Origin of the sequence: Methanolobus psychrotolerans (assembly GCF_002243045.1) — an archaeon.
Taxonomy (GTDB): Archaea; Halobacteriota; Methanosarcinia; order Methanosarcinales; family Methanosarcinaceae; genus Methanolobus; species Methanolobus psychrotolerans.
The window spans coordinates 1-57,671 of sequence record NZ_MBKP01000033.1; the positions used below are offsets into that span (position 1 = coordinate 1).

A 57,671-nucleotide genomic window follows, 5' to 3' on the forward strand; every position below is an offset into this window, starting at 1 on the left:
GAGGGGATGTTCTTTTTTTTTCTGAGACTTAACCTCAGACCTTTTTTGCCGCTCTTTTTCTGTGTTTTTTCAGGTTCCTTTATGTCTGCAGATGTTTGCTCATTTTCCAAAGAAGCCTCCTGAATTCCGGGGAGTTTTTTCTCCCTTCCGGCACCAAATCCAAAGAACCGCTTCTTTTTATTCCCGGCACTTTTGTTAACCTCTGCCAAAGGCTCACCCGTTTCATCCTGCCTTTCTTCCCTCTTAGACCTAAGGAATTTTCTCTTTTTCCTGTCTTTAGTATCCCTGGAAGCCACCAAACCCGGCAGAACCTGCCAGCCCACATCCTCTTCCGAATAAGCCACTATATTATCCAAAGAAAATATCCCCTCCCCCTCATGGAAGGAAATATCATTATCAAAAACGGTTTCCGTGATTGTACCAGCCATCTGATGATAACTAAACGAATATGCAGACATATACTTAATCTCAAGGATTTATGTAGATGAAATGAAAATATATAGATTGGAAGGGAAGTGCGAGGTTAGGTAAAGCAAAGCACAATGATTGTGAAAAAAAGAAAAGAGGGTTAACCTATCCGGCGCTTCCAGACAAGTATTCTAGTAAAAGCATTGATAATCAATACAATGACTATCAGAACAAAGGCAGCAGCAAATGCTTCTGAACTTGAAACCAGATGGGGATAATTGTATGCATTATAAACTGTAAGTGGCAAGCTTGCCACAAGATCCTGGAATGGATAAATCTTAATGCCAAATAAAAGTTTATCACTTGCAGCAACTTTAAATTCAGGATTAAACTGTGTGTAACCTGCAGTGAAAATCACAACAGCAGATTCTTCTGCAGCCCGTCCCGTTCCCAGAACGATCCCTGTCACAATTCCAGAAAGAGCAGAAGGTATCGTTATATTTTTAATCGTATCCCATTTTGTCGCACCCAATGCATAACTGCCTGCTTCAATATCTGTATCTACATTATTTATTGCTTCTTCACTTGCACGCTCAATAACCGGCAATATAAGTATTGCAAGAGCAATAGACCCGGATATTAAGGAAAAACCTCCGGTTATTGACTTCAAATAATATACAAATACCAGGAAGCCGAAAATACCTAAGACTATGGAAGGTGTACCTGAAAGTACATCTATGAGAAAACGGAATGTTTTTACAGCAGGACCGTTGTTTGCATATCTTTTCAGATATATTGCTGTGCCTACTGCAACAGGTGTTGCCAATATTGTTGAAAATACGGAGAGAAGTATGGTGCCTGCCACTGCATTACCAATTGCACCACCAAGTCCTGGCTGGTTGGATTCTGAAGTAAAAATGAAATGCAGATTAAGACTTGGAAGTGCCTTTATTGTAATGGTACCTAAAATGAACAGCAATACCACTACTATCAGGATTGCTGATAGATACGATAAAATGGTGAATATCCTGCCTTTAAGTTGCCTCAAGTTAACTTTTGGTAGCAGCGCAGAAAAACCATTTTTTAAAGGTCTTAAAGTATCTTCTGTATCCTTTCCTGTATTAGTCATTTCTTCCACCTATGGCCCTTGCCAGTCCTACAAACAATATTTCTATTGCAAACAGTACCGCAGCAACAGCAAATATGGCACTTCTTGCTTCTTCATTAGCTATTTTAAAACTGACATCTGACAGAATTTTTGAAGTCAATGCAGTACCTGTGCCGAAAAATGTTGTCGGTATATTATTGGCGCTCCCAAACAACATTACAACTGCCATGGTTTCACCCATTGCCCTCATCATACCCAGTACTACGGCAGCCAGTATCCCCCTGGATGCTGCCGGGAGCAATACTTTGCTAATAGTTTCCCAGTGAGTAGCACCTAAAGAGAATGAGGCTTCCCGGTATGTACTTTCAACAGAACGTATGGAATCTTCGGATATCGATATAATAGTTGGAAGGATCATGATGGCAAGCACTGTTGCCGCAAGTGCCAAGCTCATTCCAAGGACACCGACCCCCGAACTAAAAAAAGGTATAAATCCCAATAAAGAAACTGTCAGTGGTGACACATAATTTACGAAGATAGGACCGAGAACCAGGAATCCGAATATCCCGTAGACGACCGAAGGTATACCAACTAGCAGTTCAATTAAAGGCTTCACAATTGAAGCTACCCGAGGTGAGGCAAATTCAGATAAGAATATTGCCGTAAAAAGCCCGACAGGCACAGAAAGTGCAAGGGTCACGACAGTCAGGATCAACGTTCCTAAGAGGTATATACGGATCCCATATACGTGTTCATCATAATTCCATACAGAACCGGTAATGAAATTGATCACACCCTGACTTTCAAAGGTGGGGTAGGCGATATAGAAGATGAAGCCAATGAAGAAGAACGTGATAAAAGCTGTCAGAAGAGTGCAGAATGTAAAGAGATATTTAGGAGCAGATGATTCTGATCTGGATAATGTCATATTATTCATTTCTTCCGTTTTGTTCAATAAAAGAAAAAAAGCTATGATTTGTGCATTGCACAAATCATATTTCGGTTTTGAATCTACCTAGTATTTAGATGTCGTACATTGAATAGTAACCGACATCTGAGAAGAGTCCTTTCTGAGCTGGCTGGATTGCAAAGCTTATGAATGCCTGCTCGACTGCGGATGGCTCACCAAGTGTAAGGTAGTTGAGTGGTCTGGTCAGCTTTGGAGGGAATGTTGAGCTTTCACCCTGAAGCTGGAGGAGAGCTTCATCGTTGTTATCATCGAAGTCTGTACCTACAGCTACATCGATAATATCTACAGTTGAGTCCTCAACGAATCCAATGTCTACGAATCCTATTGCTGGAGCTGCATCAGTACCAGCCTCTACAGCTGCCAGAACACCAGGGTTTCCGGTTTTCTTTACTGCGTTGCTTGTTGTGTCAATAAGGTTCTTGTTACCAAGCCAGCCGGCGAAGCAATCTTCACTGCCACTACCGGATTCCTCTCTCTGGTATACTATTACATTAGGATTAGAAGCGGATGTTGTATCCAGGATACCACCTGTTATCGCGCTCAGGTTAGCTTGTGTGATGTAACCAGTTGAACTTGTGTTCTGATAAATAGCCAGCATCATAGCAGAGGAGACTGGAGCAGTAGAGTCAAGTCCTGTTGATATTGGTACTACTGCACTTGCACCGATCTGGTGGACCAGGAGGGTTGGGTGAGCTGTAACTGTGTCAACAGGCTCGGATGCTGAACCGATGTCTGCAACGTCCATTTCTGTTGAAGCGATACCTGCACCGGAGCCGCCTGCCTGAACTGTTACCTTAATACCAGAGTTTACCTTCATAAATTCCTCTGCAAGAAGTTCAGAGATTGGCTGAACAGTTGTTGAACCAGTAATGAGGAGTTCGGTTGAAGCGCCTGAGGATGCTGCTCCTGCACTTGCACTGTCGGAAACGTCGCTTGAAAATGATCCCATAATTGTACCAACTGCTGCTGCACCGGCGATTGCAACTACTACTAACACGAGAGTTGCAACGATGGGTGAAACACCAGCTTCATCGTTAAAGAGTTTCTTTAATATGTTCATTGATCGTACACCAAATTTTGTTTGTTTCTTTAGAGTTGAGCGGGTTTTAATCGCTCTGAGTCGTACATTGGTTAGACGATATATAATAATTCCACAAATCAAATATATAGACAAATAATCAATATAGTTTCATCATATCTCTATATACTGGTGTGTATACAATAAGAGGATCTGCTTAAAAGCTCAAATAAAAACTTATTTAGTATTGTGTAAAAGTAAGAAGAAAAATAAAATCGATACATAGCGATTAATTTTATTATTTTGGGAAAAAGAAAATAGATACAAAAAAGAGGTTCTGAAATACAGAACTACTTAGAGATCAGGGTGTAGACAACACCGAAAACAGCCAGTGCGATGACTATGACAATTGCGTACAGGTAATTCTCAACAGCATCTATGGCAGCGGTTTCAACCATACCGAACAGGGAAAAAACTCCACTTAGCATCCCGCCGAAAGTATTGCTGACAAACTGCTGAAGCTTATCAAAAACACCTTCTATAGCAGCCACTATTTTTGAGAAGAAAGTCGGGGTTGCAGGCTCCTGCTGCACTTCCATGGACAGATCAGAGGTATCATCATATAGAGAATACAGGTCTTCTTCAGAGGGGGCAGGTTCAGGCTCTGCAACAACCGGCATTATAAGCTCATCAGCCCCAGAACCGGAAACGATCCAGCCGCCATTAAAAGGATCCCAGTGTTGCTTAACCTCCCTGCCATCAACATATAAAGAGGATTGAGCTTCACCATCATAACCCCCAATGCCCCTGAACTCACACACTGCAGGAGGCAGGTCAGGTGCATCATCAGAATTAAACTCATAACCAAGGGTAAGTTTAGAGCCTGGCGGGAGGAGGACACCCTCCACAGATACCACCCGACTACCGTTAACCTCAGATATTTCAAGATCCCAGTCACTTAGCGGCAGGTCACTTCCAGCCAGACTTTGTTCCACACTTCCAGCCACATAACTTACATCATCAGGAATTATATCTACCAGATTTATCCAGGCAGCACGATCACCATCGTTAGATAAGCCAAGTGAGACCGAATAATCACTTCCGGAACCGGAAAGGATCTTATCGACCACAATATGAGGGCCATGAACCGTAATACTTCGGGGATCAGATCCCCATGTCAGATTTTCTCCAAAGAAATTAACATTCACTACAACTTTACCGAAGGAATACGTTCCCGGCCTGATGGGGACTAACTTCTGCCCGAGATAATACTGACCGTCCGGATCCATGGAAGAATAATCGCCGGACTCATAGGTTTCAGAAATGACTATATCATCAGGAATTACAGAAAACTCAATATCAATATCATCGATGGTATAGAGGCCTATATTGAAAATATTGGTCCTGAGGAAAGAATGCTCCCATGCATCCCTTATCTCATAATCAACTGAGTTATGGCTGCTAGTACTGCTTTCAAGCGGCCTGACATACCAGGAACTCATATTGATCTCATCATTCACTATCTCAAAAACAACCTTCATGCCAGGTTCTGTGCAGACAAATGAAGAAGAACTGTTAGCATCAAAATAACCGTCTTTTATGTCATAGCCACCAGCTGTTGCATTGACATAATAGACCAGTTCATAGGGAGAAGTTTTACCATCCCACTCAGGTGCAACGACTGTAAAATTGATAGTTGCAGTATCGCCTTTTTCAAGGCAGCCCAGATCCTTTCTTATAAGATCATTCCTATACTCAAAATCCCCCTTCGCTTTAAGCCAGAACTCACCAATGTCAATCTCAAGGACAACATTCTCGATCCAGGCATCACCGGTGTTTGTAACTTTAACATCCACCTGTTTCTTTTCACCCGGAGCATATTGTTCTGATGACACATCAACACCATCAACCGTTTCAGAACTTGCATCAATACTAATTTCAAGTTCCGGCCGGCCTCTGGAATATATAGCAATTTGGGCAGAAGGTGTTTTCTGTCCATCTTCAGAAACACCCGTGAGTTCTACTTTGATCTCATCATCCCACTCAAACCACTTTCTGTCATCTCCTGCCTTCAGGAAAAGGAATTCTTTTTTTATGACTCCGCCCTTCTCAATAAAGATCAAAGCTGAAGTCATATCCTCATCAAAATCATCCGCCCTGAAAGTGTAATCAATACCACTGACCTCCATGCTCGCTGTGCGTCCCCATTGCATGGTAAGCGTACCTTCGCTCACCCATTCAACACAAGTATCAAGGTTATCACATGCACAGAGATTATTTGCAGATGCCATAGGAAGCAATGAAGAGAATAGGAGGATCATTGCTAAAATACAAAACAGGCTAAGTATGTACCTTATCGTTTTTTTCACCATTACCACTCCCATGCTCATACTTTTTTAGCCATTCTCTTAGACAGAACGTATGCCAACAGGGCATATCCTGCCAAAGCGGCAAAAACAAAGGGTACTGCCATGTTGAAAAAAGATGATGGTGCGTACCAGCATGTTGAATAGAAGGTGTACAGGGAAAGTGCCACCGCTGCCAGCAAACTGACTATTCTCTTCATGACCTATAAAATCACAGTTAATCATATATCCCTTGCACAAAGGAAATATATATTAAACCATGAAGTATTGTGCAGATAATAACCTATATAGAAATAAGAGCAAGCATCTGTAACTCTTATTCATTGGTTCATTACCCATTAAATGTTATTGATTTTAGCAGTAAACTGGCCTTATTATTAGTAGATCGTGACCAGGATATCATATATCATATATCATATATCATATATTATATAATTTATAAATAACGTTTTTATGATTTCTTTGATATTTGCTCTCGTTTAAAGGCATTTCCCGAGTATCATTCAGGTAGAGTATTCCTCAAATTTTGGTAACATCTCAAATTTTGGGAGTATCCCAAATTAAAGAATAAATTATTGTAGTTTATAAAAATGCAATCATTAGCCCTATTATTACATAAAATTGCAAATTTTCATAATACCCAAACTGTTTGCATTAGTTTCCAAAGACTATATATAACATGATAATCTTTTAAAGATATATGCCATAGGTAGCGATATATATTATATATAGAACTTAAATAATAATAAAATATATGTTGCTTATTTTTGGTATTATACCAAACAATTTGAATTAAGTACAAAGTGGTACGATATGAAAATAAAAAGATTATATCAAAATGACATTGCAGTCTCACCAATAGTTGCAACCCTAGTCTTACTAGTAGTAGCAATTGCAGGTGCAGCAGCAGTAGGAACGATTTTAGGCTCATTCTCAGGAGAGGTCTCTGGCGAAGTGAGTTCAGAAGGCGCAGCTTCAGCAGCCTCCACAGAGATACTTGTAGGCGGAAGTACTTCAGTAGCCCCGCTTGCAGAATCCCTCAAATCCGGTTTCGAGAGTAAACATCCTGGAACCAAAATAACCATTCAGCAAGGAGGCGACACTACAGGTATTGCAGCAACGGGTATGGACATAATAGACATTGCCTTGCTTTCAAGGGAAATGACAAGTGCTGAAAAGACAAAATATCCAGATCTACATACCCAGTGGATAGGCGGAAGTGCAGTAATGTTGATAGCAGGAGAAAAAATTACAACCTTTGATCCCACACAGGCCCCTCAGAATACAACTCAATTGACTCCTTCTCAGATAAAAGGAATCTATAATGCAATATCATCAACCGATTCCGGAATGGTTACTGACATCGATGCAGCATCGCTGAACATTTCAGGAACTAAAAGGACTGCATCACTGCCTTCACCAATGAATATCACCGTTTACAAGAGAGCTGAAACAAGATCAGGCCCAGAATACATATTCTCCAAGTTCATTGCAGAAGGCAATGGTGATTTCATTGCCAGTAAGAATGCTGTTGCCGTAACTGGTGACGAAGGAATGATCGAAGCTATCAGCAACAATCCATATGGTATTGGTTTTGTTGATTATAGGTTCGCCCTTGAAGCCAAGAAATCAGGTAAGATCAATATCCTTGCTATATACGATAATGTTGGTGGTTCATGTAACATGAAACAGCATTGTGTTGATGACATACCACATATGCAAAGTCATGTAAAAGCAGCCCTTAACGGAAATGCAAAGGCTTACCCTGCAGCACTTCTTAACAACATGTACATGGTCACCAACGGCTGGCCAAGCTCTGTTGAAGCACGCTTCATAAACTTTGCACAGCAACCATCTTCAATAAACCTGTACTCTGATGCGGGATACTACAGCCTGCTGGAGATCAATCAGGTAGAAATTGACGACGGACACTACTAAAGACCATACTTATAGAGCCGGGATTACCGGCTCTTTTTATTTACTAAGGAATAATTCATGAAAATCACAATTATTCACAATAGGTCATGATAATAATCTGACCGTGGGGGGAAAATGGCGAGAAACATTGATCAATCCTGTACTGGTCTTTTCCATAAGAAGGATGTTATAGACACCAGAAAGATCCAGATAACTGGGAAATCTACATTTATAGTTACACTTCCTAAAAAATGGGTGATGAATTCCAAACTGGGCGCCGGAGCAGAAGTTGGGTTCTCCTATCAGGATGATGGCTCGGTGTTGCTGATACCACCTGGATTTAGGAAAGAACATCTGGCAAAGAAGATCAGCGCAGACAGGAATATAGAAAACATCGAACGCGACATTAGAGCTCTCTATGTACTGGGCAATTACCATACAATAGAGATACAAGGCACCGAGATTACAACCGATAAAAAAGAAAGGATCAAGAACCTGTGCAAACAGCTCATCGGATTTGAAATTGTAGAATCATCCTTCAGCAGGATAGTCCTCCAGAATCTTCTGAACACGGGAGATTTCACGATAGAAAAAGCTTCAAAACGCATGTTTTCCTTAGTCGTTCTGATGTTTGATGACCTGATTAATGTCCTTAACGACAATGACACTGTACTATGCAAGGAGCTGGCCTCCAGAGCTCTTGAAATTGACCGTACTTACTTTCTTGTATCGAGGATGTACACAGAAAAGATGAACGTCAAGAGCTTTTCATTAAAAGACGATCTTACTCTGGCACAGGCATTCTACTACCGGCTTGCTGCAGAGAATATTGATCGTATAGGAGATCTTATAACAAAAATTGCTCTTTATTTTGATAATCAGAAAACAACATGGGATATTGCAGACAGTATGACAGAACTGTGCAGCACCCTCCGGAACATGTTCAGGGACTCATTCGAATCGATCAAACTGGTGGACAGCGAACTTGCAAACAATATAATTACACATGGCATTGAACTGGACCTCATGATCGAAGCTTCAAGGGAAGCTTCAGACCTGATAGCAAATTCCCGCATGGAAACAGTGCTTGAAAGTTGCAGCCGGGTACGAGACCATATTTTGAAGATTGCAAAGATATCCATTGAACTATCACATCTGTGAATAATCTGCAGAACTATGGAAAATTATTCCCTCTTTAGAACCTCATATCCAAACACCGATATCGCAATTATTATTGATGTCATGGAAAGCATGAATATCATATTGGAATAAGCTTCTTTAAGAACGAACCAGGAAAGACCGCCCAGGACATGTGTGATGCTCATGAGCAAAATAATGAAGACACCTACGGGGTAGATCTCCTCATTTTCCAGGAACTTGAGGATTGTATACCCCATAAAATAGTAGAAAACAACAGTCAGAGCAAGGTATGGAAGAACAATCCCATTTCTTATCGCAAATAACAGCGTCGGGCTGAACTCATGTGCCAGTATCCTTTCAATGCTGCCTGCAAAATAGAACGTCAGAGAGTAGTCAATGATCACTCCCACACAAAGAAAAATAGGGATCAGCCTATAATTGTGATAGATCGATCGCAGACTCTGCAATATTTGACGCATAATCCCTTATCCTGCCGAAACTGTCAATTATCAATTCAATGGAATCCTCAACCGGCATCTGGCTGGCACTGATAAGTTTTTGGTTGAACATATCTTCTTTGCCAAGAACCTCATTGGCAAGTTCACTGTTTGACTGCCGCAGTGCCTCAGTGCTATCCATAAAGAGAGTCTGGCAATCCCTGCAAAGCTCCATCAGTATGGAAAGGACATCCCGAGATAATGAAATATATGAGAAATGTAATGCTATTTTAGAGATGTGGTCACCAATGCGTTCCATTTCATTGGCTGCAAGCCTGTAATAGAATGACTCCACCAGATTAAGGTTGTCGTGTTTAGAAAGTTTCTTAAGATTCAGACGGTCGACATGTAATTTTGACACCAGAAGGAACATACGGTCCAGATCATCATCGCGGGTTATTATATGAGTGCACATATCCTTGTCGTTCTCCTCAAACACAGATGCAAGTTCATCCAGCATGAGATATACAAGTGAGGACATCCTTTTAAGACCTTTCTCTATGGTGAAATCTTCAGTATCCAGAAAATTCTTGATTATGATCTTTTTACCGTTGCTTTCAACTATTTCAAGACCCACAAGCCGCTGACATAATTCTTTTATCTCCCGGCTTGCCTCATCCGGGATGTTATCGTCACTAAGTTCTATTGTCTGGTAATCACTAACAATATACAGGCCTACTATGTCTCGTTTTATATGCTCCAGTGGCTTATTGAACTTTAGTTTCTTTGTTTTTTTAGCATCCTTTAAAGCAGGTGGCTTGAGAAGTAAGGAGCCATCCTCCTGATAAAAAATAGAAATATGAGAACCGGATGCCAGTTTTGAGCGAAGCGCCCATTTCTTGGGCAGGGTAATCACATAAGTGGATTTGCCCGTTATCTGCACTTTTCTTGTATCCATCTCTTTTCACGACCAAAAAGGAAGTTAGGACTATTGGGCGGGATTTTAGCTATAAAGTTTGTCTGCATAGATTAGTAGAACCTATGTAAACTATATAGTCAAAAAAAAACCGATTGATAAAAAGAAATAGGGAATACAAAACGTCAGTTTTGCATTTATCCATTTTACACCTGTTAAGTCACTTAAAGACTCTTATCAGCAAAGTAAGGAACTTTAATGAAAAATGTGCTTCCTTTCCCTGGCTCAGATTCCACCCACAACTTCCCCTTATGCTGATCGATTATATTCTTTGCTATAGCTAATCCAAGACCATTTCCACCATATTTCCGGGTCGAACTACCATCAACCTGATAGAACTTATCAAATATATGCACCTGATGTTCTTTGGGAATACCTGTTCCGGTATCCTTTACATAGATCACGGTCCCTTCATCATCCATACTCGTACCGATCTCTACATAGCCCCCTTTATCTGTGAATTTCAATGCGTTTTCAATAAGCTTTGTGAGAGCATATGTCAACTTCTCAGGATCTGCCATTACAAACCTGTCAACAGCAGGTTTTGTTACAACATCTATGCCTGAACTCTGCAATTTTCCATTTAATAGTTTACAGGCCATCTCAACGACATTATTGACATTCGTCTTCATAAGAGATATATTCTCTATTTCACCCTCGCTTCGGGCTACCTCCAGAAGGTCCTGGATCATCCAGTTCTGCCTTTCGAGAGCTTTTAATGACTTCTGCAGATAACCATTCCTACGGTCATCGCTTTGCTCATCTATGGCAATTTCCACATAACCTTTCATTATGTTCAGAGGAGTACGCAATTCATGTGAGATATTTGAGATAATATTACTTTTCGTTTGCTCAAGTTTCTTTATTTCTGTGATATCTTTGACAACAGCAACATATTTTATCTCGTTTCTGTACTCCACACTGCCCATACTCAGAATAACAGATTTTAATTTACCAGCAGGAGTTATGAAATTCAACTCATGTACAAAAGTAGCATTACTATTATCCTGCCTATTGAAAAAAGACTTCATATCCTCATCTTTTTCTTTTAAGAAAGAATAAATATCGCAGCCTATGATCTGATCTTTCCCGGACTCAGCTATCTGTATGAATGCTTCATTAATAAATTCAATCTTTCCCATATGATCAGCGACAATAATACCATCGAGACTGCCGGATAAGATTTTTGTAAGATAGTTCCTGGTATCAAGTATTTCCTTTGTAGCTTTTTCTTTTGCCTTTATCAGATAACCCAGATGTTCCGCCATATCGTTAAATGAAGTAGCCAGCTGACCTATTTCATTCCTGGATTGGATACTTACTTTGTGGTCAAGATTACCCTCCCCGAATATTTTCACACCTTCCTTCAGTTCTATTATTGGGCGTGAAACAACAGAACCTGCGATATATGCAACCGTAGAACCCACGATCATGAGCAAAAGAACGAACAAAGCCAGAGAAACAGTGAACTTGTCTACTGTGGATCTGATACTTTCCTGGGACATGCCTACATGAACCTCACCTGCTTTTCCATCAAGTATAGGATAGGAGATATCCCGGACAGATCCTATTTCAGTATCGAGAAGCAAAGTACTGGTAATTCCAATAGCAGGGTTTATTCCTTTGAGGTCTGTGGGAAAACCACCTTTGAAAGTATGAACTATTGCCTCCCCATTTTCATCAATTATAAACACATACACAACATCAGGCTCACTTTTTTTTATAGTTTCTACAAGCCATTGAAGACGAACCTGGTTATCTGTCAGAATTGGATTTACACTATTCTCTGCAAGATTTCGTGTAATGGAGATACCTTTCTCGTTAAGTTCGGTCTTCATCATATTTGTCTGCACTACGTTCAGGTAAGAACCCATCAAAACACCCAGGATCAGGATAATACCAACCACGTTGAATATTAACTGGGTCCTTATGCTGAAATTGTCAAAGTTTGCAATGAGTCCATTCACTGTGTTTTTCATGTATGCCTACTCCTCACAACTCCCCAGCATGTGCTATGTATGCACTATGATCTATTTCAACAAACATATTGAAGTGCATATTTTCCAGCACGTCCCTTCCTTCCAGAGAATCGTGCATCCTGAAGAGAGATGTCTCGATCTTTCCCCTCAGTTCTCTGTCAATATCAGGATGAACTGCAATTGCAGGGGCAAGTTGAGGAGGAGATGAATAGATTATTTTTAAGTTAGAGGAATAATCCGCAGAATCTTCCACAACATATTCCCACATGGTACAATCAACCTCAGCGCCATCCAGTGTCCCTTGCATGATCATGTCAATGAAGTTATCCTGACTGTTGCTGTAGATATAGCTGGAGAAAAAGGAGTCAGGAGATTCATTGATCATCTTACGCATATACTCGGGAACTACCTCCCCTCGATTAAAACGATAACTGTTGAATGCAAATCGCTTGTTGCGGAGGTCTTCCAGCGAATCGACATCATCATCTGACCTTGTTATAATATAGGAAAAATAATGAATATCTCCATGAATAACAGGCACTGCAATTATCCCCATTCCAAAATCATCATGTCCTGCGAGATAATCATCTTCTCGCAAAAACACTGCATCAAGGTATTTCGTTTCCAGCAGGTAGTTGAGTTCAGCCGGATTATCCCTCTGCACAAGCTCGAAATCAAGACCTGTATCTTCTGACAGATGGTCAAGGAAATCCTGATAGTATTCCATTGTCATTTTGGGGGAGGCCATGGCAAAAACACCTATGCGAACAGGTTTCTCCCTGACAGCTGAATTCTCCAGTATCTCTGTTTTTTCAAGGGATACTTTTACAGATTCGTCCCCCTCAAAACACCCACTGGAAGCCGTTATAATTACAAGAGATAAAATCAGAGAGAACATAAACAGGTACTTTCCATAGTATAGCACAGATTTACTCATTATTGTTCCCACTACAGCCCGCTTTTACTTAAATATATCTACATAAGTATATTAATAACTATGGTATTATGTAGCGCACGCATATGAAGATATATAACATGCATTATACAATAGAGACTAATCTATTTATATATTAGTGATTTATCTATATATACGTGGTGCATATCAGTGCTTTCAAATAAAAAATACAAAATTATGGTTGTGGTTTTGATACTGTTTGCCTCTGTTATATTCATGGCAGACCAATCTGTCTCGAAGGAAAAAGATACATTTGAAAATACAATCATAAAAGAAACAAATGATTCTGTATCTGCAATACCCGATAGCTCTGTCAATTCAGAAACTACGGATAACAAGATATTCATCAAAGGTTCGGATACTATTCTACCAGTCTCGATCGCCGAGTCAGAAGCTTATATGAATTTGCACTCCGAAAAGGAGATAATCGTTATTGGAGGAGGATCTTCACTTGGAATTGCCAGTTTCATAGAAGGCGAAGTTGAGATAGCTATGGCTTCCCGAAAAATAAAGGAGTCTGAAATTGCAGATGCAACAAACAATGACATTAATCCCCTGGAAACTGTTATTGCATGGGATGGAATATCTGTTATTGTCAACAAAAATAATCCTGTGGAAAGCTTAAGTATCGAGCAGCTTAAAAATATCTACACGGGAGAAGTTACAAACTGGAAGGAACTGGGTGGCAATAATGAAGAGATAGAAGTTCTGGTGCGCGATACCAGTTCGGGAACCTACGGTTTCTTCAAGGAACATGTGCTTCAGGATGATGAATACTCAGAAAGCGCAATAACAGAACCTAACACAGAAGCTGTAGTACAGAAGGTGGCACTGGACCCGGCTGCTATCGGGTACATAGGACTTGCGTATGTGGACAACAGTGTCAAAACTATTGGACTTGGCACATATGATGGAATTTTTTATCCTGAGGCAGAGTCCATCAGGAAAGGAGACTACCCACTTTCCAGACCTCTGCAATATTATACAAATGGCCAGCCGCAAGGAACTGCAAAGGAGTACATAAAGTTTGTATTAAGTGACATCGGACAGGAAATTATTGCTGATGTAGGATATCTTCCTGTAAACTGAAGAAATACAATCTGACACTAACTATGGATTAACAGGACAGAGACAGCTGCAAAATGGACCGGGTGCCTCACGGCACACTCATCCCAGCAAGGAATCCGGACCTATTCGCCCGCTCCTGATCATATGATCAGCAAGCACCACTGCCATCATTGACTCTGCCACCGGCACCATCCTCGGAGGAATAGTTGGGTCATGCCTGCCATGGATCTCAACGTCTATCTCTTTCATTGAAGCCATATCAACACTCTTCTGGGTCTTTGAGATCGAAGGCGTAGGTTTTACTGCAATCCTGCAGATAATTGGAAGTCCGGTTGATATGCCACCTGTAATCCCGCCTGCATTATTTGTCCGGGGAACTACATGATCGTTTTCTAAGATCAACGGGTCGTTCATCTGGCTGCCTTTCATTTGTGAACATTCAAAACCAGCGCCAATTTCCACACCTTTCACAGCGCCTATTCCCATCATCGCACAGGCAATATCAGCATCGAGCTTACCGAATACAGGCTCTCCCAGACCCACAGGCACGCCTGTGGCTATTATTTCCACAATTCCGCCAATACTGTCGCCTTCAAGACGGGCAGCATTTACCTGCTCAAGCATTTTTTCGGCTGCCTGGGGATCAGCACAGCGAACTACAGTTTTTTCAACATTTGTACGGATCTCATCAAAAGAAAGCTGTTTTGCTTTTACCCCGCCAAGCTCAATTACATGGGCAAATACCTCAATACCGGCAAGAGAGAGAAGTTTTTTGGCAACGGCACCCCCGGCAACCCTGCCAATGGTTTCCCTGCCTGATGACCTGCCGCCTCCTCTGTGATCACGGATGCCATATTTCACAGAATAAGAAAGATCTGCGTGGCCCGGGCGTGGAATGTCCTTTATGTAATCATAAGCATCGGATCTGGCATTTTTGTTCCATACAAGCATGGACACAGGCATTCCGGTTGTAACGCCTTCAAGTACACCGGACAATATTTCCACGGTATCTGACTCAGAACGAGGCGTGGATACTTCGCTTTGTCCCGGGCGGCGGCGGTCAAGGTCCTTCTGAACATCGGCTTCTGAAAGTTTGAGTCCTGCCGGTACCCCGTCAACAACAACTCCCAGTGCTTTCCCGTGGGATTCGCCCCATGTGGTTATCCTGAAAGAATGTCCGAATGTATTTCCTGGCATAATCGTATAGAATCCCTGATAATATTTATATCGACCGTGTGTGGGCCGGTTCAATGTGCACAAGGACGTCTTCGATCCCATCAAAGTTTTCCTTAATACGATATTGGACAATATGTGATATTGTATGTGACTTATAAGTGCTCATAATTGGGTCCACTTCAACATGGAGGTCTACATAAACGTTTCCCGGAGGGCCTCGGGTGCGTATCTTATGACAATCGATGACACCTTCAATATTGCGAACTACCTGCGCGATATCATCGGTGTCGATCTGGGATTCATCACATAGAATAGATATGCTATGGAATATTATCTCTGCACCTGCATGCAATATGACCAGTGCGATTACTATTGAAATGGCCGGGTCGATAATAGGATAACCAAAATGGATTGCTATAAGGCCTACGATTACAGAAAGCGAAACATATATGTCACTTTTCGTGTGTGCGGAATCGGCAAGAAGAACCTCGCTACTCAGCTCCCTGCCGTGCTTGCTCTCATAGGTAGTCACAGCATAATTTACTACCATGGTCCCAAACATCACTACAAAGCTTATTGCAGTCACATGCGGTTGATTGCCATTTCCAAAGCGCTCAAATGCTGAATGAACTATTTCAAAAGCAACAACAGCCAATATAACAGCGATCATGATGGATGCCAGTGTCTCGAATTTACGATGACCGTAAGGATGTTCCTTGTCAGGAGGTTTGGCTGCTATCTGAATACCGATAAGACCTACTATATTGGAAACACCGTCAAAAAGAGAATGGAAACCGTCTGACTGCATACTTAGTACATTTGTGTAAAAACCGTATGCTATCTTGGCAAAAGACACCGCCAGATTCAGGAAAAGAACATATATCATTACTTTTCGTATTTTCCTGAAACGAGATTCCATGTCGTACATCAATAGAACTATTGAATATCAACAATATAAACTATATGATTTTTATATCTAAAAAAAGAAGGGGGACCAACAATCGTTAACACCAAGTGCTTTAATATATAAATAAATACATAGTAGATTCAGGTGATACTTTGATTCATATTTTAAAAAAAGTCAATTTCTTAATTTTATTATTATTTATAATTTCCATGAGTTCGGGATGTCTCGAAACTCCACAGGCAACCCCTGCGGCTATTGATGAAGATGCATTACTGGCTTACGGATGGTCACAGGTATCCATCGAAGAGAACTCGTTTGAACAGGCAGTTACTGATTCTACAAGTATATTCCTCAATTCCACGACTGTAAAATACCATAATGATAGACTGAGTGAGGATATAAGCAAGCAGGTAAGTGACTTTAAGGAGTCAAACAGCCTTCCTGTTTCCATAATGATACCAGAAAACCTGAGTGCTCAGTTAATCACATATCGTTTATCTTTGCCTTCAGGTATAAAGCTCCCTACAGGGTTAGTATCGAAAATAATGGAACAGAAAATAGATGAGATCGAGGCAAATAACGACGTTGGAAAACAGCAGGAAAGCACTACAAGAAAACTTGTACTTGCAGATGGTACGGAAACAATTGTCAAAATATTCTCAGCATCCGGCAATTCAACGGAATCAGGAATGAGAATGCTGGGCTTTGTTACAGCTTTTGAAAATGAGGACACAAGCACTATTGTTGTGGGATTTGTGCCGGATGGGGAGTACCGTGTTGAAGTCTGGCCGGTAAATGAAACGCTATTCTCTATTGACGGAAACCGTGAACTGGATGAAATGCTGGAGCTTTTAAGCACTATTGAGTGAAGTATAAAGTAAAAATCATATAGAAGTATATAGCACAATGTCCAAAAGAAGCAAACTATAATGCAACAATAGACAACTTCGGAGAATATAGATTCAATAGAATACCTATTTATACGATTTTCAGAATCGGAAGATAGGTGTCCTATTTGAAAAGCCCGTTAAAAAAACACAGATCAAGACCTGTACTGGTCTTTTTGATATTCATTGCAGTAATCTCTTTTTCAGGCTGCATCACCGATGACAGTACCAATATACCTGAAGAGTTCAACAATTCGATAGGAATGGGATTTGTCCTTATTCCGGATGGCGAATTCTACATGGGTTCAGACTCGACACCTATCATAGCTTTTGACGATCCTCTGCGCAAAGTGACCATCACTAATGCATTCTATATGGCAGAATGTGAGGTCACCCAGGACCAATGGGAAACCATTATGGGAAACAATCCATCTCATTTTGAAGGAGACGGTCTGCCTGTGGAGCAAGTATCCTGGTATGATGCACAGGAATTCATAGACAAACTGAATGAAATAGAGAACACAGATAAGTACCGGCTCCCCACAGAGGCAGAATGGGAATATGCGTGCCGTGCAGGAACAACGACCGATTTCTCATTCACAGAAGAAGCCACCGATCTGGACACATATGGATGGTCCGACGATCATGGATGGTGTGCGATTAACTCCAACAGTACAACTCATCCGGTGGGCTGGAAAGAACCAAATGCATGGGGTCTTTATGACATGCATGGCAACGTGTGGGAATGGGTACAGGATATCTGGCAGGATAACTATGAAGGAGCACCGGTGGATGGAAGTTCCTGGGATGAAGGAGAGCAGAACATCCGGGTAGGCCGTGGCGGAAGCTGGATGGATGGTCCAAACATCTGTAAAAGTGCTTTCCGTGGTAGCCTTGATGCAGACAGCACATCCAATGTTCTTGGTTTCAGGCTCGTGAAAGCTATCTGAACATAATATATGGCTGACGAAAGATAGAAGAAACGACGCGAATGTATTTTCCTTGCAACCGGAAAATATAATTCACATAAATCCTCACATCAGAGCATGGTAAAAATTGCAGTCACCGGGAAAGGTGGAGTAGGCAAGACAACACTTTCCGGGACCCTTGCGAGAATGCTGGCAAGGGACGGGTATGATGTACTTGCCATTGATGCTGATGCTGATATGAACCTTGCTTCGTCCCTGGGAATTGAGAAGGCCCCAGACCCCCTCACTGACTATCAGGAACTTATCGAAGAAAGAGCTGGGGAAAAGGGCGGCATGTTCAAATTCAACCCTAAAGTCGATGATATTGTGGATAAGTTCGGTGTTGTGGGACCGGATAATGTCAAAATGCTCGTTATGGGAACTATTGAGAGAGGCGGAAGTGGCTGCATGTGCCCTGCTTCCGCGTTCCTTAAGGCTTTCCTGCGACATGTGGTGCTAAAAGATACCAGTGCTGTGATATTGGATATGGAAGCAGGGATTGAACACCTGGGAAGAGGTACAACCCGGGGAATAGACCTTATGATAGTGGTTGTGGAACCGGGTATGCGCTCAATTGAAACTGCCCAGAGGATCAAGCAGCTTTCCGAGGGTATTGACATAAAACATCTTGCTGCAGTCATTAATAAAGGCACTTCTGCAAATATTAAGCCAAAACTGGAAGAGCTTGGAATCCCGGTACTTGGAGAAATACCATACGACTCAGACCTTATGGAAGCTGATTTTAACGGTCTTGCACCAATTGATGTTGGAGGAAAGTGGGTTGACGCTGTCAAAGAAATCAAGGACAGGATGCTTGAGATGATAGCCGGATTCGAGAACGAAAAATAGAATCGCGATCTCCATGATAATAATAACCTCCTGCAAGAAGGTAGAGAGTTACATCACAAAAGATGGATCGTCCATAAGGGAACTAATGCATCCACTTGTGCATGGCAACTCTGCACAGAGTCTTGCTGAGGCCAGAGTACCAATGGGAAGCTCCACACTGTTGCATCGGCACAAAATAACAGAAGAGATATATCACATTTTATCAGGCTGTGGTTTGCTAACACTTGGAGAAGAATCTGTTTTCGTCGAAGAAGGGGATTCAGTCTGCATTCATCCCGGAACTTCCCATAATATAAAAAATACCGGAGAAAAAGAGCTGAGGATACTATGCTGCTGCTCTCCGGCCTATTCACATGATGATACTGAGATACTTGAATAAGCTAAATGAAATGCATTATCACTGGCAAAAGTATCACACCCATGGCATGGCTTTTTTTTACCCCCAGAAAGGGAGCAAGCATTCCTATGGGAATGGCTATCATAAATACCAGTAACCCGAAAAGACCTGTGGACAGGAGCACCATAACTGCAAGAAAGGCAATTATCCCGTAGCAGAGTTTAGGATAGTCCAGGTCTTCCAGTACATGATGGATGTTATCGCCAAGATATATCGTGGAGAAATATGACAACAACGAAGTCAGCAATATCGCACACAAAAAAAGCACTACTATTGGAATCTCAAGAGAAATACCACCGATCAGTTCATCTATAGCTACCATTGCACCACTTCTTGTCTTTCCTAGAAACGCAAGTGCCATCAAACCGAAAATTGCGTTACTTGTATTGACACCTGATATGGACACAATGAACTCTTTTGATGAACTTAAAAGCGCTTTATCGGTTTTAGGTTCATAGCTTGAACTTTTTTTTTCCTGTTTAACAAAAAGACGTGCAAAAACCGTTGCTATGGATGAGGACACACCTGGCAACCATGCTACAATGGAACCAAAGATACTACCGGTGAGCAGACCCCTGAGAATCTTTTTTCTTTCAAGGTCCGGCTTTGAATCATATTGTGCAGGAATGACAGGGTCTGAGAACAAGCTTATGATAAGCTGGGATGCACCAAACAGCCCGCTTAATAATGGAAGCAATATAGAACCCTGTCCCCAGTTAATAGCAGGAATTGCCATGTATTCCATCCTGAATGCAAATAAACCTAAAAGACCGCTCATACTGAAAAGAACAATGGCAAAGACACGTTTTCTCCATACTTTCTGACGTCCTTCTGCATGGATATATTCTCCTTTTTCGGTCATGACCATTACAAATACTACAAAAATAAGTATCAAAGCCATATTCTCCTGAATGATAGAATAGCTTTTCACAAACAGAAGTGAAAGAGGAATTGCAGTGAACAGGGAGAATATCACAGAACCGGCACTTCCCAGTGCAGAAAGACGAACTGCCTGTGTACCCTGGCCTTCAAGCAGCAGAGTATGACCGGGAAGCACTGCCAAAGCCGTGTCCTCGCCGGGAGCTCCCAGAAAGATCGAAGGTATAATGTCGTGGAAAGTATGTGAAACTGCATTTGACAGTATCATTGCTGCAACACACACAACCGGTAACCCGTTATCAGAAAGAAACGGAGAGAATGCAAGCAATATCAATGCAAAGTTGTTGGTATGTATGCCAGGTACAAGCCCGGAGATGATTCCCAAAAGATAACCCCCCAACACCGATATGAAAAAAGCCCACAACGGAATATCTGTAAATGTACTCATTGTTATTTTCCTGAATGTTTTAGTCAGGAATATTTGATTAGTACTTAATTTTTGCTTTTTGAATTTAAAATAAATGTTATCCAATAATTACGCCCGGATAATCTGTCAGGACAATTTTATATAATAAGATTTCATGTCCTTAAAGAATGGAAACAAAAACGATCAAATGCAATAAATGCAACAACGATGCTATCATTTACCAGAAATACTCGGGAATGCACCTGTGCAAAAAGCATTTCATCGAGGATGTTGAGCGTAAAATAAAACTTACCATCAGGAAACATTACAGTATTAAAAGGAATGAGGTCATTGCAGTAGGACTTAGTGGTGGTAAGGATAGCAGTACGACCTTACACATATTGCAGCAGATATTTGGGAAAAGGCCGGATATCGAAATTGTAGGTGTTTCCATTGATGAAGGTATTGAAGGATATCGCCCCAGTACGATAGAATCTGCAAGAGAGCTTACTGAAAAGCTTGGTATAAGACATATAGTCCGTTCATTCAGGGATGAATATGGGACTACTATGGATGAGATAGCACCTCAACAGAGGGAGAAAGGAACATGCAGCTATTGCGGTGTCCTTAGAAAATCTCTTTTAAATAAGATAGCCTTGGAAATCGGTGCTACAAAACTGGCAATCGGACATAATCTTGACGATGAGGCGCAGACAATTCTCCTGAATCACCTCAAAGGCGATGTCGCACGCATGGTGAGACTTGCCCCACCAAGTGAGCTTGAAGGACTTGTGCTTAGGATGAAACCTCTGCGGCATATTCCTGAAAAAGAGGTTGCACTCTATGCTTATCTGCACGACCTGCCATTAGGTTTTGGAGGTTGTCCGTATGCGCATGAAGCAATGAGACGGGAAATAAGGGTCATGCTCAATGAATTTGAGGTCAGGCACCCGGGTACGAAATATGCCTTATTGAGTGGATTTGACAAGATATCAGGTATCCTTGGACGTGAATTCCCGCAGGAAGGACTTTCGATGTGCAGTATATGCGGACAGGCATGTACTGAAGATATATGCCAGGCATGCAAACTTCTTAAACGAAATTAGTAGTCCAGGATGTAATCGTCAAAGGAATATAGTTTCTTTTCGGTTCTGTTAAGATAAAAACGTGTAAGCCATACAACAATTAAGGGTTGTATCACGATTATGCTGAGGATGAAATCCAGGTAAGACCAGATTTGGGATATTATCTCGACATTAGATGTTACTTCGCTTATCAAAGCCAAAGACAAGGATATCCCCATTATCAGAATCCAGATCATAAAAGCAGGAAACTTGTTGGACAGAAGAACAGAGATGCCTTTTTCAATTGCACTGATGGGATCAAGGCCATCAATTACAAGAGCATAGTCTACAAGTAAAAAGATAATGCTCAGGGCAAGTAAATATAAGCCCCATACAAGCAGGCCTATTAAGAGTAATGATGCACCTGCAGGTGCAATCTCCGGATTAGCCAGGAAAATACTCACATCACCTATTGAAATAATTCCCGGGATAAGGAACACAAGACCTGCAATAATAAGCAGGAAAACCAGTACTTTTGTAAGGAAAAGGTTAAAAAAATTATTTTTACCGGCATCGAACATGTCACTGAGGTTTGTGTTCCCTTTTTCGGATGCTGTTTTTGCCATCCCTATAGCTCCGGCTGTAAGGAATGACTGGACCACCATATAAAGCAGGAAAAGAATAATTCCTCCAATAATCAGCAGCCATATACCTTCTGAGAATATGGAAGTAAAAATACCCAGCATTTCTTCTGGCGATATATTAGCAGGGTCTATATCCTGTCGTGAACCCAATGAAACAATTACCACCATCATGAAGAATATGAGAGTAAATATTAAGAATACGATTGCTGCCAGTACTTCAAGTATGAATGGCACACATATATTAAGGTTTCTTGTCCATGTACCAAAACCTTTGCGAATAACTGTTCCAATGTCCTCAACCATCAAAATAACTCCGGGATTAGTGACTTTCTATGCATCACTTATATTTATTTGCATCCCATCGGAAAAACATTAACAAAAGATTCAGATATACCCGTAAAACATATAAGAAGGAACAAAAAACCAAATCACAAATTATAAATACAATAATGGCTTTTCTAGTTTGTTCTTGCACGGGTGGCTCTTTTCATACATTAAACCCACTCCCACACTTAAACCCCACTCCCCAAATACATAAAACCCAACCACCCGTGCAAAACGTGTATCCTGGTTTTCTGCATTTAGTATTTTATTTTTTGTAGATAGATTGTCATATATATACTGCCAGAAGTTGCTCCCAGATAGATATATATAGGTCGCCTAAGCTATATTTTTTGAGGTGTAAAATATGTCATTATTATACAATATATGGGGATTACTCACGCTGGCATCTTTTATATGGGTGATATACGACATTATAACCAATAATAAGGGCCTTGCTCCAATAAAAAAAGTGCTCTGGATACTTGTTGCATTCATTTTTGGCATTCTGGGAGCCATAGCATACTACTTCCTTGGAAGAAAATAAAGATCTGCACGCAGATTCTTCTATTTTATTTTTTCAATTCTATCCGGTCACTTATTTTGATCAATGATAAAACATACTTATTCCAGAATCTATTTGTTAGCTGATCTTTAAGAATAGAAGATAAAAATACGGCATTATTTCCATACTGCCAAAGTAAGAATTACAGGATGTATCGAATCAAAAAAACAGAAAGGATTTCCGGCTTTTGCCGGAAACATATTTTGTACTTTTGTTTTAGAAAATACCTTTTCCAATGAAGAGTGCTGAGAACAGGATAGCAACCATGTTCACCACTTTGATCAAAGCATTGAGTGCAGGTCCGGAAGTGTCCTTGAATGGGTCACCAACAGTATCACCGACGATAGCTGCCTTGTGAGCATCTGAACCTTTTCCACCATACGCTCCGTCTTCAATGAGCTTCTTTGCATTATCCCATGCACCGCCGCCATTGTCCATTGTGAGTGCAAGCAAAAGACCACAAACAATGATACCGATAAGAAGACCACCAAGAGCCGCAGGACCAAGTACAAGCCCAACGAACAGTGGTACAGCGATAGCAAGGAAACCAGGTATAGCCATCTCACGGATAGCTGCTGCCGTGACGATGTCGACACACTTACCATATTCCGGTTTCCCAGTTCCTTCCATGATACCAGGTATCTCACGGAACTGGCGACGAACCTCATTCACTATCTCAAAAGCTGCCTTACCCACAGCCCTCATTGTAACTGCACTGAAAACAAATGGAAGCAGTCCTCCAATGAAGAGACCTACAAGGACCAGCGGCTGATCAAGACTGAGATCAGCACCACTCAGATCCACCTTATATCTGTAATCTGCAAAAAGAGCCAGAGCACCAAGTGCCGCTGAACCTATCGCGTATCCTTTGGTAACTGCCTTTGTGGTGTTACCTACAGCATCAAGTGCATCGGTGATCTTACGGACATTAGAAGGCATACCTGCCATTTCAGCAATGCCACCTGCATTGTCAGTGATGGGGCCATATGAGTCAAGTGCAACTATCATTCCGGTAGTTGAAAGCATTGCAGCCGCAGCAATTGCGATTCCGTATATACCGAGTGCCGGGTCTGTTGCTCCACCTGCAACAAAGTATGAAGCAAGAATACCAGAGACGATGATGATCAATGGAAGTGCAGTACTTTCAAAACCAATTGCAAGACCGGAAATTACATTTGTACCTGCACCTGTTTCAGATGCTGCAGCAATTGTCTTTACCGGACGGAAAGACGTTGAAGTATAATATTCTGTGAAAACCACCATGAGCACCATGATAATAATACCAACAAGAGCTGCATAGTAGAATTTCATATCACCCATAAGGGAAGTTGTAACAAAGTAGAAAGCAATTAGACTCAGAATTGCAGAAACTGCCACTCCTTTGTACAACGCTTTCATAATCTTGCCATCACTGCCGACCTTGACGAAGAATACGGCTATAATGGATGCGAAGATTGCCACTGCACCAAGGATGAGTGGATAAAGAATTGCATTTGCGTATGAGTCAAGGATGAGTGATCCCAAAAGCATTGATGCGAGAACTGTTACTACATATGTTTCAAAGAGGTCAGCACCCATACCGGCACAGTCACCTACATTGTCACCCACGTTATCAGCAATTACACCTGCGTTACGTGGATCATCCTCTGGAATTCCAGCTTCGATCTTACCGACAAGATCGGCACCAACATCAGCTGCTTTTGTGAAAATTCCGCCTCCGACCCTTGCAAAGAGACTGATAAGACTGGCACCAAAACCAAATCCGATCACAAGATCTACGTCACCATAAAGGATGTAGAAAGTACTTGTACCAAGAAGTGCAAGACCTACTACAGCAAGACCCGTGACCGCACCGCCGCGGAATGCAACGGACATTGCCTTCTGTAAGCCTTTTGATGCAGCCTGTGCAGTCCTTACGTTTGCCCTTACGGATACGTTCATGCCTATATATCCCGCCGCTGCGGAACTAATCGCACCTACTATGAAACCGACTGCGATCTTACCTCCATCATCCCCAAGGAGAACAAAGATAAGTACAGCAAGGATTATAGCCACTACTGCAATTGTTTTATATTGTCGATTCAAATACGCCATCGCGCCCTCCTGGATGGCGCCTGCTATTTCCTGCATCTTCGCTGAGCCGGCATCCTCTTTGAGGACACTTCGTGCAAACAAGCCTGCAAATAACAAACTAATAAGACCAGCAAGAGGGGCAAGATAAATTAAAAATTCAGATTCCATATTAAACTCCTCTCAATATAATTCATTTAAATAGATTTTAACCAAATTTACTTTTATAAATATTAATGAAGCAGCATGTCATTGACAGAATGACTTGCTACATAATTGTAACCACGTCGGGTATAATACAGATATATACTATATAAAAGTAGGCTGAAATAGGACACACATAATATGAATGTTTCGTTAGACTTGGTAATGATTATACTCCACCACCTATCTGCATGAGTTCAAAGTCAATTGCATCTGGTACATCAACCCTGAAAACAAAGACATTGTACCTGGACCGTCGTGCAGTGGATATTGCATTTTTCTCCTCAGACGTAAGATATCCATCTGTACTTGCTATACATAATGATTTCTTGGTATCCTTCACAAGGAAATCAAAATACTGACCGTAAGCATTGAGAAACTCAACAAGCTCACTCAGCTCTTCCCAGTTCTCACACATATGGATGCTTTTGGTTGCTGAGTTACTTACATACCAGTCCCTGCTCATATAAGGATAAGCAGCATATTGATCCCGGAGTTCATCATATGCTTTGTGTATCTTTGAGACCTCAGTGTTAAGATCTATCCATTTCCATCCCTGTTCTGAAAAATAGCGTGATGCTACTGTTGCTACTATCTTATCCTTATCTTTTTGTTCAAGTTTCATTTTAACACCTACTGCCTATAATGGGGCTTATGACATTTAATAATATATCTGTGATCATCTGCTAAAATGAGTGAAACAATCCGATGTTAAAATTAGCACAGTATCCGGATTCAAAAGAATTATGAGATAGGAATTATGAAGTTCATTAATTAATGGAATAAATAGCCTTTGTTTAGTTAATCTAAAGAATTGTCAGACTGTGTGTTCATCACAAATTCAATACGAAAAATATGGAATTGTTTGTGTAGATGACACATTGATGTAAACAATAGGTTTTAGATCTGCTATCTCTTCCTTTGACACGTTTTCTGCATTCAGTTCAATAACACCCTCAAATGTGAGCGAAGATTCCGATTCTACAAACCGGTTGATCTTCTGGAAAAGAGATTCCGATGATGAGACTATGTAAGGACTTTGTGCAAGCACAGGCTCAATGCCTGTAATATAAATATCGTCCGGTCCGCTGTTGTAGAGAGAAAAACTGTATGTATAGAGAGTATTAGACTCATTCTCAACAGAAGAACCAATCGAGCTAGTACTGTCAACCAAGATCAAACCTTCCACTTTCACAGGTCCACACGACCACATGTTAGTACTCATACTTATCAAAATACCCACAACAATGATCAATAGTACATAAGAAATACCTTTTTCCATTATTGACTCCTCTTTCTATAGTACATACTCATTTGATTTTTTATTGTTGCTGTTGCTTTGATATTAGTTAGAGCGAACTACCTCAAAGACAGGTGGGGAGCAGCTTATTCTCAAAGTATTAAAAACTGGTTGGTATTGTACTATTATGAGATGGTGGTGGTAATATAATGCTCCCCTTTTGCCATATTGCTTATTAGAGTACATACTATATAAAATATGCCAACTCTTTCTTAAAAAATATGAGCATATATATAATATATAAATGATTGTAAGGGGATTAACATAAATATAATAAGTGCTAAACATCACAATAATAAAATAAAAAATATATTTGATTGCTATATTAAAGTATATGTACTGGACTTATATGATAAACAGACATAAGGCATGATTAAAAACTTGCTAGTTAATGGTTATCAAAAACAAGGATGATAAAATGAAGTGTTTGACATGCAGCTATAAAAAAAATATTCCCCTGTATTCCAAATGTGCCGGAGTAACCGGAAGAACTAAAGTTGGAATTGCATATTATTGCGGGCATCCTGAAATGTTAAACCCTGTACCGATAATTTCCACGGATGAAAGTGTACTTAAAGACTGCCCAGTTAATGAAACTATAAGGAATATATCGGAAAGCCTGCAGGATACTGAAGTAAGCGGATCATAGAATTAGTTAGTGCCACCCTTTACAATCAAAATAACCACTTTATTTAAACCTATTTTTAATCTACAGATGTTTCAGACCACTATCCTGTGTATGCCAGATTTATTGCAATTGGTGGCAGGGATTAGAATCTCTTTTTAATAATTCTTACTTGTAACTGAAAATCAAAAAATATTAGATAAAACAGGAACATGCATCCTGATGCATGTCCTGTACAAATATATCACTTAAAAATCATCACTTAAAAAGCTGAACACCAGCCATCTTTGCCTGTTCCATGAGACTGGTATTTTCCTTTACCTCGCCTGGGGCATGATGTCCTATGTCTACAAAAGTGCCTTTCACATCCATTCCAAACATTTGTAGGATTCTTGAAAACTCCTCATAGACTGATTTGAAAGCTGCAGCATCCGGAGCACCCTGTGCGCCTACAATGACAGCCTTTTTGCCCGCATCAAGGCGTGAAGTAAAATCAGGATTGATAAGTGCGAAACAACGGTCAATGAACTGCCTCATCTGCCCTGTAAATTGGAAGAAATATATAGGTGAACCGAATACAAAACCATCTGCATTCCTTAGAGCATCATAGGCTTTTGTCATGTCATCATTAAGTTTGCACCCCTCCACAGCTCTACAGTAATTACATCCTTGGCAGCCTTTGATATCCATGTCATTAATGTATAACTTTTCTACATCAGCGCCTGATTCTACTGCTCCGTCAAGAACCTGCTGGACAAGCATATCGGTGTTTCCATTCTTTCTCGGACTTCCAACAAAACCTACTACTTTCATTTAGATCATTTCCTTTTATCAATAAGCAATTACTTTTTGCAAAGTACTTGAATGATAATGAGCGTATGCTATATTTATATGTCATACACTCTTTTTTGTTATTAACTAACAAATAGTATAGTAAAAGATAGAATGACAACTGAAGATAAAACAAATGGTACAAGTGACCGTGAATATAGTTGTCCTGTGGAAGCCACCCTGAGCGTTATCGGAGGGAAATGGAAACCCCTCATTCTATGGCAACTGAAAGAAGACGTATTGCGCTATAATTCTCTGCAACAAACACTTCCGGGGATTTCTCCAAGAATGCTTACAAAGCAACTCCGGGAAATGGAAGATGATGGCCTTGTCAAACGTAAGATGTATCCGCAGATTCCCCCAAGAGTCGAATATTCACTGACAGAATTTGGAAAAACAGTCATTCCCTTACTGGAAGCACTCGCCGGGTGGGGCATTAGATATGTGGAACAAAAATATAATCTCAAATGAAGATTGCATCTCCTTTCATTATACACCATAAATTATTAAAACTATTAAATATAATAGTATAAAGGCATAGGGAATGTTTGTTCTGAGGTGTGACTTACTTTCGAATCCTCCTAACTATGTTACCCGTCGATAACGGCACACACCTCAGAATAAAGTATACTGGATAATAATAGTTTGCACTTATTATCTGTTCAATAAGGATAGAATATAAAAAACATTGAACACAGAACGAATAATCCCCATGCGATCGGCTTTACTTCACTGCTTTTACCACTTATCAATTTAAGAAGTGGGAACAAGACAAATCCGGCACATAGACCTACCCCCAGATTGTAAGTAAAGCTCATAAGGATTATCACTGCCATGGAAGGTATCATTTCAGTGAAATCATCCATATCTATTTTTTTTATAGAGCCCATCATAAGAAGACCCACGATCATTAAAGCTGGCGACGTTGCTGCAGCTGGGATCACTGAGAATACCGGGTAGAAGAAAAGGCCAAGCGTAAAAAGAAGTGCAACAACAACAGCAGTAAGTCCGGTCCTTCCCCCTTCCTCAATGCCGGCAGCTGATTCAATATATGTTCCGGCGGTAGTTGTACCGGCAAGTGCACCGAAAACTGTTGCGAGGGCATCGGCAAGGAACGGTTTATCCATATCATGAAGATGTCCATACTCATCCATAAATCCAGCCTTTAATGAAACACCTACAAGAGTACCCATAGTGTCCATAAGGTCCATGGTAAACATTGTAAGGATCACCGCAAAAAATCCCCATGTCAATGCACCAGTGATATCAAGCTGGAGGAAAACAGGAGCAATACTTGGTGGCATACTGATTATCTGTTCAGGTGTTTGAGCAACACCTGATACAAATCCCAGAATTGATGTGACAATGATACCTATCAGGATAGAACCTTTTACTTTCTTTATCATAAGTGCACTTATCAGCAGGAAACCGAACAATGCCAGACCAACCGGGATAGTGTTCAGGGCTCCCACATGTAATGGAGCACCTTCCACACCAAGAGAAACTATACCTGCATTGACAAGTCCGATGAAAGTAATGAATAATCCAAGACCGGCTGCAAAACTGTATTTGAGATTATCAGGAACAGCATCGATCATCCTGCCCCTTAGTCCTGAGATTGTCAGAATTGTAAAAAGAACACCACTTATGAATACTGCACCCAGTGCGGTCTGCCATGAATAACCCAGAACCCCCACCACAGTATATGCAACAAAAGCATTCTCACCCATATATGGAGCTATTGCAAGTGGTTTTTTTGCGTATACTCCCATTATAAGTGTTCCAAACACTGCAGATAATATTGTAGCTACCATGGAAGCACCAAATGGTATCCCGGCAGCCTGGAGTATCGCAGGATTTACAACTATTATATATGCCACAGTCATAAAAGTGACAATGCCAGCTATAATTTCAGTCTTTACGTCAGTTCCGTGCTCTTTCAATTGAAAATAATTTTCCAGTAGATTTGACATGGCGGATTCCTCACATTTGAGAATAGTCTACTTTTTAGAAAGAATGACTAATATATAGAACTTTATATGAATTTACATTGATATCGGTCCATAACGTATTTTGTGTTTCTTACTCAGTATTATTGCCCATACATCCGATACATGAAAAAAGAACAATACAAATATATTTTTGTGATCCCATTCCATATGGAGAATCGTTACAGACTAAAAAAATAGGTGATTTTTGGTGAAAATCTTTATGCACCCGGAATATATAAGCCCAGCAGCTCTGCCCCTTGCCCTATGAAAAAGAAAGCAAACAAAAGATAAACAATGCCTAAAGCACGCATCGTGTAAATATAGTAAGTACTTATCAGGAAAGATCTGGACCTACCTACAACCAACGCAATCAGTATCTTTGAACCTACAAGAAAAGTATAGAATCCGGCAACAAACAGAACTGTTGCCAAAATGTTAATATCTAGAGCCTGAAAGATAATGGGACCACCAATGGTTATCCAGAACAGGTACGGATGAGGACTTAGAAAATTGACTATGACTCCTTTTTTTAAAGAATTCGTCTTTTCGTTTATGACATCTAGATCGTTGTATTCGATCTTAAGTGAGGAGATTCCAAGATGTATCAGGTAAATCGCACCGGACAAGCTGATAATTGCAATCGCAAAATTCTGGTTTTCAAAATGCAGCAGGATAAAAATAATAGCTGATACTATCAAAATATCTGTTATCAGAGGGGATAGAGCAACCTTAATTCCATCCTTTGATCCATGTGTGAGGGTCTGGGAAATTGTCATTGCCATGAGTGGTCCGGGAGAGATACCTGCAGCAAAACCAAGAAAAATTCCAATGAACAAAAACTCGGCAATTCCATACATATTTTGCTCTGCTTATCTTCTGAACAAACTTAAAGTTTTTGATTTATATGAGAATGTAACAAATAATCAAAAGCATAGGTGATAATTATATAAACCAGTTCTAGATTACATATAATGAGTTAAAAGTAATCTGTAAGAATAGTAATTTAATACAGAAGTCCTGAATATAATACAAGAAAGTGCTATTTCAGAAAATCAGCGGTTCAAAATGAATAATATAACAACTCATATCCAAATATGCATTGGATTGCCGTACATTTCTATGAAAACACCTAAGCAGGCTTGCAGGCAGCTTATAAAAGGGATTTTTTGAAATGAATACTCGATTTGATCTTACAAAAAGCAAGATGTTAGCACTAAGAGTAACAGGAATATATATAGTTATAGCGAGTTTGTGGATCCTGTTCTCAGACAAGATCCTTGCATGGTTCATTTCTGATATAGACATGTATATGAAACTGCAGACATACAAAGGCGGAGCTTTTGTGCTTATTACAGGCTCACTACTTTATCTCTACCTCGCCCCACGTATAAAAAAGCTTAATGAGTCCCAGAAGAACTTGGTAGAAACTGAAAAGTCTCTGGAACAGAGATTAGAATATGAACTGGCGACAGTTGAGTGCATGCACCTTTTGCTTGAACCGGGAAGTATGGATGAGAAACTGCCTCGTATTCTTGATGTAATTCACGAAACTGTAAAAAATAGTAGATCATATATTTTCAAGAATGAAGATAATACAGAGCTGGGGCTTTGCATGTCACAAGTATACGAAGTTGTGTCAGAGGGTATTGAACCACAGATAGATAACTCTGATCTTCAGCACTTGCCATACAGTGAAGGCGCACCGACATTGCTCCATATTTTGAAATCAAAACAGCACTTTGCACAAATAGTTGAAGAACTTGATGATCCTGAGAGAAACATTCTCTCCGAGCAAGGCATCCTTTCAGTACTGATCATTCCAATTTTTGCAGGGTCTGATTTTTGGGGCTTCATAGGATTTGATGATTGCACGGAAATGCGCAAATGGCACGAAGACGACATTAATCTTCTTGAAGTAATTGCAAATGGTATTGGTGAATCAATTTATCACAGAAAGGCAGAAGATGAACTAAAAGATAGTGAAGAGAGATTCAAAGCACTGCACAATGCATCTTTTGGCGGAATCACTATTCATGATAAAGGTCTTATTCTGGACTGCAACCAGGGACTTTCCGATATTACCGGCTACTCACTCGAAGAATTGATTGGAATGAACGGACTGTTGCTTATTGCAGAAAGTTCCAGAAGTATGGTTATGAACAATATACTCTCAGGCTATGAGGAGCCTTATGAGGCAATGGGATGTCGCAAAGATGGAACAGAATACTCACTCAGACTGCAGGCAAAGAATATCCCATACAAAGGAAAAAAGGTAAGAGTTGTTGAGTTCAGGGATATAACCGAACAGAAAAGATCAGAACAAAACCTGATTGAAACTGAAGAAAAACAGAGAGCAATGATTGCAAACATTGCCGATGTGATCGCTATCATCGATGAGGATGGAATCAATAGATACAAAAGCCCAAATATAGAGAACTGGTTCGGATGGAAGCCGGAAGAAATTATTGGCTCTTCTACATGGGAAAACATTCATCCGGATGACCTGGACCATACACAAGAGGTATTTACTTCAATCATGGACAAGCCTGATGCTACAGTGAATACAGAGTCTCGGTATCGTTGCAAAGATGGCAGCTACAAGTGGATAGAATTCACAGCCATTAACCTCTTGCATGAACCAGCTATCAGAGGTGTCTTGCTGAATTATCACGACATCACTGAGCGAAAAATGGCAGAAAATGCCCTGAAAGATAGTGAAAAGAAATTCAGGAGTTATATTGAAAATGCACCCTATGGCATTTTTATAGCTGATGAAGACTGGAAATACCTGGAAGTTAACAAGACTGCTTCGATACTCACCGGGTATTCTGAGGATGAATTACTAACAATGACTGGATTTGACCTTATAGCTGCTGAATCCCATCGTAATGCATATCAGGGTAATTATGATGTTAAAAACAATGGCTTTGCTACAGTTGAACTGCTGGCTATTCGTAAAGACAAAACTGTTTACTGGATAAGGATGGATGCTATAAAACTGTCCGAAACACGCTATATTGTTTTTGCAGGCGATATTACTGAAAGGAAAAAAGCGGAGTACTCTTTAATTGAAAGTAAAATGCTGGCAGAGGAAAGTAATCGTACCAAATCAGAGTTCCTTGCTAATATGAGCCATGAACTGCGTACTCCTCTTACCGCTATAATTGGTTTTTCAGACATACTGGGTTCTGAGATGTTTGGTAAGTTGAATGAAAAACAACTCGGATATGCCAAACATATCAATAATAGCGGAAAACATCTCCTTGAACTGATCAATGATGTTCTTGACCTCTCAAAGATTGAAGCCGGAAAAATGGAACTTGATTGTGAGAAGTTCCCGCATTCCAGGGTTTTTGAAGAGATAATAACAGCTATGCATCCGATGGCAGGAAAGAAACATATTGACCTCACACTTGAAAACGAAATCAAAACTACTGAAATAGTTGCTGATAAGATGAAGTTCAAACAAATAATGTTCAATCTGCTCAGCAATGCTATCAAATTCACCCCTGAAAACGGCAGGGTTTCTATTGTAACCAAACAAATGGATAATGATATCCATATATCGGTTTCAGATACAGGAATTGGTATTCCCCCGGATATGCAGGAATACATATTCAGTCCCTTTACGCAAGTCGATTCATCCAATAAAAGAAGATATGGTGGTACAGGCCTTGGGCTGGCTCTTGTAAAGCAGTTTGTAGAAATGCACAATGGGAAGATTTGGGTTAAGAGCGAAGAAGGAAAAGGCAGTACTTTCATTTTTACAATTGGGAATCAGAATATTTGAAGTACAAAGCTTATGACTTTGATTTTTAACTGACGAGAAGTTCCAGATTCTGCTCAAATATATTAGAATAAATTTTCAAGTGACTCAATTCTTCGTTTGCGTTTTTAAGTTGATATTTGAGATCATGGACATCCTCTTCAAGAGCTTTGATGTAAGCTAGTTGTTGCTCTATCCTGGCATCCTTTTTAATGATCGTAAGCTGTTGTTTATGGATCGTTAGCTGCTTGCCGATCTCTTCTTCTGTCTTTTGCTGCAGCTCTGAAAGTTCCTTTTCCCTTGATTTGAACTCTTTCTCTCTAGATGAAAGGGTTTCATGAAGGTACTTGGTGTATTCACGTCTGCGCTCTATCTTTTCGGATTCAACCTCTATGTCAATTTCACCAGAAGCTATCTCTTTCTTTTGTATAGCAATATCCCTGACTTTTGCATCCAGTCTGAGTTTAGTTCTTGCTATTCTTTTTTGCCTTTTGAAAAGAGTTAATTCTTCTTCATACTGTGACCTTAAGACCCTGTACTGCTCGGATTTCCTCTTTTGAAGCAATTCATAATTAAGATCATACCTATTCAACCAGGCTTCCAGTTCTGTTTCCTGCTTTAGGAAATCAACTCTCTTTTTCTCGTATTCCTTCTTTGCCAGCTTCAATTCATCATTTTTAGCAACAAGTTTTTCATATTCCTGTGCAATCATTTTTTTTGCATCACGGATCTTATGATACTCCTCAATAACCAGAGATTCATCAGCTTTTATCTGTTCTTTCTTGCAAGTAATCTCAGCACGCTTTTTTTCAACTTCATCAAGCTGACTGAAGTATTTAGCTTTGATATCCTCAAGATCCTGGAGCTGATTCTGGTAAAAAAGTTCCTCACTCATACTTTTAATTCATCCTATTTTAACCTACAGATGTATTCATGATTAATCGTTGCCCTGATATAGAGTATTTATGTCGACATATAAAAGAATCATGCTCATAATTTCAAAATAAAGCTCAAATTATGAACATTGTGAACATTTAAGATTGGATATGAAAATATTGAAACGCAGGTATTAGGTAAATAATGAGAAGAAAGGATTTTAAGTCCTTCTAAACAATTTATAAGGAATGATCCAGAAGGCACGTGCATATCTCTAAAGGTGGTTGCTGGTTGGTATGTGAGTACCGCCAAAGACATGCTCTTTGCAGCATGTCACCGTGCCTTGTTTGTAAGATAAATGGAATGGTATTTAAGTTTTTATAAATGAATCTGATGTGAGGGTTGTGAGCTACAGAAATACGTTCAAGAAACTCATGAATCGATATAGTCACCAGGTTTCAAAAATAGCTTTTATCAATAAGCAATAATTAGACATAGATTTCACAGATTAACACGGATTTGGCATATAATTGATACAATATGAGAGTATTATTCACACGGACCCGCGCGGCGTTTAAGAGAACAAAAAATAAACTGGAAGGCTTAAAGCCCTCCACTATCCTTCTGCTTTTTCATGAGAACTATACCAAGCACCAAGACAAATCCTAAAATTGATATCCAGAAAATATAACTGAAATTATTACCATCCACAACAGGTTCACCCTCCTCTAAAAGAATAGAAACGTCGGTATTTTCTTCAATAACTTCCACAACGGTGTCTTCTACTACCGCAACAGTGTCTTCTACTACCGCATCGATTTTGAACAAGGCATAGAGTGAAAAGTGGCTTATCATTGCCGTTGCTTTGCCACTTTCCCAGTCAACAGTTGTTTCCATGGCGATCCATCCACCTTCGGATATGTAGGTGTAGATTATCGGAGCTTTGTCCTCAAATTCATCCGGATCGAAATCGATGGTGATCATAACATCCTTATTGAATGTAGTTCCCGAAGGTCCGAAGTCAAAATAAAGACCAGAATTAACAACGTCTGCAGGAACATCTGAGGGTAGAGAAGCCGGAACTGTAACTATGATCTTATCCACAGGATTTCCGTAAGGATCAAGAGCTATGGTTCCTTTTTCAAGCGTTATTGTAGTTTTATCGTCAGACGACTTCACAACAGTCTCAGCTGTTATTTCACCATCCTCATTAACATGCAGATCAGTTATCGTCCCCTGTGATCTTACTCTTGCAGCCACAGAACTGCCACCGGAAATGGAGGAAACACCGGAATCAGAACTTTCGGAGGTCCTGAAAAGTCCGAATGTACCGAATTCTGAGATGTTTGCAGAAACATAATTGCCTGTGGTATTGAGTAAAGCATCTGGAACTTCTATCCAGTCTGAACCACTCAACCTAAATAAAGAAACTGTGGATTCATCATTACTGCTCATTACAGAATCATTATAGGAGAATGTAGTATCCAGATATTGTCCATCTGAACGAGTGATGTTCACATAGCCATTGACATTTGTTTTGCCGGGAAATGCCGCAGAACTCGTTTCAATGCCACGGACTCTGATATCGGATGCATCCGTGACGAATGAAACTTGTGCAGAACTGTTGGTCAATACCACATCGGTTACTACAAGGTCTGTGGAATTAACTACAGCATCAAATCCGTAATTCCCATTACCAATCGCATGATTCCCTGTTAAGATACCGTTAATGGAATCACGGATACGGATACCTGTACCTGCATTAGAATTTGCAAGATTGTTTGTCAAAGTGTTATAATTACTTGAGGAAGAAAGATAGATACCATATTGATCGTTGTTGCTGGCAGTGATGTTATCAAGAACATTATTACTTGAAGATAATAGATGAACGCCATAATTGTTTTCTGAAACTGTGATATTCTGTATTGTTGAATTGCTGGTATATGCAAACAAGACACAATCATATTCATTAGTCAATCCAATATCCCTTACAGTGATGTTCATTGAATTGACCACACAAACAAGTCCTGCATCCGAAGGTATTTGCGCATCTGAAGCATTGACCCAGTAGTAGACAGGTTTGCCGTCAATCTGGTTCGTCTGGTCAATATCATGCAGGAAATGTCCCAGCTCTGAACCTTCAACTGCAAAACTGTAGCCGTTTGATGATATTGTACTATTGCTAAAAATACTGTATTTTGACCTCTCCAGAAAAATACCATTGTCGTTAGAACTTACAGTGGTGTTGGTAAAAGTATTGTTATCTGAGGTACCAAGAAGAATAGCGTAGCCATTAGAATTTGTAGTACTATTTATTAGCGTGTTATCATTTGAGCCAATGAGAGAAATGCCATTGAAAGTGTTGGAATTAGCAGTATTGTTCATCAAAGTATTGTTAACTGCATGACCAAGATAGATACCTACAAAATTAGAACTGGCATTGTTATCAGTTAAAATATTGTTATTTGAATAAGAGATCATAATCCCAAAGAAAAATTTGAACTTAAGGTATTGTTGACCAGAGTGCTGTTATCCGAATAAGAAATAGACATACCCAGAACACCGTTTGACCTTATAATATTATTCGCAATTGAAATATCATTGCTTGAACTAGTAATGCAAATGCCTTGCTGAGTGTTGTTATTGGCAGTGATGTTATCAATTGTGTTAAAACTAGACGAAAACAGGTGAACACCGTAATAGTTTTCTGATGCCGTAACATTGTATATTATTGAATTATCAGTGTATGCAAACAAAACACCGGCATATCCTTGGGTCAATTCAATATCCCTGACGGTAATGTTGGTGGAGTTGATCACACATACAAGTCCTGCATCTGAAGGTACCTGTTCATCTGAATGATCGATCCAGTAATAGAGTGGTTCGCCATTGACAAGGTTAGTCAGGTCTATATCGTTCAGGAAATTTGCCAACTCAGAGCCATTGACTCTGAAATTATAATCATTTAATGACATTAAATTGCCGGTTAGAGTGCTGTTGCCGGAGAAATCAAGAAATATGCCACACAAGGAATTGTTAGTGATGGTATTGCTGTTGATATTGTTGTTAATTGAATTATAGATATCAATTCCTGATTCCGGGTTGTCAATAATGGTATTGTTGGTTAGAGTATTGTTACCGGAATAGTCTAAATAGATACCATCACAACCGGTGTAACTGATGATATTATCTATCATTGTATTGTTCTCACTTGAAGAGTAAAGAGAAATACCATCCCAGCCACTGGAATTGATTATATTTCCGGTCAATATATTGTCAGTTGAATTCTCAAGGTAAATACCGAAGTAATTGTTATAAATCAGGTTGCCTGAAATGTTACAACTGTAAACAGATGCAAGATAGATTCCAGCCATGCCATCTCCTGCACCAGTGATATTAAATCCGCTTATTGTGACATGGCTTGTGTTATCGATATAAAAGACATCATTACCTGATGATGAATTGATGACAGTGGTTGCGAGACCGTTTTCTGAGATAACTGTAAGCGGTTTGCTAATATTTATGTTCTCGGTGTAAGTACCATCGCTTACAAGAATAGTGTCGCCCGGACTTGCATTATAAACTGCGGCGTTTATAGTGGTGTAGTTATATCCACTACCAGTACCAACAGTATAAATAGAAGCTGTAGCTGTTCCTGTGCACAAAAGTAAGATCAATAACAATACTATGTATTTTGGAATTTGAAACCATAAATGTGGAACTATCTTTTGCATACAAACTAATCTCCCTTTGTTCCCTTTGTTATAGATTGGGAGATTGGGATATAAAGAGATGGTGGAAATGACAAATTCTCAATCACGAAGAAGATTCATCGAGAAAGAAATAAAATGAATGGCCAATGGCGACACTAGCCCACCGTCTAACAGCTGAATCCTTGTCACTTGTCAATCTATCGAGATCAGACCAAGCAGCAGATTTGTTACGGAGGGACTCAAATGCAAGAGCATCAGCGGTCCATTTTTTAGCGCATGTTTCCTCATCAAATGTCAATATGTGCAAACGCACCAAAGAAGAGATTTATCAGGCACTAATTTAAAAATTCTAATCGTAATTTTACTGCTTTCAGTCTATCTTCCACATCTTCGCTCAAACTAAGCCTGTGAATCTCTTCCTGATCTACTGTCATCTACCAAAACTACGTCCTTTCAATATAAATAAAATTCTTTTTAATCTCCGCATAAAAATTACATTCACTCCCGCTAACATTCCCCTTATCACCAAAAAAAGTCAATCCACCCGAAGTAGCACAGTGGGAGGTGCGTGCATCATGCAGACTAAGCACCCAAAATGACGAATCCAGCATGAAAGAAAAGCGGCTTTATAAAAAACCTCTATAATAGTATAAACCGCAGATGAACGCTGATACACTCACCTCCTACGGAGTTGAGTGCCTGCTAAACAGTCGTTTAGCAGGTAACACAGATGCGATCATATCTGCGTGCATCTGCGTATATCTGTGGTTCTGAATTCGTTAATAATAAGATTTTTACAAAGCCAGAGAAACAGGCTTATAAAAACAAGCGTATAAAAACAAACTTTGAAAAACCATCCTCATTGCATCACTTAAAAATCTTCGTTATAAATAACAAAACAGCACCTATTACAACTACGATAAAAACGAGATACATTAGGCTAACCAATAGCCGTATTGCGATGGCAAAAAGGGCAAGCACACCGTTTAGAAGAGCAATCGCTATTAAGAGTATTAATGCAATGATGAGAATATCTTTAAGATCCACTTAATCTCACCTATGTAGTATATAGAATCAGGAACTCATGAATGAGTTCTTTTTTTAGTTAAAAATATATCGACGCTGAGGGGGAGATTCGAACTCCCGCAGCGCGTGAGCACTACCGGTTTTCAAGACCGGCGCCGTAGTCCACTTGGCTACCTCAGCATGTCGGATGGTATCTAAATAGCAACTTCAGATATAAGGTTTTTGATTCAAGATCAGTATTTAATGGTAATTAGTCATGATTTCGATGTGAGTGGGAGGAGATCTATAAAAGTGAAGGGAAGAGGAAGATCATTCCTCTGTTGCTTCAGCTTCTTCGTTCTCTGCAGAAGCTTCGGGTACTTCTGCTGCCTCTACCTCAGCGGTTGGAGGGACGTATGGGTGAGTTTCAACGTATTCCAGCTTAGGAATGTCCAGCTTGCTGATGAGCTCACTTGCGATGGTCATCTTTGAAACAAGCCATCTCTGGTTGAATCCAAGCTCTATTGGGGTGTGGACCCTGATAAGGTCATCAGTTACTTCAACCTCGATCTCAGGCATGCCGGTGTAGAGTGAAAGAAGACCCTGTGCCTTGGCGACCTTGTCCTCTATTTTATCCACGATGGTGTACTCATACTCGACTTCCTTGCCTGCAAGAGCATGGTTAAGATCTACACGTACCCTGCGGCCAATGATCTGTGCAATGACACCGCGCCTTCCATTAATCTCAACAGGCATTCCCTGGTATGGCCTCTGGTCCTTGAACTGCTCAGTGAGCTTTGTAATTGAAACAGTCTCAACAAGAGCAGGATTATGTGGACCGAATGCCTTCTCGGGAGGCAGTGCTATAGATCCGGAGTAACCGACTTCCTTACCTACAAAATCCTCATCCAGACCTCTTATAGTGTGACCGGAGCCAACAATTACAATATCTCCACCGTAAACGCCACGTGGATTAAAGATGCCATTGTCCTTTGCAAGCTGTTCGTCGGTTGTGTCAAATATCTGTCCTTCATTGAACCTACCGGTGTAGTTTATTTTTATGAAATCGCCTTTCTCAATTGCCAAATCGATCAACTCAGTATAAGTTATTGGATTAATAGTTTAGATTTGAAATAAAACCTATGAATGGAATTACCTGCACGCTATTCTCATATGTCTTTAAGAATCTTTTGCCAGCAATCAGGTAAAAAAGATTAAAAAGTATCGTCAATGACGATACCAAGAGCAAACTCCCGGTCATCCCCGCCAAGAAGAGTAATAGAAGAATCGGACTCCATGATCTTATCAAAACCAAAGAACATATTCTCAAAAGGAACCCTAGTATCATGCCAGTCAACCCTTCTGCTGTGGCTGAAAACTCCCTTACCCTCTCGATACTTATAAGGGTCCCGCACCCTTCCGATAGCTACCTGTCTCTTGGACATTATGGGCAGCACAATCAGATCATATACCCTTATATCATTCACAAAGTGTATTATATCCTTAGCCCAGCTATCAAGCAGGTGAACCGGAGGCGAGGTCAGCCTGGCAAGCACAGCCTTTTTCATCTGCTCCACCTGCTCAAATTCATCAAACTTATGCATAGTCTCATCAAACTGCTTAACTTCATCATCAAACTGCTTCAGCTTGCTGTTAAGCCGCTTCATCTTCTTCACGACCTCAGGCCTGTCAGCAGAATAATCGACATTCTTAATGGCATCCTCGAACTCTTTCCTGAACCTCTGGTCAAAATCCCTGTACTTATCTCCGAAATGCAGGTATCTCTTGTAATGCTGCGGCTGGTGCTTCATATCCAGCAACTCATTTCCAAACAGGTCCATCAGATGCAGGTCCAGGTCAAATGAGATGAAACCCTTCTCAAGACACACCTGCTCTTGCTGGCCACAATATCCTGTTCGTATTACCCAGACGTTATTCCTGTGTTCGCGTATCATATCTCTCACCATAACGGATAATAGTTAGATATATCTAATAGAATGTGTTTTGTGATAAGCATATTGTGCCACAGCCAAAGGAAACACCTATGCAAAACAGTCATCGGAACGATTCACTCATACCATTTCATTTATGTTGCACACGTTCCATCCGAACTCCATTATATAACCCAATTAGATAAGTAACAACGCAGACATGACACCTGAAGACTCATATGACATTATCGTTGTGGGAGCAGGCCCGGCAGGCTCCACTGCAGCCATGTACGCAGCTGAAAAAGACTTCTCCGTACTCCTTGTAGATAAAAAGAAGGACATTGGAGTACCATTGCAATGCGGAGGCTTTCTCCCCCATTACCCCATACTGCAGGAACTCGTACCAAATGCAGAACTTCCTGTAACCCTTGATGAAATACCCTCAGGCTGCATACACGCAACAGCCTCATACCAGCGTTTCATAGCCCCAAACGGCAGTTCCAAAGGTTTTGACGTAGAGGCTGATGCCATAGACAGGAGACGTTTTGATAAGCACCTGGCAAAAGAGGCAGGCAAAGCCGGTGCACAACTGCTTGTAGGAACAAACGTAACCGAAGTAGATGGTACTAAACTATTCATGGATGGGGCATTCGGAGAATTTGAAGTAGAAGGCAAGGTCATCATAGGAGCTGATGGCCCCAACTCAATCATCGCAAAAGCCAACAACATGCTTCGGGATGCCGACCCCATGGGAACCGGGATAGCCTTTGAATATGAGCTAAGTGGTGCGGACGTTGATAAAGATGCCGTGGAGATGTACTTCGGTAAGGATTACGTCCCCGGAGGATACGCATGGATAATATCCCAGGGTGAAGACACGGCAAATATCGGCGTTGGCATCAGGGAAGCACTCTTTGAAGAGCACCTTTGTGCCAGGGACTATCTAGAACGTTTCATGTACAAGCACCCCATAGCCAGTGAAAAACTTAGCGGTGCATCCGTCACTTCCATCGTAGCAGGACTTGTCCCTGTCGGAGGGGCACCTAAAGTAACTGCAAATCACAACACACTCATAGCAGGAGATGCTGCAGGACATATCATCGCAACCAATGGAGGTGGCATATCCACCGCAATGATCGGAGGAAAACTTGCAGGCGAAACAGCTGCGGAGTTCCTGGCAGGTAAATGCCAGCTTCAGGAATACGAAACCAGATGGCGACAGCAGATGGGACTTGAAATAAAAACCGCGGTCTATGTCCGCAAACTCATGGACAGGCTCATGCTTTCCGACAGGCTTATGTCCACAGCCATCAAAATGATAACAGCAGAACAGATGAAAGCCATACAGTGCGGACAGCTTCCCGAGCCTGTAAGGAAAACATTGTTGAAGCTGAACGTAGGACTCAGTTAAATGTATATCTTTGTTTACGGCACCCTGAAAAGAGGAGATCCGAACCACCAGTTCCTGAACGGTTCGGAATTTATCTGCACAACAAGAACAATAAAAAAATACACCATGCTTAACCTTGGGCCTTTCCCCGGTGTCCTGAAAAATGAAAGCGTATCAACATCATCCATACAAGGGGAAGTCTACGATATCACAGCACAGACCCTTGAAACCCTTGACAGTTACGAAGGTGATTGGTACTTCAGGGAAGAAGTGGAACTTGAAGCCGGTATCACAGCACTGATGTATTTCCTCAGAAAGATACCCGCACTTAACTATGACATAATCCGGGATGGGAACTGGGCATGATCATAAACATAACAACAACATGAGGACACAAATGCCAGACACTGACAAAAGCATCTCCATGCTAAAGGATACAATTAGCTACGAAGCATACGGTAATCTATACCTCAACATAACAAATCAGTGCAGTGCAAGTTGTGTGTTCTGCATCCGTAATATCTGCGATGGGGTTTATGGTTATAACCTCCGTCTTTCAAGAGAACCCACAGAAGAAGAGATAATAAAAGACCTTGAAGGTCTTGACCTTACAAAATATAAGGAAATCGTTTTTACCGGCTTTGGGGAACCTACATGCAGATTTGATACCGTACTCCACATAACCAACTGGCTCCACAAAAAAAGAATACATGTCAGACTGGATACCAACGGTCACGCAGCACTCATGTACCCTGGCAGGGATGTTGTCACAGAACTAAAAGAAGCAGGCCTTGATGCCGTATCCGTTAGCCTTAATGCAGAATCAGAAGAAAAGTACAACCAGTTGTGCAAACCTGCCTTTGAAGGTTCATACCAGGCACTTCTTGATTTTACAAAAAAGTCAATTGATTCCGGAATTAAAACCCGGATGACCGTTGTCAGCCAGCCGGACATTGACATTTCGGAATGTGAGAGAATAGCAACCAGCCTTGGTGCTTCCTTCAGGGTAAGGTAAGCTCAGAAATACTGGAACAAGTCATCCCTTTTAGCAGTATGTAGCCTCTGCCTGATAAGTGACTTCAGGGATTTAAGATCACCTTTCTTGGCACATATCGGAGCCACAATATCGATCCACTGCCTCCATGGTGGCAGCATTTCCAGTTTATTGCATATTCCGTCCAGGGTTGCATTGAATTCACTAGCCTCTATCTTGTCAGTCTTATTGACTGCCAGGATAATATCAATACCAAGTTCCCGGAACAATTCAAATATTTCAATATCCACAGGTATCTCATTTCTCTCTTCCCATCGCTTTACGATGTCAAGAAAAACAGCACCGTCAATGACAAGTACAGCTAAACTTATCCTTTGCGCATTATTCTCAATATAGCGTACGATCTGGTCTTTCACAATATCCTGCTTACGATCCTTGACACCACTCATAAACCCAAAACCGGGCAGGTCTGTGAGCAGCAGGTCAGAGTAGCGTATATGAGTAGGTTTCAGTGTCACACCCGGACGTTTACCCACTTTAAGGTTCTTCCCTGTTATCTCCCGCATAACAGAAGATTTACCTACGTTCGACCTGCCCGCAAAAAGTATCTCAAAATTCACACCTTCAAATTCATCTACCTTTTTCGCCATTTTCATCCACTTTTACCTTACGTTTTTCCTCTCCGATAGCTTTATCGAACTCCCGGAGGAATGCCTCAAATGATTCCTTTGGTATCCGGGCACCAGCAGCGGATGCATGTCCTCCGCCACTGCCACCGAACTGGGGGGCAACCCGGCGCAGGAGCCGATTCAGGTCCACTGTGTCCCTTGAACGCAGACTCATATCATATACACGCCTCTTATGCCTGTATTCAGCCGAAAGCCCGACGTCCTTTCCCCCATAGGAAGCAGCATATATAGCAGATTTGGACATATAACCGTTAGGGTCCACAACATACGCAAGGTTCTCAAGTGTTTTTACCTCACTTTTCACATGGATACGCAGGTTTTCCTCAAGAATTGCACCTTCTTTTGCATATTTAAGTACGTTTGGTATCTCTGTCGGAATAATATCATGTGAAAGTGGCAAAAGCACCTTTCTCTTAAAATCATAATTGCGTCCTGAATAGATAAGTGCCTGGATAAGTGTTCCTGCCTGGAAGAACAGGCTTCTCTTATCCCAGTCACGCAACCATTCTTTTACAGAGGGAGTGTTATCATAATAGTCACCTATAGCACCGTATATAGCCACCCTGCGCATATCCCTGTCAAGTCTTTTTTCAAGAACCTTATACGTAAGTTCTGATGAACAGACTGTCAGATCATTATGCATCCAGTCTGCGTTTATACATTTTTCAGGCAATGGATGATGATCGATATATGTAATAACAGAATTAACTGCAAGTTCTTCAAGTCGCCTGAACAAATCAACACACTTACCCTCATCCACAGCAATATCGCATATTATAATATTCTCATACCCATCAGCAAGCTGTAACTCGTCCAGTATCCCCATGGGCGATGTAAAATAAACATCGGAATCAGGATAAGCACTCTTAGCAATAGCACCTGAACAGACACCATCCGAATCTCCGTGGGTCAGGATCAAAGTAGAATTATTAGCATGGTTATTGGATCTTGTCATGGCACCATCCCCTATAGTGTAAATCAAACAAAAAAAATGATCTCATTCATGAGAATTAACATTCATAGTATTTTGTCTTTGGTATTCTTCAGAAAATCAGCTATTGAACCTAGGATATCATACAGGAATTGCAATTTTCCATGATCTTCCTCTTCACCAGCTACACTTTGCCCGGTTTGAACAGCATCATCCTGATATGCCTCGTATTCTTCATCATAAGAATAGTCATCAGAGTACACCTGATCATCATACGCATCTTCAGTCATCACCTCATTAGGATCCTTTACATGAATTAATTTCTTTATAGAATATACCGTTCCTTCATACTCCTTCGAGTCGACAAATTTTGCCCGGGTTGCAGGAATGACAATGTCACCTGCTTTATCCATGCGTACTGAATAAGTTAACGAAAAGCTTTCGTCTGCACGAAGAACACGACTTTTACCAGTATCACCGGAAAGAAGAACAGCACCTACAGGAAGTTGGTCTGAGACCGTCACATAAGCTGCCCTGTCACCTTCATTTGCTATATTAAGGGTAATATTAACTTCATCATGTAAATTGATACTGTCACTGGACATTGACTTGCTTAAATTTATAAACGGACCGTGAACTATAATATTAGAAGCGTTCAGTTCTTTTGAATAAGTTCTCCCCTCATGTTCGATCCTGATCAGCGTCCCATTAAACGCATATGTTCCTGGTCTTAAAGCCTTAAGTGAATAACTGACAGTCTTTGTTTCAAACGGTTCAAATGACAAGTTCCACTTTATCTCTGAATCCGGGTCAAATACGAATTCCTGAGGAATAAACTCCTGTATACTGACAGATTCCAGGGGAATTCCTTTAAGGTTCTTAATTTCCAGCGTAAAATACGCCCTCTCATCAATATACACTTCATCACTGTTTTTTTTTTCAAATTCAAATGTTGCATCCATCCACTTTATTTTCACGGGAAGAGAACCTGTTGAATTAGAAAGAGCAACACTTATCACAGTATAAGGAGAAGGAATATCATTGCCAGTAACTATTTCAAGAGCTGTTATGTTGAGCCGGTCATCAAATGCAGTGTTATTGGAGATCTCTGTATTGTTAGCTAGTATCGCTCCCCATGAATCATGATAAATGCTTGTGATCGTAAGCATGACATAATCATTTTCAGTATCTTTTGGCTTTGCCGGTGAAAAATCTGCTGCTTTGATAAAGTATCCGCTATGGTTTACCTCATCACCCCAGTAAAGAGTATACTCCTGTGCATCAAGCCATTCAATTTCATCTGACTGTGCATGTACAACACCACAGAAATTCATCAACAGCACAGCCAGCCCCATAAACAGGAGTATTTTCTGCTTCATGAAGTCATGACCTGTCTCTGCGTCGGGATATGAAGTAAACACCAAAAAGTGCCAGTATCATAAAACTTGCTTCAAATCCTGGCTGCACTCTGTCATCACTGACATCGCTTTCATAGACAGGACCACCACTTGAGCTAGTCTGTTGATTGGTAGCAGTACTGCCGGAACTGCTGGAAGATGTACTTGCAACCGGTTCTGCCGACGGGTCAACCACATTGATAATTGGTGCGTTTGATACCTTTTCACCCTTATATCCTTCAAAATCTATGAACGTGGCAGTTGTTTCAGGAAGTTTAAGTTCTCCAATTTCATCCACCCGGACCACATACGAATAGGAAAAAGATTTGCCTTTTGTAGCCACATCATGAAAACTCCTGTCACCGCTTACAAAAGTAACACTATCGGATATGGTTTCACTGGTTATGACACTGGCGTCCCTGTTACCCTGATTCTTCACGGTGACTTTTACTGTTACATCGACACCAGGATTAACCGTTGTCGGACTTACCTCTTTGGTAAGGACAATATCAGGACCATTTATCACAATTTTGGATGTATCTGATGTGAACGTATACTTATTTCCATCCGGTGCAGTAAAGGTGGCAGTGGCTGCAGGAATAGTAAAAGTGCCGGTCTTTGTAGGTTTCAGAGTATACTCAAATATCTTTGCCTTTGTTTCCTTTGCATTGAAAGACAATGTAACTTCTTTAGTAATACTATCCTGAATTTCAAGATCGCTTGTAGTAGGATTGCTGACCTTTACCGAACTAACGTCATAGATGCCATTGTTCCATATGCTGACAGAAACATGTGCCGTCTTATCCATATATATTTCATCAGTGACGGTCTTTGAAATAACAAGCTCTACAACAGGCTCTATTGTAAGGGTTTTTGTTTTAGTGTCTTCGTATATGTCACCATTGATGTCTTCTGATCTTGTTGTGACTGTTATGTCTACTTTTGTCTTTTCCCAATAATGTGGTATCTTCAGTTTTACCTTTATAGGGTCAAGTACTTCATCCTCTTCTATGGAAGTAAAATGATGCTTCAGCTTACCATCAGCAAGCTCCATGCCATCAACATCTATCACTACATCCATATCATAGGCCTGAGCATCGCCTTCATTATCAATATCAATGGTTGCAGTTATATATTGAGGAGAAAGAGTCCGTGGATCATATGTATCTTTGTCTGTCCCGATCACAATACCCATCTCAGGTATGCCTCTTTCATAAACTTCCACAGCAGCAGTGGGATTTATCATGTTACCTGACCAATTATCGATATTGAGAGTTACAGTTGTCACAAAGATACGCAAATCCTCCCCTTTATCAGTATCGCGGAATTCAAAACCTTCACCAGACCGTGCAGGGGATTTCTTCATCAGCTGTCCTTCACGGTAGACGCCTATACTCACAAAGCCATCCGTATTGAAGTCTTCCACTTTTATCGTATAATCGCCTGATTTTAGTGTGTCTCCCCATTTAAGAGTTCCTTTTGCATCTGCACCGTCACTCCATTCAATGTCATCAAGTGTGTATGCCATTACAGGAGAACTAAACAAAATTAAAACAATAAAGAATGAAAAGAAAAGATTTTTCGTGATCATAGACATCCCAGATATTTATTTATACATCGTAACCGGTCAACTTCTTGGATAAAGTGACTTAAATCCTTGTATTTGAGAAGGCCTGTCAATTACCTTGGTTCTTGAAGTTGATTCTGGAAGATTCATTAACGAAGGCTGCTGTATCATACCAACAGTACGGTCATCCATCATGATTGAACTCCTGTAACCAGATTCAATGAGTCTCTCTTCCTGCACAAATAAAAAAGGATCATAAGCAACTTTTGAGTCATTACGCTGTTTTTCACTCTCTTTTTTAGAGAGACCTGCGTGCATATCTCTCTCTTTGGATTTTATGCCTTCTTCTTTGCCTTTGGTATATTTTTCTTTGACTAACTTATCAAATCCAGCCTCTTTGGCAAGGTCCTCAAGCATGGAATATCGTTCACTTACCCAACCCAGCTCCGAGTGTTTATGGTACCCTACTTCAAATCCAAGATCATATGCATTTTTCGAGAGCTCTGTAACCTCAGAGTCAGTGAGTTGTGTTTTTTCTTCCTTTTTCGTGAAAAATCGTACCATGCAGTAACACCATCATTCAAGAAAACCACTAACAACAAGCCCCTTATCACTGAAATTCACTGTACGCATATTACAATCATGCTTAGTGCCTCTCATTTTAATAATCTGCAATGCACGGGTCATTGTTTTATCATAAAGGAAGTTATGCATGAAAACTACCCCGTGAGCTGCAAACTGTTCTGTGGAGTAAGCGCTTGGCTCTGTCATTTCAGATATGAGTATAGTGGTACAGCCAAGCTTCTTAAGATTCCTTATAAAGCGGCTCATTTCTTTCTCCTGAAGAGACACGTCCCTGCTGGTGAACCTTATAGCAGATACAGAGTCTATTACAAGCCTTTTTACATCATACTCTGCCACATAGGCTGCAATCTCCCTGAATACCATCGCAGGAGACGGAGCTTCGTGTTCTGCTGAAGATGCTGAGACTTCGTAGTCAGGAGTGATATAATCACTCATTTCATCCATGTACCCATATTCCATTCGCGGACCAAGGTCTGCAAAAAGCAATTTCTTCATCTTGATGAGAGTGAGCACGCTTATTGAGTAGTTTGACATATCATCAATGATATTTTGCGGACTTTCAAGTAAGGTTACATAAAGTCCTACTTCCCCAAGAGCTGCGCCATGTGCCAGATACTGCACGCAAAAAGTCGTTTTGCCACTGCCCGGTGGACCACTTACCAGGTAAACACGTTCTGCGAGCAATCCGCCCTGTACCAGTTCGTCAAAACCCTCTATGCCTGTCTTTATCCTCATGGACTATCCTCGAATATTTAATAGTACAAAATATAATAAAATAATTATTTATAATTATACGGTGCATCTATTTGAATGCTTCGATTGTATTCACAGTTATAAAATAATAGTGAACATATAATTATGTAATTGATATTCATAGACATGCTTCCGACAAGTTAAAATCAGTTTAAAATTATTCCTTTTTTATGCAACTAAAAGACATTATCCCCATCCTTGAACAAATAGCACCCCCGGAACTTGCCGAGGATTTTGATATCGGCAGGATAGGTCTCACACTTGACCTGCAAAATGAGGTTCATAAGATAGCTGTTGCTCTTGACCCCACCGAATATGTGCTTAACAGAGCCGCAATGATAGATGCGGACCTTCTAATAACACATCACACCTTGATATTCCATCCAATTAATTGCATCGGCCGGGAACTGGCATACAACCTTAAGACAGCACTGGATAATGGAATATCATTATACTCCATGCACACTAATTTTGATAAGGCCAAAGGAGGTATTAACGATGCTCTTGCAAAGAGACTCGGATTATCAGACATACAGCAAACTCCCATTGGCAGGATCGGAAAAATAACTCCGTGTTCAACAGAGACTTTTGTCAACCATGTTTCAAAGAGTCTGAACACACATGTACAATATGCAGGCAAAAAAGAGGAGATACGAAAAGTAATGGTGTTCGGTGGTAGTGGTTTCAGGTCAGAATACATCGAAGCAGCAAGAGTATACGGAGCAGATGCCTATGTATCATCAGAAATGAAGCATGATATAATACGTTCCTTCAGCGATATGCTACTTGTGGATGCTACACACTATGCCACCGAAAATCCAGGTATGCAGGACCTCTGCCCGGTACTTGCTGAAAAATTAAAACTTGATGTGGAATTCATAGACCATGATCCGCTTATAAGAATGATATGACAGCATGTGATCACATGGCAGCAGAAGATGAAAAAGGTGAAGAACTCCTCAATGAAGAAGATCTCGAAGAGTTATTTGAGAAGAACCTGAAGAAAAAAGAGGAACCAAAACACCGTGGATACGGTGACTATGAAAGAAAAAGAATATACAGAGGACCTTCTGTAAAAAGGGACCCTGAATAAGAGATCCCTTATTGCCTATTGTCAATAACCTTCTTACCGCATTTCTCAGGAACTATTGTCAATTCCCCGCCTGTAAATTTATTTATAAGAGGGTCGCTTTCGGCTATGCGGTCCATGGTGATCGCCACAGCAGCGACTTCTGAATGAGGCTGGTTACCAACTGCAACATTCCAGTCAGCCATCTCATATATTTCAAAAGGTACTTTTTCAGCACCTACAACGATCATGAGCTTATCGCATTGACGAATCTCAGGAACTGCATCCGGCAGGTTTATCCCGTACATGGACAGATGGCAGACTTTGCCGCCATCTTCCTTCCATCTCCTGATCTCTGCTTTCCAGCTGACATTATTCTTAACGTAGAAATCTCCTCCCCATCTTGTTGCAACATCGGCTATGTTGTCGGCAAGTTTCTGGTCCTCAGATGCCAGAAGCATTCCCTCGGCACCAAAGGCTCTTGCTGCCAACCCTACGTGTGTGGTTATTCTTTTATCTCTCTGGGGACGGTGACCAAGCCTTAGTATGACTATCTTTTTTGTTGGCATGGCGATCAGACTTCGGTGATATCTGCTACTTTCTCCAGAAGCATGCCTTCCACAACTATCGGAAGGAACTCTCTTGCACTCTTGATAGCATCTTTCAGTTTTTCCTCTTTCTCGGCATATATTGTAAGAACGGGCTGGCCTTCCTCCACTGCTTCCCCGCGCTTTTTGTGGATCATGACACCTGCACCTTTGTCGTTTGGTGCACCGGCAAGCCTTGCTATCTGGACAATACGCTTGTTGTAGAATTCAAGGATGTAACCGTTTGTAGGGGCTTTTAGATCTGCCGTGAATTTACCGACCGGAATATCCTTATGGGTCACATTAGGATTGCCACCTTGTATCTCAATTATCTCTTTCATTTTTGCCAGAGCCTTTCCATTTTTCAGTGTTTCAAGCGCCAGCTCACGTCCATGTCCTTTGGCAGCGACACCTCCCATTTCAAGAAGCATACCTGCAAGGACAACACTTTTTTCAATAAGACTGTTAGGACCTTCCATTGTTTCAAGGACCTTGAGGGCTTCGATAACTTCAAGGGCCGGACCGACGGTTCTTCCTACAGGCGATGCACCGTAGGTGAGTGCGCAATCCACATCCATGCCCAGACGCTCACCGAGGCTGATAAGGTCCCTTGCAAGCTTTCTTCCGGCCTTTATGTCAGGTATCTTCGTACCTGAACCGGTCGGAATATCTATGACTACTTTCTGGGCACCGACAGCGCCTTTTTTCGCCATGATGGAAGCCAGCAGCTGGCAGTGCGGATCAATGGAAAGCGGGTATTCGATCTTAATAAGCTTGTCATCTGCAGGTGCAATGTTTGTAGCACCTCCCCATACAATGACACCACCAACCTTTTCTGTCATTTCTTTTATCTGCTGGGCAGTGAACTCAACCGGAGCCAATATCTCCATAAGATCTGCTGTGCCACCTGCACCGGTTATAGCACGGGAACTGGTCTTTGGTATCAACAAACCATTTGCTGCAACGATAGGAACAATAAGAAGAGATATCTTATTTCCAGGAACACCGCCTATGGAGTGCTTGTCCATTATAGGAGAAGTGCTGAACTCTATACGCTCGCCTGTGTCTATCATTGCTTTTGTGAGCCATTCTGTCTCATCCTCACTCAGGTCCTTGATGTAAGTCGCGGTAAGGAAGGCAGCTAGCTCGATATCATCAAGGTTCTCCTCAACGATGTCCTTTACAAGCTCATTGATCTCATCCCTTTCAAGCTTACGGCCATCCATCACTTTCCTGATGATCCGGGTTGATTTTGGTTTTTCTGCAGGCTCGACTTCCACTATTTCAGTCCATTCCTTCTGTAGCTGTTCCTGCACCTCATGATACAGCCCTATCATTCCCGGAGCTATCATATCCTCTGTGAAATCAACAATTGCCGTAAGAACTGTGTGATTCTTGACCCGTACCCTGTCCCCCTCATTAACTCCCATTTCTTTGGCATCGATAGTATTCAATACCACTTTGTATTTGCCGACTTTGATATCAATAGGCTGTACTTTTAACTTCATTGTTTCACCTTTATATTTACACTGAAAAATGCCTCAAGGAATAAATAGGTTTATGGCTCAGCAACCAAAGGGTTAAGTGAACACTAGTATATTTTAATAAAATTACCGAAATGGACATGGATTTTAAGCCTAACCCGAATATAGGACTATCTCGAACATCCATAGAGAATGATTACGTAGTCCAGTATTTCCTCAAAAATGACGGTTGTAGAATGAGATCCAATGAATCATAAATCTTTTCAAGATCACTCAACAAGTCATTCACCAATATATCAAGACAATCAAGTGTTGTTTCTATTCTTTTGTGGCGTAGATATTTTGAAACTGATAATATTGGATATCCCGCGTCTAAAAGATGCTGTTCCCGACTTCGCCGAAATGTGTGAGTGCCTATTCTCTTCTCAATACCTGCCTTAGAGCATAATAAAAGATGGCCTTTTTTGACGACCATATCGAGATAGAGAAACCTGGCATTCTGCTGCCGGGCTTGACGGTAGAGGATATGCTGGAAGGTGCGCCTCCAAGATACGCAACCATGTGATTGCCCGTGTGTTCAGGGAGCTGGACCTGATAGAACAATGGGGCAGCGGTGTTCGCCGCATGTTCAAGGAAGCGGAGGCGTTAGGGCTTCCCAGGCCGGAGATAATTGAAACCGGCATGAGGGTGAGATTCACTGTCTACCTGGCAAGATCCATAGAATTACCAACAGAAAGATATGTAGCCAAAGAAGAAACCGGCGCCCAGTCACCGACCCAGTCAGACAATCCTATTCTAAAATTGTTGCTATCACTCCAGGATGGAGAAAAGTCTTCTGGAGAACTCCGCAGTATTTTGAATATCAAGCATCGCCCTACCTTCATGGATAACTATCTCCACCCAGCTCTTGGTGAAGAATTCATTGAGATGACAATCCCGGAAAAACCAAGCAGTAGATTGCAGAAATACCGCCTGACGCCTAATGGCCGTGCATTCTTAACGCAGGCAAAGAAGGATGAAAAAGAATGAACGGATTGTACTTCTTTTCTGAAGATACTCGCAAAACCACATCCTGTTCCTGCCACATGATCGGCTCCCTACTGGTGCCCTCGCCGTAAAAGGGAACTCAGCGCCTTAATGTAAGGGATATACCATGTGTGGCAGAACCACTGTAATGAGTGGCTTTGCTGTATGCATCTGATTGGAAAAATTTAACAAATAAAATGGTATCTGATACTGGATGCACGGGTCAAGGAGTAGGAAAAGCTCCCTGAATTAATTACGATCAAGAATTTGGCCAATCAATTCTTCCTGTATCAGCAGACCAGCAGGAACAGGGCAAGCGGTATGAACAGCACATTGTCAGCGATCTTCAGCGTATCCTTTGTTACAACTATGCCAAAAGGGGAACCAAACTCTTTCATGAATTCCCTCACACCCGATATGTCACCGGGATCCTGGCGGTATTTGACTTCCACAGGGATTGGAATTATAGAAGGCTCGATTATTATGTCCACTTCCTTTTTGCCTTTCCAGTAGTAGCTCTTCGGACGGCCCTTATAAGTCCCTGCAAGCCGTGATGCGTGGTCCTGTGCTATCGTTCCAACGGTCTTGCCTGCCTCCTTACCGAACTCGAATAAGCGTGTGTTGAGCAGGCCCACAAGTACATTCCTGGTGCCGTGGTCCCTCAGGTACAGTTTTTTCCCCTTTGCAAAAGTGCTGTCGCTTTTTGAATAGAAATGAGACTCTGATGTCATGAACACATCCGACAGATAGCCCAGATACACCATGAGCGTGTCATATTTAATGCCGACAGCCTTTGCAAAACTGTGATAGTCAGTGACCTGACAGCTCTGCATGGCACACCTGATGACCGTGTTCTCCAGGCCTTTGATGTTCCTGACAGCAAAGGTTCGCATAATATCCTTGTGCAGTGTAAGCATGAAGCGGTCCATGAGGATGTCCTTTGCGTCATCCATGTTGACCCCCAAAAGGCCAGGATATCCGCCTGCGATGATGTAGCCGGTAAGATAGGGATCCATATCGGGAACAACGCGAAGCAGATCATCAAGATATTTCAGGAAGACTTCATAGAGCAAGAGTGGATCGTTCCCTGTCAGGGCATCTCTCACGACCGAAGGATCAGGAAGATAGAGATCGTTCTCTTCCTTCAAGTGATATTGCAGGTGATCCGCAAAGCTCCACTGTAACATACGGCGAAGCCTTGACCTGCCTATCAGGGATTGCGAGCTTCCCTTTTCTATCTCGGAGACCGAAGAGCCGCAAACATAGAACTTTACCTTTGTCCCAAGATCATAGTACTGTTTCAGGTAATTACTCCAATTATTGACCACCTGTACCTCATCCAGAAAAATGCAGGCTTTATCTGATCCAGGAGGCAGTACGTATTTGATGAAAATGTCCATGACATCTTTAATGGGCTCTTCACTGAGAGTTGAGATGGATGTATGGTCCATTGATATATACATGATGTTATGAGCAGGTACCCTTGCTTCATCAAGCAGGAATTGAATCATCTGCTTCATGAGAACGGTCTTGCCTACCTGTCTTGGGCCGTAGACTATTTCTATTTCAGGGGAATCCTGCTCCTTTATCAGATCCTCGTACAATTGAGTTCTGTAATGTGGTACCGTGAAAGGGCGGCTTTTCCACCATGGATTGTACTCATACAGGACATTCAGGATGCCTTCAATGCTACTCTCTTACAGTACCATTACCTGTATATTGGTAATTTAAGCGTATTAAAGTCACCTTTATGAAGGTAGCTTTGTTGCAGAATTATTGCCATTATACAGGTAATTATTATCCGCCATAAAATAGGGTTTGTACTCAAAACCAATATATCCCCGGAAATCCAACTAAAGTAAGACAACATCTTACGTAAGACTTTGTCTTACATACTTATGGAGAAAATTTATATGTGTACTATAATCGGTTTCAAGGAAGTGACGGTTTCGGGAAAGGGTCAGATCGTGATCCCAAAAGAGCTTCGCAGAACAACATTCCCCGAAGGCTCACAGGCAGTGTTGGTAGCGTACACTGATCACATGGAAATCCGCCCGCTTCCCTACGTGCTGGAAAAAATGGAATGTGCTCTGATATCAGAAAATGCATTTGCGCAGGAATGGGATACACCCGAAGAAGATAAAGCATGGGAAAACCTGCTTGAGCATGCAGCAGAATATCAGCACAAGAAAAAGGATTGAGAGCGATGCCTCCAAAATATAAAAAAGGTGATGTTGTCGTTCTGCCTTTTCCTTACACAGATATGACAGCGATTAAAACACGTCCAGTCCTGATCATTGCACATCCCGGAGGCACGAATGTGATAGTAGCCCAGATAACGAGCCAGCAGGCCCGTAATGATGAATATGCGGTATCTCTGGAAGAGAAGGACTTTGCAGAAGGTTCACTGCCAACAGCAAGCTTTGTCAAGACCAATATGATCATGACCCTGGCAGAGGATATGATCCTTGCAAAAACAGGAGTAGTGGACAAAGATAAAATTGAAGAGGTTGAAAATCAATTAGTTCGGATATTTACGCAGTGAGAACAGGTCAGTTTATGCGAATTATAGCTAACTCCTTGAAAAATAGTGGAGTTTATAAAACAGAATAAGTTTGACTCTGTAGATTCCCGCAAGACGAAACAAAATGATCTGCATGATACCCCGGAATACTTTTTTCGCAGGAATTCTGTAGAATTCTCTGTACAAATGCAATAGTCTTTGGAATAATCTTCTGTACAGCAGCATAGGAATGTGCCGCCTTCGGTGGATAGTTACTTTGTTTTTAGTTTGCCGGTTATTTTTGTGGAGCTGACAAAGAGCAAAGTTTGCGTTACTCATGTCACCAGGAATTCTACAGAACCGTGATCATTGCGACCCTGATCATTTCCCGTGTAGTGCTCCCAGGGAATTTTGGTGAATATCGATCGCAGGTTATGATCTTTTAGTATATACTAAAAGACGATTATAATCGCTGATAAATAGCCAAATTGCATATTATAACCAGCAAAAATTAATATAATCGCAGATTATAATCGTCAATCTTATATGTTTTGAAGAACAATTAAATTATCATGGAGCAAATGATAGAAAATGTACTAGAAAAGCAGAATCCATGGTGGTTTGGAAAAGATTTCAGTACAGGTGTGCCTCGTCTTCATTACTATCCTCGTTTGTCCAAATATCTGGACACAGAAGAGATATTGTTAATACTGGGTGCAAGAAGGACGGGAAAGTCAACTCTTATCTATCAGCTGATCAGCAGTCTTGAACTTCCTGAGAGTGAAATGGAATCGATACTGTACATGAATCTTGATGAGCCTGTGTTCCAGAGCCAGGCAGATCGTGCCGATCTTCTTTCCAGTATCATTGAAGAACATATAACTGCAACTAAAAAAGAGAAGTATTTCATTTTCCTTGATGAGGTCCAGAACTTCGAGTATTGGACGCAGACACTGAAAACATTATACGATACTGATAA

At 41.0% G+C, this 57,671-nt stretch carries 56 protein-coding genes and 1 tRNA gene (1 of these 57 running past the window's edge); 21 read left to right on the top strand and 36 right to left on the bottom strand.

Features of this window, described 5'->3' with window-relative positions; translation table 11 throughout:
- From BB781_RS10600 to BB781_RS10625, 6 genes are all read right to left on the bottom strand, one after another.
- A partial coding sequence (locus BB781_RS10600) for a hypothetical protein (protein ID WP_129582691.1) occupies positions 1–428 on the bottom strand: 428 nt, incomplete at its 3' end.
- Between the two features lie 140 nt (positions 429–568).
- Positions 569–1,537, bottom strand: a complete 969-nt coding sequence (pstA, locus tag BB781_RS10605; protein ID WP_094228467.1) for a phosphate ABC transporter permease PstA — start codon at positions 1,535–1,537, stop codon at positions 569–571.
- A complete protein-coding gene (gene pstC, locus BB781_RS10610; protein WP_242492624.1) occupies positions 1,530–2,444 on the bottom strand; it encodes a phosphate ABC transporter permease subunit PstC in 915 nt (304 codons plus the stop codon). Before pstC ends, pstA begins: the two co-directional genes overlap by 8 nt.
- Before the next feature lie 94 nt (positions 2,445–2,538).
- Positions 2,539–3,546: a substrate-binding domain-containing protein gene (locus tag BB781_RS10615; protein WP_094228469.1), complete on the bottom strand. Its 1,008-nt coding sequence runs from the start codon at positions 3,544–3,546 to the stop codon at positions 2,539–2,541.
- A 308-nt stretch (positions 3,547–3,854) separates the two neighbouring features.
- A complete protein-coding gene (locus tag BB781_RS10620; protein WP_129582692.1) occupies positions 3,855–5,876 on the bottom strand; it encodes a hypothetical protein in 2,022 nt (673 codons plus the stop codon).
- 14 nt (positions 5,877–5,890) lie between these two features.
- Positions 5,891–6,070: a hypothetical protein gene (locus BB781_RS10625; RefSeq protein ID WP_094228471.1), complete on the bottom strand. Its 180-nt coding sequence runs from the start codon at positions 6,068–6,070 to the stop codon at positions 5,891–5,893.
- A 613-nt stretch (positions 6,071–6,683) separates the two neighbouring features.
- On the opposite strand from BB781_RS10625, the gene BB781_RS10630 reads away from it, so the two are divergent.
- The gene (locus BB781_RS10630; protein ID WP_094228472.1) at positions 6,684–7,808 is read left to right on the top strand and encodes a substrate-binding domain-containing protein; all 1,125 of its coding nucleotides are present in this window, start codon (positions 6,684–6,686) and stop codon (positions 7,806–7,808) included.
- 114 nt (positions 7,809–7,922) lie between these two features.
- Entirely contained in the window at positions 7,923–8,948 is a 1,026-nt protein-coding gene (locus BB781_RS10635) for a PhoU domain-containing protein (RefSeq protein WP_094228473.1), read from the top strand.
- Positions 8,949–8,971: 23 nt separating this feature from the next.
- On the opposite strand, the gene BB781_RS10640 is transcribed toward BB781_RS10635, so the two are convergent.
- The 4 genes from BB781_RS10640 to BB781_RS10655 form a co-directional block, all read right to left on the bottom strand.
- Positions 8,972–9,337 carry a hypothetical protein gene (locus BB781_RS10640; RefSeq protein ID WP_242492625.1) on the bottom strand — a complete coding sequence of 122 codons (366 nt, stop codon included), beginning with the start codon at positions 9,335–9,337 and terminating at the stop codon, positions 8,972–8,974.
- A 22-nt stretch (positions 9,338–9,359) separates the two neighbouring features.
- Positions 9,360–10,322, bottom strand: a complete 963-nt coding sequence (locus BB781_RS10645; RefSeq protein ID WP_094228475.1) for a phosphate signaling complex PhoU family protein — start codon at positions 10,320–10,322, stop codon at positions 9,360–9,362.
- A gap of 182 nt (positions 10,323–10,504) precedes the next feature.
- Complete coding sequence (locus BB781_RS10650) at positions 10,505–12,319, bottom strand: sensor histidine kinase (protein WP_094228476.1); 1,815 nt, start codon at positions 12,317–12,319, stop codon at positions 10,505–10,507.
- 13 nt (positions 12,320–12,332) lie between these two features.
- Complete coding sequence (locus BB781_RS10655) at positions 12,333–13,256, bottom strand: PhnD/SsuA/transferrin family substrate-binding protein (RefSeq protein ID WP_094228477.1); 924 nt, start codon at positions 13,254–13,256, stop codon at positions 12,333–12,335.
- A gap of 234 nt (positions 13,257–13,490) precedes the next feature.
- On the opposite strand from BB781_RS10655, the gene BB781_RS10660 reads away from it, so the two are divergent.
- Positions 13,491–14,363: a phosphate ABC transporter substrate-binding protein gene (locus BB781_RS10660; protein ID WP_094228535.1), complete on the top strand. Its 873-nt coding sequence runs from the start codon at positions 13,491–13,493 to the stop codon at positions 14,361–14,363.
- 78 nt (positions 14,364–14,441) lie between these two features.
- Here BB781_RS10660 and aroC read toward each other — a convergent pair whose 3' ends face one another.
- Both aroC and BB781_RS10670 read right to left on the bottom strand, forming a co-directional pair.
- Positions 14,442–15,539 (bottom strand): chorismate synthase, encoded by a 1,098-nt coding sequence (gene aroC / locus BB781_RS10665; RefSeq protein WP_094228478.1) that lies wholly within the window; start codon positions 15,537–15,539, stop codon positions 14,442–14,444.
- A 25-nt stretch (positions 15,540–15,564) separates the two neighbouring features.
- On the bottom strand, positions 15,565–16,446 hold the full coding sequence (locus BB781_RS10670) for a cation diffusion facilitator family transporter (protein WP_340637521.1): 882 nt from the start codon (positions 16,444–16,446) through the stop codon (positions 15,565–15,567).
- Positions 16,447–16,634: 188 nt separating this feature from the next.
- On the opposite strand from BB781_RS10670, the gene BB781_RS10675 reads away from it, so the two are divergent.
- The 4 genes from BB781_RS10675 to BB781_RS10690 all read left to right on the top strand — a co-directional run bounded on the left by BB781_RS10675 (position 16,635) and on the right by BB781_RS10690 (position 19,508).
- Complete coding sequence (locus tag BB781_RS10675) at positions 16,635–17,294, top strand: hypothetical protein (protein ID WP_094228480.1); 660 nt, start codon at positions 16,635–16,637, stop codon at positions 17,292–17,294.
- A 137-nt stretch (positions 17,295–17,431) separates the two neighbouring features.
- Positions 17,432–18,262 (top strand): formylglycine-generating enzyme family protein, encoded by an 831-nt coding sequence (locus BB781_RS10680; protein ID WP_242492626.1) that lies wholly within the window; start codon positions 17,432–17,434, stop codon positions 18,260–18,262.
- A 96-nt stretch (positions 18,263–18,358) separates the two neighbouring features.
- Complete coding sequence (locus BB781_RS10685) at positions 18,359–19,129, top strand: ATP-binding protein (RefSeq protein ID WP_094228482.1); 771 nt, start codon at positions 18,359–18,361, stop codon at positions 19,127–19,129.
- Between the two features lie 13 nt (positions 19,130–19,142).
- The gene (locus BB781_RS10690; RefSeq protein WP_094228483.1) at positions 19,143–19,508 is read left to right on the top strand and encodes a cupin domain-containing protein; all 366 of its coding nucleotides are present in this window, start codon (positions 19,143–19,145) and stop codon (positions 19,506–19,508) included.
- Position 19,509: 1 nt separating this feature from the next.
- Here the strand turns inward: BB781_RS10690 and BB781_RS10695 are convergent, their stop codons facing one another.
- Positions 19,510–20,853 (bottom strand): tripartite tricarboxylate transporter permease, encoded by a 1,344-nt coding sequence (locus BB781_RS10695; RefSeq protein WP_094228484.1) that lies wholly within the window; start codon positions 20,851–20,853, stop codon positions 19,510–19,512.
- 146 nt (positions 20,854–20,999) lie between these two features.
- Here BB781_RS10695 and BB781_RS10700 point away from each other — a divergent pair, with 146 nt between their 5' ends.
- On the top strand, positions 21,000–21,917 hold the full coding sequence (locus BB781_RS10700; protein ID WP_094228485.1) for a TIGR00269 family protein: 918 nt from the start codon (positions 21,000–21,002) through the stop codon (positions 21,915–21,917).
- On the opposite strand, the gene BB781_RS10705 is transcribed toward BB781_RS10700, so the two are convergent.
- Entirely contained in the window at positions 21,914–22,822 is a 909-nt protein-coding gene (locus BB781_RS10705; RefSeq protein ID WP_094228486.1) for a DUF7847 domain-containing protein, read from the bottom strand. The genes BB781_RS10700 and BB781_RS10705 overlap by 4 nt on opposite strands.
- 385 nt (positions 22,823–23,207) lie before the next feature.
- Between BB781_RS10705 and BB781_RS10710 the strand changes: the two genes are divergently transcribed.
- Positions 23,208–23,387, top strand: a complete 180-nt coding sequence (locus BB781_RS10710) for a PLDc N-terminal domain-containing protein (RefSeq protein ID WP_094228487.1) — start codon at positions 23,208–23,210, stop codon at positions 23,385–23,387.
- A 234-nt stretch (positions 23,388–23,621) separates the two neighbouring features.
- Here BB781_RS10710 and BB781_RS10715 read toward each other — a convergent pair whose 3' ends face one another.
- The 3 genes from BB781_RS10715 to BB781_RS10725 all read right to left on the bottom strand — a co-directional run bounded on the left by BB781_RS10715 (position 23,622) and on the right by BB781_RS10725 (position 26,961).
- On the bottom strand, positions 23,622–25,646 hold the full coding sequence (locus tag BB781_RS10715; protein ID WP_094228488.1) for a sodium-translocating pyrophosphatase: 2,025 nt from the start codon (positions 25,644–25,646) through the stop codon (positions 23,622–23,624).
- A gap of 202 nt (positions 25,647–25,848) precedes the next feature.
- The gene (locus BB781_RS10720) at positions 25,849–26,304 is read right to left on the bottom strand and encodes a hypothetical protein (protein ID WP_094228489.1); all 456 of its coding nucleotides are present in this window, start codon (positions 26,302–26,304) and stop codon (positions 25,849–25,851) included.
- 216 nt (positions 26,305–26,520) lie between these two features.
- Positions 26,521–26,961 carry a hypothetical protein gene (locus tag BB781_RS10725; RefSeq protein WP_094228490.1) on the bottom strand — a complete coding sequence of 147 codons (441 nt, stop codon included), beginning with the start codon at positions 26,959–26,961 and terminating at the stop codon, positions 26,521–26,523.
- 409 nt (positions 26,962–27,370) lie between these two features.
- Between BB781_RS10725 and BB781_RS10730 the strand changes: the two genes are divergently transcribed.
- Entirely contained in the window at positions 27,371–27,628 is a 258-nt protein-coding gene (locus BB781_RS10730; RefSeq protein ID WP_094228491.1) for a hypothetical protein, read from the top strand.
- Between the two features lie 234 nt (positions 27,629–27,862).
- Here the strand turns inward: BB781_RS10730 and BB781_RS10735 are convergent, their stop codons facing one another.
- On the bottom strand, positions 27,863–28,417 hold the full coding sequence (locus BB781_RS10735) for a flavodoxin family protein (protein ID WP_094228492.1): 555 nt from the start codon (positions 28,415–28,417) through the stop codon (positions 27,863–27,865).
- 132 nt (positions 28,418–28,549) lie between these two features.
- Here BB781_RS10735 and BB781_RS10740 point away from each other — a divergent pair, with 132 nt between their 5' ends.
- The gene (locus tag BB781_RS10740; RefSeq protein ID WP_094228493.1) at positions 28,550–28,906 is read left to right on the top strand and encodes a winged helix-turn-helix transcriptional regulator; all 357 of its coding nucleotides are present in this window, start codon (positions 28,550–28,552) and stop codon (positions 28,904–28,906) included.
- A gap of 191 nt (positions 28,907–29,097) precedes the next feature.
- Here the strand turns inward: BB781_RS10740 and BB781_RS10745 are convergent, their stop codons facing one another.
- The gene (locus BB781_RS10745) at positions 29,098–30,408 is read right to left on the bottom strand and encodes an NCS2 family permease (RefSeq protein ID WP_094228494.1); all 1,311 of its coding nucleotides are present in this window, start codon (positions 30,406–30,408) and stop codon (positions 29,098–29,100) included.
- Between the two features lie 236 nt (positions 30,409–30,644).
- On the bottom strand, positions 30,645–31,283 hold the full coding sequence (locus tag BB781_RS10750; RefSeq protein WP_094228495.1) for a LysE family translocator: 639 nt from the start codon (positions 31,281–31,283) through the stop codon (positions 30,645–30,647).
- A gap of 314 nt (positions 31,284–31,597) precedes the next feature.
- On the opposite strand from BB781_RS10750, the gene BB781_RS10755 reads away from it, so the two are divergent.
- Positions 31,598–34,216 (top strand): sensor histidine kinase, encoded by a 2,619-nt coding sequence (locus BB781_RS10755; protein ID WP_094228496.1) that lies wholly within the window; start codon positions 31,598–31,600, stop codon positions 34,214–34,216.
- 25 nt (positions 34,217–34,241) lie between these two features.
- Here the strand turns inward: BB781_RS10755 and BB781_RS10760 are convergent, their stop codons facing one another.
- From BB781_RS10760 to BB781_RS10790, 6 genes are all read right to left on the bottom strand, one after another.
- Positions 34,242–35,087: a hypothetical protein gene (locus tag BB781_RS10760; RefSeq protein ID WP_094228497.1), complete on the bottom strand. Its 846-nt coding sequence runs from the start codon at positions 35,085–35,087 to the stop codon at positions 34,242–34,244.
- Positions 35,088–35,671: 584 nt separating this feature from the next.
- Positions 35,672–37,549: a NosD domain-containing protein gene (locus BB781_RS10765; RefSeq protein WP_094228498.1), complete on the bottom strand. Its 1,878-nt coding sequence runs from the start codon at positions 37,547–37,549 to the stop codon at positions 35,672–35,674.
- Positions 37,546–38,733 carry a right-handed parallel beta-helix repeat-containing protein gene (locus BB781_RS10770; RefSeq protein ID WP_164997849.1) on the bottom strand — a complete coding sequence of 396 codons (1,188 nt, stop codon included), beginning with the start codon at positions 38,731–38,733 and terminating at the stop codon, positions 37,546–37,548. Before BB781_RS10770 ends, BB781_RS10765 begins: the two co-directional genes overlap by 4 nt.
- Before the next feature lie 1,168 nt (positions 38,734–39,901).
- Positions 39,902–39,987, bottom strand: a tRNA-Ser gene (locus BB781_RS10780).
- Between the two features lie 129 nt (positions 39,988–40,116).
- Complete coding sequence (locus tag BB781_RS10785) at positions 40,117–40,872, bottom strand: FKBP-type peptidyl-prolyl cis-trans isomerase (protein ID WP_094228501.1); 756 nt, start codon at positions 40,870–40,872, stop codon at positions 40,117–40,119.
- 128 nt (positions 40,873–41,000) lie between these two features.
- Complete coding sequence (locus tag BB781_RS10790) at positions 41,001–41,741, bottom strand: hypothetical protein (protein ID WP_094228502.1); 741 nt, start codon at positions 41,739–41,741, stop codon at positions 41,001–41,003.
- 196 nt (positions 41,742–41,937) lie between these two features.
- On the opposite strand from BB781_RS10790, the gene BB781_RS10795 reads away from it, so the two are divergent.
- The 3 genes from BB781_RS10795 to BB781_RS10805 are packed head-to-tail and all read left to right on the top strand — an operon-like array spanning position 41,938 to position 44,122.
- The gene (locus tag BB781_RS10795; RefSeq protein ID WP_094228503.1) at positions 41,938–43,128 is read left to right on the top strand and encodes a geranylgeranyl reductase family protein; all 1,191 of its coding nucleotides are present in this window, start codon (positions 41,938–41,940) and stop codon (positions 43,126–43,128) included.
- Entirely contained in the window at positions 43,129–43,473 is a 345-nt protein-coding gene (locus BB781_RS10800; protein WP_094228504.1) for a gamma-glutamylcyclotransferase family protein, read from the top strand.
- Positions 43,474–43,504: 31 nt separating this feature from the next.
- Positions 43,505–44,122, top strand: a complete 618-nt coding sequence (locus BB781_RS10805; RefSeq protein ID WP_164997850.1) for a TatD family nuclease-associated radical SAM protein — start codon at positions 43,505–43,507, stop codon at positions 44,120–44,122.
- A gap of 2 nt (positions 44,123–44,124) precedes the next feature.
- On the opposite strand, the gene engB is transcribed toward BB781_RS10805, so the two are convergent.
- From engB to BB781_RS10835, 6 genes are all read right to left on the bottom strand, one after another.
- The gene (gene engB / locus BB781_RS10810) at positions 44,125–44,757 is read right to left on the bottom strand and encodes a GTP-binding protein EngB (RefSeq protein ID WP_094228505.1); all 633 of its coding nucleotides are present in this window, start codon (positions 44,755–44,757) and stop codon (positions 44,125–44,127) included.
- Entirely contained in the window at positions 44,732–45,745 is a 1,014-nt protein-coding gene (locus tag BB781_RS10815; protein ID WP_094228506.1) for a DHHA1 domain-containing protein, read from the bottom strand. The genes engB and BB781_RS10815 overlap by 26 nt, the downstream gene beginning before the upstream one ends.
- Positions 45,746–45,807: 62 nt before the next feature.
- On the bottom strand, positions 45,808–47,100 hold the full coding sequence (locus tag BB781_RS10820) for a COG1470 family protein (protein ID WP_094228507.1): 1,293 nt from the start codon (positions 47,098–47,100) through the stop codon (positions 45,808–45,810).
- 4 nt (positions 47,101–47,104) lie between these two features.
- Entirely contained in the window at positions 47,105–48,664 is a 1,560-nt protein-coding gene (locus BB781_RS10825; protein WP_164997851.1) for a BatD family protein, read from the bottom strand.
- A gap of 81 nt (positions 48,665–48,745) precedes the next feature.
- Positions 48,746–49,249, bottom strand: a complete 504-nt coding sequence (locus tag BB781_RS10830; RefSeq protein WP_094228509.1) for a hypothetical protein — start codon at positions 49,247–49,249, stop codon at positions 48,746–48,748.
- Positions 49,250–49,261: 12 nt separating this feature from the next.
- Positions 49,262–50,005, bottom strand: a complete 744-nt coding sequence (locus BB781_RS10835) for an RAD55 family ATPase (RefSeq protein WP_094228510.1) — start codon at positions 50,003–50,005, stop codon at positions 49,262–49,264.
- A 188-nt stretch (positions 50,006–50,193) separates the two neighbouring features.
- Between BB781_RS10835 and BB781_RS10840 the strand changes: the two genes are divergently transcribed.
- Complete coding sequence (locus BB781_RS10840) at positions 50,194–50,934, top strand: Nif3-like dinuclear metal center hexameric protein (protein WP_094228511.1); 741 nt, start codon at positions 50,194–50,196, stop codon at positions 50,932–50,934.
- A complete protein-coding gene (locus BB781_RS10845) occupies positions 50,931–51,116 on the top strand; it encodes a hypothetical protein (protein ID WP_094228512.1) in 186 nt (61 codons plus the stop codon). The genes BB781_RS10840 and BB781_RS10845 overlap by 4 nt, the downstream gene beginning before the upstream one ends.
- An 8-nt stretch (positions 51,117–51,124) precedes the next feature.
- Here the strand turns inward: BB781_RS10845 and BB781_RS10850 are convergent, their stop codons facing one another.
- The 3 genes from BB781_RS10850 to BB781_RS16480 all read right to left on the bottom strand — a co-directional run bounded on the left by BB781_RS10850 (position 51,125) and on the right by BB781_RS16480 (position 53,638).
- Positions 51,125–51,661, bottom strand: a complete 537-nt coding sequence (locus BB781_RS10850; RefSeq protein ID WP_094228513.1) for a tRNA (cytidine(56)-2'-O)-methyltransferase — start codon at positions 51,659–51,661, stop codon at positions 51,125–51,127.
- A gap of 5 nt (positions 51,662–51,666) precedes the next feature.
- Positions 51,667–53,187 (bottom strand): AMP phosphorylase, encoded by a 1,521-nt coding sequence (locus tag BB781_RS10855; protein WP_094228514.1) that lies wholly within the window; start codon positions 53,185–53,187, stop codon positions 51,667–51,669.
- 172 nt (positions 53,188–53,359) lie between these two features.
- On the bottom strand, positions 53,360–53,638 hold the full coding sequence (locus BB781_RS16480; protein ID WP_094228515.1) for a tyrosine-type recombinase/integrase: 279 nt from the start codon (positions 53,636–53,638) through the stop codon (positions 53,360–53,362).
- A gap of 98 nt (positions 53,639–53,736) precedes the next feature.
- On the opposite strand from BB781_RS16480, the gene BB781_RS10865 reads away from it, so the two are divergent.
- The gene (locus BB781_RS10865) at positions 53,737–54,192 is read left to right on the top strand and encodes a Fic family protein (RefSeq protein WP_242492628.1); all 456 of its coding nucleotides are present in this window, start codon (positions 53,737–53,739) and stop codon (positions 54,190–54,192) included.
- Positions 54,193–54,479: 287 nt separating this feature from the next.
- On the opposite strand, the gene BB781_RS10870 is transcribed toward BB781_RS10865, so the two are convergent.
- On the bottom strand, positions 54,480–55,793 hold the full coding sequence (locus tag BB781_RS10870; RefSeq protein ID WP_094228516.1) for an ATP-binding protein: 1,314 nt from the start codon (positions 55,791–55,793) through the stop codon (positions 54,480–54,482).
- Positions 55,794–56,102: 309 nt separating this feature from the next.
- Between BB781_RS10870 and BB781_RS10875 the strand changes: the two genes are divergently transcribed.
- The 3 genes from BB781_RS10875 to BB781_RS10885 form a co-directional block, all read left to right on the top strand.
- Positions 56,103–56,390, top strand: coding sequence for an AbrB/MazE/SpoVT family DNA-binding domain-containing protein (locus tag BB781_RS10875; RefSeq protein WP_094228517.1), 288 nt, complete (start codon positions 56,103–56,105; stop codon positions 56,388–56,390).
- A 5-nt stretch (positions 56,391–56,395) separates the two neighbouring features.
- Positions 56,396–56,734 carry a type II toxin-antitoxin system PemK/MazF family toxin gene (locus BB781_RS10880; RefSeq protein WP_094228518.1) on the top strand — a complete coding sequence of 113 codons (339 nt, stop codon included), beginning with the start codon at positions 56,396–56,398 and terminating at the stop codon, positions 56,732–56,734.
- 530 nt (positions 56,735–57,264) lie between these two features.
- Positions 57,265–57,671: the beginning of an ATP-binding protein gene (locus BB781_RS10885; protein ID WP_094228519.1), read on the top strand. The gene runs 874 nt beyond the window's last position; the window shows 407 of its 1,281 coding nt (coding positions 1–407); it begins with the start codon at positions 57,265–57,267; its stop codon lies beyond the right edge, outside the window.

Coding starts and splice junctions, on each gene's coding strand:
- pstA (WP_094228467.1), bottom strand. CDS start 1,537: ATGACTAATACAGGAAAGGATACAGAAGATACTTTAAGACCTTTAAAA.
- pstC (WP_242492624.1), bottom strand. CDS start 2,444: ATGACATTATCCAGATCAGAATCATCTGCTCCTAAATATCTCTTTACA.
- BB781_RS10615 (WP_094228469.1), bottom strand. CDS start 3,546: ATGAACATATTAAAGAAACTCTTTAACGATGAAGCTGGTGTTTCACCC.
- BB781_RS10620 (WP_129582692.1), bottom strand. CDS start 5,876: ATGGTGAAAAAAACGATAAGGTACATACTTAGCCTGTTTTGTATTTTA.
- BB781_RS10625 (WP_094228471.1), bottom strand. CDS start 6,070: ATGAAGAGAATAGTCAGTTTGCTGGCAGCGGTGGCACTTTCCCTGTAC.
- BB781_RS10630 (WP_094228472.1), top strand. CDS start 6,684: ATGAAAATAAAAAGATTATATCAAAATGACATTGCAGTCTCACCAATA.
- BB781_RS10635 (WP_094228473.1), top strand. CDS start 7,923: ATGGCGAGAAACATTGATCAATCCTGTACTGGTCTTTTCCATAAGAAG.
- BB781_RS10645 (WP_094228475.1), bottom strand. CDS start 10,322: ATGGATACAAGAAAAGTGCAGATAACGGGCAAATCCACTTATGTGATT.
- BB781_RS10650 (WP_094228476.1), bottom strand. CDS start 12,319: ATGAAAAACACAGTGAATGGACTCATTGCAAACTTTGACAATTTCAGC.
- BB781_RS10655 (WP_094228477.1), bottom strand. CDS start 13,256: ATGAGTAAATCTGTGCTATACTATGGAAAGTACCTGTTTATGTTCTCT.
- BB781_RS10660 (WP_094228535.1), top strand. CDS start 13,491: ATGGCAGACCAATCTGTCTCGAAGGAAAAAGATACATTTGAAAATACA.
- aroC (WP_094228478.1), bottom strand. CDS start 15,539: ATGCCAGGAAATACATTCGGACATTCTTTCAGGATAACCACATGGGGC.
- BB781_RS10670 (WP_340637521.1), bottom strand. CDS start 16,446: ATGTACGACATGGAATCTCGTTTCAGGAAAATACGAAAAGTAATGATA.
- BB781_RS10675 (WP_094228480.1), top strand. CDS start 16,635: ATGAGTTCGGGATGTCTCGAAACTCCACAGGCAACCCCTGCGGCTATT.
- BB781_RS10685 (WP_094228482.1), top strand. CDS start 18,359: ATGGTAAAAATTGCAGTCACCGGGAAAGGTGGAGTAGGCAAGACAACA.
- BB781_RS10690 (WP_094228483.1), top strand. CDS start 19,143: ATGATAATAATAACCTCCTGCAAGAAGGTAGAGAGTTACATCACAAAA.
- BB781_RS10695 (WP_094228484.1), bottom strand. CDS start 20,853: ATGAGTACATTTACAGATATTCCGTTGTGGGCTTTTTTCATATCGGTG.
- BB781_RS10700 (WP_094228485.1), top strand. CDS start 21,000: ATGGAAACAAAAACGATCAAATGCAATAAATGCAACAACGATGCTATC.
- BB781_RS10705 (WP_094228486.1), bottom strand. CDS start 22,822: ATGGTTGAGGACATTGGAACAGTTATTCGCAAAGGTTTTGGTACATGG.
- BB781_RS10710 (WP_094228487.1), top strand. CDS start 23,208: ATGTCATTATTATACAATATATGGGGATTACTCACGCTGGCATCTTTT.
- BB781_RS10715 (WP_094228488.1), bottom strand. CDS start 25,646: ATGGAATCTGAATTTTTAATTTATCTTGCCCCTCTTGCTGGTCTTATT.
- BB781_RS10720 (WP_094228489.1), bottom strand. CDS start 26,304: ATGAAACTTGAACAAAAAGATAAGGATAAGATAGTAGCAACAGTAGCA.
- BB781_RS10725 (WP_094228490.1), bottom strand. CDS start 26,961: ATGGAAAAAGGTATTTCTTATGTACTATTGATCATTGTTGTGGGTATT.
- BB781_RS10730 (WP_094228491.1), top strand. CDS start 27,371: ATGGTTATCAAAAACAAGGATGATAAAATGAAGTGTTTGACATGCAGC.
- BB781_RS10735 (WP_094228492.1), bottom strand. CDS start 28,417: ATGAAAGTAGTAGGTTTTGTTGGAAGTCCGAGAAAGAATGGAAACACC.
- BB781_RS10740 (WP_094228493.1), top strand. CDS start 28,550: ATGACAACTGAAGATAAAACAAATGGTACAAGTGACCGTGAATATAGT.
- BB781_RS10745 (WP_094228494.1), bottom strand. CDS start 30,408: ATGTCAAATCTACTGGAAAATTATTTTCAATTGAAAGAGCACGGAACT.
- BB781_RS10750 (WP_094228495.1), bottom strand. CDS start 31,283: ATGTATGGAATTGCCGAGTTTTTGTTCATTGGAATTTTTCTTGGTTTT.
- BB781_RS10755 (WP_094228496.1), top strand. CDS start 31,598: ATGAATACTCGATTTGATCTTACAAAAAGCAAGATGTTAGCACTAAGA.
- BB781_RS10760 (WP_094228497.1), bottom strand. CDS start 35,087: ATGAGTGAGGAACTTTTTTACCAGAATCAGCTCCAGGATCTTGAGGAT.
- BB781_RS10765 (WP_094228498.1), bottom strand. CDS start 37,549: ATGATCTCTTATTCAAATAACAATATTTTAACTGATAACAATGCCAGT.
- BB781_RS10790 (WP_094228502.1), bottom strand. CDS start 41,741: ATGATACGCGAACACAGGAATAACGTCTGGGTAATACGAACAGGATAT.
- BB781_RS10795 (WP_094228503.1), top strand. CDS start 41,938: ATGACACCTGAAGACTCATATGACATTATCGTTGTGGGAGCAGGCCCG.
- BB781_RS10800 (WP_094228504.1), top strand. CDS start 43,129: ATGTATATCTTTGTTTACGGCACCCTGAAAAGAGGAGATCCGAACCAC.
- BB781_RS10805 (WP_164997850.1), top strand. CDS start 43,505: ATGCCAGACACTGACAAAAGCATCTCCATGCTAAAGGATACAATTAGC.
- engB (WP_094228505.1), bottom strand. CDS start 44,757: ATGAAAATGGCGAAAAAGGTAGATGAATTTGAAGGTGTGAATTTTGAG.
- BB781_RS10815 (WP_094228506.1), bottom strand. CDS start 45,745: ATGACAAGATCCAATAACCATGCTAATAATTCTACTTTGATCCTGACC.
- BB781_RS10820 (WP_094228507.1), bottom strand. CDS start 47,100: ATGAAGCAGAAAATACTCCTGTTTATGGGGCTGGCTGTGCTGTTGATG.
- BB781_RS10830 (WP_094228509.1), bottom strand. CDS start 49,249: ATGGTACGATTTTTCACGAAAAAGGAAGAAAAAACACAACTCACTGAC.
- BB781_RS10835 (WP_094228510.1), bottom strand. CDS start 50,005: ATGAGGATAAAGACAGGCATAGAGGGTTTTGACGAACTGGTACAGGGC.
- BB781_RS10840 (WP_094228511.1), top strand. CDS start 50,194: ATGCAACTAAAAGACATTATCCCCATCCTTGAACAAATAGCACCCCCG.
- BB781_RS10845 (WP_094228512.1), top strand. CDS start 50,931: ATGACAGCATGTGATCACATGGCAGCAGAAGATGAAAAAGGTGAAGAA.
- BB781_RS10850 (WP_094228513.1), bottom strand. CDS start 51,661: ATGCCAACAAAAAAGATAGTCATACTAAGGCTTGGTCACCGTCCCCAG.
- BB781_RS10855 (WP_094228514.1), bottom strand. CDS start 53,187: ATGAAGTTAAAAGTACAGCCTATTGATATCAAAGTCGGCAAATACAAA.
- BB781_RS16480 (WP_094228515.1), bottom strand. CDS start 53,638: ATGGTCGTCAAAAAAGGCCATCTTTTATTATGCTCTAAGGCAGGTATT.
- BB781_RS10875 (WP_094228517.1), top strand. CDS start 56,103: ATGTGTACTATAATCGGTTTCAAGGAAGTGACGGTTTCGGGAAAGGGT.
- BB781_RS10880 (WP_094228518.1), top strand. CDS start 56,396: ATGCCTCCAAAATATAAAAAAGGTGATGTTGTCGTTCTGCCTTTTCCT.